Annotated in this window: 42 protein-coding genes and 1 pseudogene; 31 read left to right on the top strand and 12 right to left on the bottom strand. The window is 68.3% G+C overall.

Annotated elements, in window-relative coordinates:
* Positions 1 to 99: 99 nt before the first annotated feature.
* Both OD750_RS07430 and OD750_RS07435 read left to right on the top strand, forming a co-directional pair.
* Entirely contained in the window at positions 100 to 1,092 is a 993-nt protein-coding gene (locus tag OD750_RS07430; protein ID WP_263543868.1) for an MBL fold metallo-hydrolase, read from the top strand.
* Positions 1,093 to 1,118: 26 nt separating this feature from the next.
* Positions 1,119 to 1,463, top strand: coding sequence for a VOC family protein (locus OD750_RS07435; protein ID WP_263543869.1), 345 nt, complete (start codon positions 1,119 to 1,121; stop codon positions 1,461 to 1,463).
* Between the two features lie 7 nt (positions 1,464 to 1,470).
* Here OD750_RS07435 and OD750_RS07440 read toward each other — a convergent pair whose 3' ends face one another.
* Complete coding sequence (locus tag OD750_RS07440) at positions 1,471 to 2,349, bottom strand: DMT family transporter (RefSeq protein WP_263543870.1); 879 nt, start codon at positions 2,347 to 2,349, stop codon at positions 1,471 to 1,473.
* 115 nt (positions 2,350 to 2,464) lie between these two features.
* Here OD750_RS07440 and OD750_RS07445 point away from each other — a divergent pair, with 115 nt between their 5' ends.
* From OD750_RS07445 to OD750_RS07465, 5 genes are all read left to right on the top strand, one after another.
* Complete coding sequence (locus OD750_RS07445) at positions 2,465 to 3,169, top strand: PDZ domain-containing protein (RefSeq protein WP_263543871.1); 705 nt, start codon at positions 2,465 to 2,467, stop codon at positions 3,167 to 3,169.
* A 172-nt stretch (positions 3,170 to 3,341) separates the two neighbouring features.
* On the top strand, positions 3,342 to 3,737 hold the full coding sequence (locus tag OD750_RS07450; protein ID WP_263543872.1) for a hypothetical protein: 396 nt from the start codon (positions 3,342 to 3,344) through the stop codon (positions 3,735 to 3,737).
* 10 nt (positions 3,738 to 3,747) lie between these two features.
* Positions 3,748 to 4,065 carry an EF-hand domain-containing protein gene (locus OD750_RS07455; protein ID WP_263543873.1) on the top strand — a complete coding sequence of 106 codons (318 nt, stop codon included), beginning with the start codon at positions 3,748 to 3,750 and terminating at the stop codon, positions 4,063 to 4,065.
* Between the two features lie 25 nt (positions 4,066 to 4,090).
* Positions 4,091 to 4,453: a DUF4398 domain-containing protein gene (locus OD750_RS07460; protein WP_263543874.1), complete on the top strand. Its 363-nt coding sequence runs from the start codon at positions 4,091 to 4,093 to the stop codon at positions 4,451 to 4,453.
* Positions 4,454 to 4,456: 3 nt separating this feature from the next.
* On the top strand, positions 4,457 to 5,317 hold the full coding sequence (locus OD750_RS07465; protein WP_263543875.1) for an OmpA family protein: 861 nt from the start codon (positions 4,457 to 4,459) through the stop codon (positions 5,315 to 5,317).
* Between the two features lie 311 nt (positions 5,318 to 5,628).
* On the opposite strand, the gene OD750_RS07470 is transcribed toward OD750_RS07465, so the two are convergent.
* Entirely contained in the window at positions 5,629 to 7,686 is a 2,058-nt protein-coding gene (locus tag OD750_RS07470; protein WP_263543876.1) for a multicopper oxidase family protein, read from the bottom strand.
* Positions 7,687 to 7,963: 277 nt separating this feature from the next.
* On the opposite strand from OD750_RS07470, the gene OD750_RS07475 reads away from it, so the two are divergent.
* The 6 genes from OD750_RS07475 (at position 7,964) to OD750_RS07500 (ending at position 15,564) form a co-directional block, all read left to right on the top strand.
* On the top strand, positions 7,964 to 9,688 hold the full coding sequence (locus OD750_RS07475; RefSeq protein WP_263543877.1) for a hypothetical protein: 1,725 nt from the start codon (positions 7,964 to 7,966) through the stop codon (positions 9,686 to 9,688).
* Between the two features lie 9 nt (positions 9,689 to 9,697).
* Positions 9,698 to 10,126: a hypothetical protein gene (locus OD750_RS07480; RefSeq protein ID WP_263543878.1), complete on the top strand. Its 429-nt coding sequence runs from the start codon at positions 9,698 to 9,700 to the stop codon at positions 10,124 to 10,126.
* A gap of 82 nt (positions 10,127 to 10,208) precedes the next feature.
* Positions 10,209 to 12,119, top strand: a complete 1,911-nt coding sequence (locus OD750_RS07485; protein ID WP_263543879.1) for a CASTOR/POLLUX-related putative ion channel — start codon at positions 10,209 to 10,211, stop codon at positions 12,117 to 12,119.
* Positions 12,120 to 12,384: 265 nt separating this feature from the next.
* Complete coding sequence (locus tag OD750_RS07490; protein ID WP_272841849.1) at positions 12,385 to 13,719, top strand: hypothetical protein; 1,335 nt, start codon at positions 12,385 to 12,387, stop codon at positions 13,717 to 13,719.
* Positions 13,720 to 13,934: 215 nt separating this feature from the next.
* A complete protein-coding gene (locus OD750_RS07495) occupies positions 13,935 to 15,179 on the top strand; it encodes a TIGR03862 family flavoprotein (protein WP_263543906.1) in 1,245 nt (414 codons plus the stop codon).
* Positions 15,180 to 15,231: 52 nt separating this feature from the next.
* Positions 15,232 to 15,564, top strand: coding sequence for a VOC family protein (locus tag OD750_RS07500; protein ID WP_263543907.1), 333 nt, complete (start codon positions 15,232 to 15,234; stop codon positions 15,562 to 15,564).
* Here the strand turns inward: OD750_RS07500 and OD750_RS07505 are convergent.
* Positions 15,561 to 15,899 (bottom strand): type II toxin-antitoxin system RelE/ParE family toxin, encoded by a 339-nt coding sequence (locus tag OD750_RS07505; protein ID WP_263543908.1) that lies wholly within the window; start codon positions 15,897 to 15,899, stop codon positions 15,561 to 15,563. The two genes, OD750_RS07500 and OD750_RS07505, sit on opposite strands and share 4 nt — an antisense overlap.
* On the bottom strand, positions 15,896 to 16,135 hold the full coding sequence (locus OD750_RS07510) for a ribbon-helix-helix domain-containing protein (protein WP_263543909.1): 240 nt from the start codon (positions 16,133 to 16,135) through the stop codon (positions 15,896 to 15,898). Before OD750_RS07510 ends, OD750_RS07505 begins: the two co-directional genes overlap by 4 nt.
* A 491-nt stretch (positions 16,136 to 16,626) precedes the next feature.
* Between OD750_RS07510 and OD750_RS27445 the strand changes: the two genes are divergently transcribed.
* From OD750_RS27445 to OD750_RS07535, 4 genes are all read left to right on the top strand, one after another.
* Positions 16,627 to 18,681, top strand: a complete 2,055-nt coding sequence (locus OD750_RS27445; RefSeq protein WP_336407551.1) for a glycosyl hydrolase family 18 protein — start codon at positions 16,627 to 16,629, stop codon at positions 18,679 to 18,681.
* 458 nt (positions 18,682 to 19,139) lie between these two features.
* Positions 19,140 to 20,363, top strand: coding sequence for a ferritin-like domain-containing protein (locus tag OD750_RS07525; protein WP_263543910.1), 1,224 nt, complete (start codon positions 19,140 to 19,142; stop codon positions 20,361 to 20,363).
* A gap of 10 nt (positions 20,364 to 20,373) precedes the next feature.
* Positions 20,374 to 22,167 carry a LodA/GoxA family CTQ-dependent oxidase gene (locus OD750_RS07530; RefSeq protein ID WP_263543911.1) on the top strand — a complete coding sequence of 598 codons (1,794 nt, stop codon included), beginning with the start codon at positions 20,374 to 20,376 and terminating at the stop codon, positions 22,165 to 22,167.
* A 5-nt stretch (positions 22,168 to 22,172) separates the two neighbouring features.
* Positions 22,173 to 23,312, top strand: coding sequence for an NAD(P)/FAD-dependent oxidoreductase (locus tag OD750_RS07535; RefSeq protein ID WP_263543912.1), 1,140 nt, complete (start codon positions 22,173 to 22,175; stop codon positions 23,310 to 23,312).
* On the opposite strand, the gene OD750_RS07540 is transcribed toward OD750_RS07535, so the two are convergent.
* Together OD750_RS07540 and OD750_RS07545 are read right to left on the bottom strand one after the other, a co-directional pair.
* A complete protein-coding gene (locus tag OD750_RS07540; RefSeq protein ID WP_263543913.1) occupies positions 23,222 to 23,770 on the bottom strand; it encodes a hypothetical protein in 549 nt (182 codons plus the stop codon). The two genes, OD750_RS07535 and OD750_RS07540, sit on opposite strands and share 91 nt — an antisense overlap.
* 80 nt (positions 23,771 to 23,850) lie before the next feature.
* The gene (locus tag OD750_RS07545) at positions 23,851 to 25,041 is read right to left on the bottom strand and encodes an acyltransferase family protein (RefSeq protein ID WP_263543914.1); all 1,191 of its coding nucleotides are present in this window, start codon (positions 25,039 to 25,041) and stop codon (positions 23,851 to 23,853) included.
* Positions 25,042 to 25,192: 151 nt separating this feature from the next.
* Between OD750_RS07545 and OD750_RS07550 the strand changes: the two genes are divergently transcribed.
* Genes OD750_RS07550 through OD750_RS07560 form a run of 3 tightly spaced genes read left to right on the top strand, consistent with a single transcriptional unit; the run spans position 25,193 to position 29,386 of the window.
* Positions 25,193 to 26,080 (top strand): LytTR family DNA-binding domain-containing protein, encoded by an 888-nt coding sequence (locus OD750_RS07550; RefSeq protein WP_263543915.1) that lies wholly within the window; start codon positions 25,193 to 25,195, stop codon positions 26,078 to 26,080.
* Between the two features lie 43 nt (positions 26,081 to 26,123).
* Entirely contained in the window at positions 26,124 to 27,005 is an 882-nt protein-coding gene (locus tag OD750_RS07555) for a PhzF family phenazine biosynthesis protein (RefSeq protein ID WP_263543916.1), read from the top strand.
* A gap of 44 nt (positions 27,006 to 27,049) precedes the next feature.
* Positions 27,050 to 29,386 carry a variant leucine-rich repeat-containing protein gene (locus OD750_RS07560; RefSeq protein WP_263543917.1) on the top strand — a complete coding sequence of 779 codons (2,337 nt, stop codon included), beginning with the start codon at positions 27,050 to 27,052 and terminating at the stop codon, positions 29,384 to 29,386.
* On the opposite strand, the gene OD750_RS07565 is transcribed toward OD750_RS07560, so the two are convergent.
* Both OD750_RS07565 and OD750_RS07570 read right to left on the bottom strand, forming a co-directional pair.
* Positions 29,383 to 29,868, bottom strand: a complete 486-nt coding sequence (locus tag OD750_RS07565) for a hypothetical protein (RefSeq protein WP_263543918.1) — start codon at positions 29,866 to 29,868, stop codon at positions 29,383 to 29,385. The two genes, OD750_RS07560 and OD750_RS07565, sit on opposite strands and share 4 nt — an antisense overlap.
* A 72-nt stretch (positions 29,869 to 29,940) precedes the next feature.
* Positions 29,941 to 30,315: a hypothetical protein gene (locus OD750_RS07570; RefSeq protein WP_263543919.1), complete on the bottom strand. Its 375-nt coding sequence runs from the start codon at positions 30,313 to 30,315 to the stop codon at positions 29,941 to 29,943.
* 112 nt (positions 30,316 to 30,427) lie between these two features.
* Here OD750_RS07570 and OD750_RS07575 point away from each other — a divergent pair, with 112 nt between their 5' ends.
* Genes OD750_RS07575 through OD750_RS07590 form a run of 4 tightly spaced genes read left to right on the top strand, consistent with a single transcriptional unit; the run spans position 30,428 to position 33,384 of the window.
* Entirely contained in the window at positions 30,428 to 30,769 is a 342-nt protein-coding gene (locus tag OD750_RS07575; protein WP_263543920.1) for a metalloregulator ArsR/SmtB family transcription factor, read from the top strand.
* Positions 30,762 to 31,643, top strand: coding sequence for an SRPBCC family protein (locus OD750_RS07580; protein WP_263543921.1), 882 nt, complete (start codon positions 30,762 to 30,764; stop codon positions 31,641 to 31,643). Before OD750_RS07575 ends, OD750_RS07580 begins: the two co-directional genes overlap by 8 nt.
* Before the next feature lie 60 nt (positions 31,644 to 31,703).
* Complete coding sequence (locus tag OD750_RS07585) at positions 31,704 to 32,711, top strand: helix-turn-helix transcriptional regulator (RefSeq protein WP_263543922.1); 1,008 nt, start codon at positions 31,704 to 31,706, stop codon at positions 32,709 to 32,711.
* Positions 32,712 to 32,769: 58 nt separating this feature from the next.
* A complete protein-coding gene (locus tag OD750_RS07590; protein WP_263543923.1) occupies positions 32,770 to 33,384 on the top strand; it encodes a hypothetical protein in 615 nt (204 codons plus the stop codon).
* 290 nt (positions 33,385 to 33,674) lie between these two features.
* Here the strand turns inward: OD750_RS07590 and OD750_RS07595 are convergent, their stop codons facing one another.
* The gene (locus OD750_RS07595; RefSeq protein WP_263543924.1) at positions 33,675 to 34,934 is read right to left on the bottom strand and encodes a hypothetical protein; all 1,260 of its coding nucleotides are present in this window, start codon (positions 34,932 to 34,934) and stop codon (positions 33,675 to 33,677) included.
* A gap of 156 nt (positions 34,935 to 35,090) precedes the next feature.
* On the opposite strand from OD750_RS07595, the gene OD750_RS07600 reads away from it, so the two are divergent.
* From OD750_RS07600 to OD750_RS07620, 5 genes are all read left to right on the top strand, one after another.
* The gene (locus OD750_RS07600) at positions 35,091 to 35,489 is read left to right on the top strand and encodes a cytochrome c (RefSeq protein WP_263543925.1); all 399 of its coding nucleotides are present in this window, start codon (positions 35,091 to 35,093) and stop codon (positions 35,487 to 35,489) included.
* A 170-nt stretch (positions 35,490 to 35,659) separates the two neighbouring features.
* Positions 35,660 to 37,030, top strand: coding sequence for a sensor histidine kinase (locus tag OD750_RS07605; RefSeq protein WP_263543926.1), 1,371 nt, complete (start codon positions 35,660 to 35,662; stop codon positions 37,028 to 37,030).
* The gene (locus OD750_RS07610) at positions 37,030 to 38,064 is read left to right on the top strand and encodes a response regulator (RefSeq protein ID WP_263543927.1); all 1,035 of its coding nucleotides are present in this window, start codon (positions 37,030 to 37,032) and stop codon (positions 38,062 to 38,064) included. Before OD750_RS07605 ends, OD750_RS07610 begins: the two co-directional genes overlap by 1 nt.
* Positions 38,065 to 38,196: 132 nt before the next feature.
* Entirely contained in the window at positions 38,197 to 39,489 is a 1,293-nt protein-coding gene (gene cqsA / locus OD750_RS07615; protein ID WP_263543928.1) for an alpha-hydroxyketone-type quorum-sensing autoinducer synthase, read from the top strand.
* A gap of 95 nt (positions 39,490 to 39,584) precedes the next feature.
* The gene (locus OD750_RS07620; protein ID WP_263543929.1) at positions 39,585 to 40,463 is read left to right on the top strand and encodes a hypothetical protein; all 879 of its coding nucleotides are present in this window, start codon (positions 39,585 to 39,587) and stop codon (positions 40,461 to 40,463) included.
* 12 nt (positions 40,464 to 40,475) lie between these two features.
* Here OD750_RS07620 and OD750_RS07625 read toward each other — a convergent pair whose 3' ends face one another.
* Positions 40,476 to 41,348: a pirin family protein gene (locus OD750_RS07625; protein ID WP_263543930.1), complete on the bottom strand. Its 873-nt coding sequence runs from the start codon at positions 41,346 to 41,348 to the stop codon at positions 40,476 to 40,478.
* A gap of 109 nt (positions 41,349 to 41,457) precedes the next feature.
* Positions 41,458 to 41,667, bottom strand: coding sequence for a cold-shock protein (locus OD750_RS07630; RefSeq protein WP_263543931.1), 210 nt, complete (start codon positions 41,665 to 41,667; stop codon positions 41,458 to 41,460).
* A gap of 228 nt (positions 41,668 to 41,895) precedes the next feature.
* On the opposite strand from OD750_RS07630, the gene OD750_RS07635 reads away from it, so the two are divergent.
* Entirely contained in the window at positions 41,896 to 42,768 is an 873-nt protein-coding gene (locus OD750_RS07635) for an alpha/beta hydrolase family protein (RefSeq protein ID WP_263543932.1), read from the top strand.
* Between the two features lie 63 nt (positions 42,769 to 42,831).
* Here the strand turns inward: OD750_RS07635 and OD750_RS07640 are convergent, their stop codons facing one another.
* The gene (locus OD750_RS07640) at positions 42,832 to 44,346 is read right to left on the bottom strand and encodes a fumarate hydratase (protein ID WP_272841852.1); all 1,515 of its coding nucleotides are present in this window, start codon (positions 44,344 to 44,346) and stop codon (positions 42,832 to 42,834) included.
* A 280-nt stretch (positions 44,347 to 44,626) separates the two neighbouring features.
* Between OD750_RS07640 and OD750_RS07645 the strand changes: the two are divergent.
* Positions 44,627 to 45,198: pseudogene (locus tag OD750_RS07645) on the top strand (hypothetical protein); the annotation flags it as partial.

The following is a 45,198-nucleotide window of genomic DNA, read 5'->3' on the forward strand; positions in this document are numbered from 1 at the left end:
CGGACATGTGCCGAAAGGCACGGGCGTGTGCGCAGTATCCGGCAAACGCGTGACGTCGGTTGCGTCTAGACTTCACGCGCCGCATCGGAGAATAGCGTCATGAGCATCGTCACGGGGAGTCTCTTCGCACTCGCGCTGGCCGCTTCGCCGGCGACTCCTGCGCCACCGAAGCCGGCAACGACAACGCTCGCGCCCGGCGTAACGCTGCTGCGCGGCGAATTCGTGCCCGGCCGCCAGCCCGACGGCAACACGATCGTCGTCGACGCCCCGCAAGGCCTCATCGTGTTCGACACCGGCCGCCACGCCGAGCACGCGCAAGCCGTGCTCGATCTCGCCAAGGCGCGCGGCAAGCCGATCGCCGCGATCGTCAATTCGCACTGGCATCTCGATCACGTCGGCGGCAACGTGAAGCTGCGCGCGGCGTTTCCCGAGGCGAAGGTGTACGCCACCGGCGCGATCGACGCGGCGCTCGGGGGCTTTCTCGCCAGCTACCGGCGCCAGCTCGCGCAGGCGATCGACATGGCCGCGAGCGATCCGAAAAAGCAGGACGGCTATCGCGCGGAACTCGCGCTGATCGATGCGGGCGAACGCCTGCAGCCGACCGAGCGGATCGCGGCTTCGGGCCCGCGCGACATCGCGGGCCGGCGCGTCGAACTGCAGGTCGTCGCGCCGGCCGTCACCGGCGGCGATCTCACGCTGTTCGACACGGTGACGCGCACGCTCTTCGCCGGCGATCTCGTCACGCTGCCGGCGCCGCTGTTCGACACTGCGTGCCCCGCGCGCTGGAGCGCGGCGCTCGCCGCACTCGACGCGTCCGATTTCAAACGGCTCGTGCCCGGCCATGGCGCGCCGATGCCGCACGAGCAGCTGTCGCAGTACCGGCGCGCGTTCGACGGACTGCTCGCCTGCGCCGCGAGCAAGCGCGCGGCGGCCGAATGCACCGCGGGCTGGATCGCCGACGCCGGCGCGCTGATTCCCGACGCCGAACAGGCGTTCGCGCGCACGCTCGTCGACTACTACGTCGGCAACGTGCTGCGCGGCGACGCATCGCGACTGGAAGCCAACTGCGCGGCGCCGAACGATCTACACTGACGTCCCTTGCCGCCAGGAGTCGTGACATGCCCGTCGAACTCGGCTATTTCGTCGTCACCGTGCGCGATCTTGCGCGCGCGCAGCGCTTCTTCGGCGAGCTCATGGGATGGGAATACGCCAACGAGCACGGCCACGCGAACTACGCGCACGTCGCCAACACGAAGCTGCCGATGGGCCTGTTCGTCGGCGAGCCGGCGCGGTTCGAATCGCTGTCGTTCCGCGTCGACGATCTCGACGCGATGCTCAAGCGCGTCGTCGATCTCGGCGGCTCGTACCGCGACGTCTACGACAGCCAGTCGGGCCGCGGCGCGGTCTGCCGCGACGACCAGGACACCGAATTCAGCCTGTGGCAGCCCGCACCGGGATACTGACGCCGCGCTACGGATGTTCGGCTTCGGTATGCACGCGCTCGCGCCGCAACAGGTACAGGCCGGCGAGCACGATCACGGCGGCGCCGGCCAGCATCCGCGCGTCGGGCAGCGTTTTCCACAATACCCAGTCGAGCGCCATCGCCCAGGCGAGCGCCGTGTATTCGAACGGCGCGACGATCGACGCCGGCGACGCGCTGAATGCGTACGTCACGAGAAACTGTCCGACCGCGCCGGTCGCGCCGATGCCGGCGAGCACCCACCAGTCCTCGGGCCGGATCGCCTTCCAGTCGTTCCACGCCGCGATCGTCGCGAACAGCGACAGCATCGCGAGCATCCAGAACACCATCGACTGCGTGCTGTCGGTGCGGCCTAGCACGCGCACGGCGATCGCCGACACCGAATAGCCGAGCGCCGCGACGAGCATCGCCGCGCCGCCCAGCGTGAGCATGCCCGCGCCGCTGGGCTTGAGCACGATCAGCACGCCGCACATGCCCACGCCGATCGCTGTCCAGCGCCGCCAGCCCACCTCTTCGCGCAGAAACAGCGCGGCGATCGCGGTGATGAGGAGCGGCGCCACGAAGAAGATCGCGTAAGCCTCGGCGAGCGGCATCAGGCGCAGCGCGTAGGCGAACGCCGCGAGCATCACGACCGCGAGTACGCCGCGCAGCAGATGCAGCGCCCAGCGCACGCGCACGAGCTGCGCGAAGCCGCCGTCGGCGAGCGCCCAGACGAAGACGAGCGGCAGCGACGCGAGGCCGCGCAGCGCCGCGACCTGCATCGGCGGGTAGTGCGGCGACAGCAGCTTCAGTCCCGAATCCATCAGCGCGAACAGCGCGACGGCGCCGACCATGCTGGCGATGCCGCGCAGGCGGCCGGTTTCCGACATGACGCGATACTCGATGCGACGATCGATCGAGCATACCAGCGGCCATCGTGTTTCTGTTCAAAGCACAGTTAGCCGAATCAGGTCATGCTTGCGCATCCCGTTCGCGAGACTAGGCATGAACTATCGACTGTTTTTTCTGACGGCCTGCACGGCGCTCGCCGGCTGCGCGACGACCACCCGCACCGTCTACGACGAGCCGCGCGAAGAAGATCGTCCCGTCGTCGCGGCAACCGACCGCTACGAGCCCGTGCCCGGCCGCGGTCCCGACGTGATCGACCCGCTGCGTGCCGCGGCGCCGCCGGATCAGCCGGAAATCTCGGCGGGCAAATCGCCCGCGGCCGATCTCGATCAGCTGACGCCGCAGTCGTACGTGCTCGTCGGCAACAGCCGCCACGCGCGCGACGACGACGACGCGCGACGCTGGATCTTCGACCAGGGCCGCGCCGTCGGCGCCGACAAGATTCGTCTGTATGCGCCGATCGATCCCGCGTCGGCCGACGCGCTCGCGGCCGCGTACTTCGTACACGTGCGCCTCGTGTTCGGCGCGAGCTTCCGCGATCTCAACGCGGCCGAACGCGCCGCGTATCCGGCCGGCGGCGTGCGCCTGGGCGACATCGTCGGCGCGAGCCCCGCGTCGCGCGCGAACCTGCGCACCGGCGACCTAGTCACCGCGCTCGACGGCCGCACCGTCGCCGATCGCGCCGCGTTCCAGGCGATGCTCAAGGACAAGATGGGACGCACCGTCGCGCTGACCGTCGTCCGCAACGGCGAAACGATCGAGCGCAAGGTTCAGCTCGGCCGCACGTTCGCGGCGCAATAGCGCGCAAGATCGGGCACCCTGCAAGCCGCGCCGTGCCGATTGGGCTTTCTGCCTTTTGGCGAGCGCAACCGCTGTCTGAAAAAAGCGCGCTGGCCCAAGCGCTTGCCGAAACGTCGTCCGATGGCATGAAACCTGTTGCACCGGTGCTACCGACGAGCACTGGAGTCAGGTCATGGCGCGCAAGACCACGAACACACGCAAGCCCGAAGCGAGCAAGACCGACGCTGGCAAGACCGACGCTGGCAAGACCGCGGCAAGCAGGACGACCCGCCGCAAGGGCAAGGTAGCCGCCAGCACGACTGCTGCGATGAAGCGCTCGAGCGAAATCGTGCCGAAGCGCGCGCCGTTCGCGCGCACCGCGCAGCAGCTCAAATCGCCCAAGGTGTTCGTGCCGCTGGCGGTCGCCCTGGGTATCGGCGTCGCCGCCGTGCGCAAGATCGCCGGCGTCGCCGCCGCCCGCGGCCCGCGCGCGCTGCCGCGCATGGCCAGGGAAATCTCCCCGCGCTTCTCCGAAGCCGTGCACGCGCTCGCCGAACTCGGCCGCGAACTGCGCGCGAAACTGCGCTGAGGAGTTTTCCATGAAACCACTTTTCGTCATTGTTGTTCTTTGTCTCGGCGCTTCCTGCGCGCACGCGCAGGCCGACCGGCCGCTCGACAATGCCACCCTCAAGCAGGCCGAATACCCGCATCCGACGGGCACGCTCGTCGTGACGACCGGACAACCGGCCGCGCGCGCACCCGAGGCACGGCCGCCGTTCGACGCGCTCGACCGCAACGGCGACGGCCAGATCGACGAGCGCGAGGCTGCCGCCTACATCACGCTCGCGAACGATTTCGACTACGCCGATACGAATCGAGACCACCGCGTGTCTCGTCGCGAGTTCGACCGCTGGTAACCACGAAAACGCAAGGAGCCCCGTCATGAACGTCAAAGCTGTGTTGTTGAGCGCCGCGCTCGCGCTGCCCGGCATCGCCGGCGCCGCGTCGCGGCACGATGCCGAACTTGCGATGACCGCGGCACAGAGCGCGATCGACGCTGCCGAACGCGCCGGCGCCGCGCAGTACGCGATGCCCGACCTGACCACCGCCCGCGGCGGCATGGCGAGCGCCGTGGGCCTCGCCGACCGGCGCGACTGGACCGGCGCGATGCTCGCGTCGGAAAAGACCGGCGTCGACGCGAACCTCGCCGAAGCGCGCAGCCGTCAGGCGCGCGCCGAAGCGGCTACCCAGGAAGTGGAAGACGCGGTGCGCACGCTGCGCGCCGAACTTGGCGCCGGAGGCTGAACCATGAAACGCACACAGATAGTATTTGTCGCCTTGTTCACGACGCTGCTCGGCGCGTGCGCCAGCACGCCGCGCGGCCCGCTGCCCGAAGTGGTGCGCCTGCAGACCGAACTCGACCGGCTGCACGGCGATCCGCGGATCGCGCCGAACGCGCAGGCGGAACTGGCCAAGGCCGATCAGGCCGTCGGCATGCTGGCCGCGAACGGCCGCAGGCTCGATCGCGAGCTGTTCGATCACGGCGTCTACATCGCCGATCGCCTCGTGCGCATCGCCGAGGCCGAAGGATCCGCGCGCTACGCCGAACAGCACGCGCAGGAACTCGGACGCGAACGCGAAACGCTGCTGACGCAGGCCCGGTCGCGCGACCTGTCGATTGCCCGCGCCGACGCGAACGCCGCGGCGGCCGCCGCGCGCGACGCGCAGGATCAGGCCGCCGCGGCCCGCTACGACGCGCTGACCGCGCGCCAGCAGCTCGCCGAGCTGCAGGCGAAGGAAACGCAGCGCGGCACGGTCGTGACGCTCGGCGACGTCCTGTTCGAAACCGGCCGCGCCGAACTCAAGCCGGGCGCGACGCGCAGCCTCGACCAGCTCGCGCAGGTGCTGCGCAACGACGCGCGCTCGATCGTGTCGATCGAAGGCCATACCGACTCGGTCGGCTCGCGCGAATACAACGTCGACCTGTCGCTGCGTCGTGCCGAATCGGTGCGCGCGTATCTGACCGGTCCGGGCGGCGTGTCGCCGAGCCGCGTCAACGTGCGCGGCCTGGGGCCGGACTTCCCCGTCGCGGACAACGCGAGCATGAGCGGTCGCCTGCAGAACCGGCGCGTCGAAGTGATCGTGCAGAACAGCGTGGCGCTGCGCTAGAGGGCCGCGCCACGTTGCGGCCTTGACGATCCGAGCTCGTTCGGACGCAAGGCCGGGCCAGGGGCGCCGCTACCGGACAATGCTCTCGCGCCGGCCGCGGCATCACACCTCCCCTCGCCGCCCCTCTCCCCCGTGCTCGTTCGGGGGAGAGGGATTTTGCTTAAGCCCTCTCCCCCAACGCCGTTGGGGGAGAGGGTTGGGTGAGGGGGCGACGCCAAGTACTTCGTCGCACTCGACGAAGTGCACAGCGCCCTCCCCCTCACCCCGCCCCTCTCCCCCAAGCAAGCTTGAGGGAGAGGGAGTATCGGCCGTCAGTGATGCCCCATCACCCCGCCGCCGTCGCCGTCGGGCAGCACCATGCGGATGTTCTGCATCATGCCGTTGTCTTCGTGATCGAGGATATGGCAATGCAGCACGTACTCGCCGATGTAGCGTTCGTAGCGTGAGCGCACGTACAGCTTGTAGCCCTGCTTGACGAACAGCGTGTCGCGCCACGTGTTCTTGAGCGTCGAATACTGCGTGTCGGGCTTCTCGCCGGGTTTCTTGCAGTCGTCCTTCGTCTTCCAGTTCGTGTAGTCGGGGTTCTTGCCGTCGCTGACGTCCTGGTCGCACACATTGAGGATTTTCACGACCTGGAACGGATTGACGTGGATGTGGAACGGATGGTTCGCCACCTTCGATGACAGCTCCCATTCCTCGACGCGACCCAGCACGAGTTCGCGTGCGGTTTTCGGGTCGTACGGTTTGTCGTTGACCTGGAACTCGGTCACGGGCGGATCGGGAGGCACGGCCTCCTTGGTGACGATATTGAATTCCACCTTTTGCGCAACCGTGCCGGGCTTGGTCAACTCGCCGTCGGTGATCGTCTTGTGCGGTTCGAAGTTCGTCAGCTTCAGGCCGTTGACGAGATCGGTCTTGATCGCGTCGCGCATTTCCGGCCGCTGCGTGACGCCGGCCGCTTCGACCAGCCGCTGCGTCAGATACTGCTTCGGATCGGCGATCACGGCGCCGCCCTTGACCACGACCGTGCCGAGCAGCTGGCGGCTTTCGGCCTGCACGTTCACCGTCGCCTCCGGCGGCGCTTCGGCGTCGATGACGCAGTAGCGCCCGGGCTCCGGGAATACGACGAGCACGTCGCTGCGATAGCCCGGCTGCAGCGTGTTCTGCGTCTTCTCGATGATCTGCGCGTGCGTCAGGCCGTCGGCCGCGATTTCCCACTGCCGCAGCGGATCGCCGACGCAGTTCGCCTTCGCCCACTCGGCCTGATCGACCGCCGCCAGGCGCTCGAACGCCGGCGCGCCTTCCCTGAGGCGCTTGAACTGCAGGCTGATCGTATTGCGCACGCCGGCATGCACCGCGCGCCAGCGCTCGATAGTGCCGGTGTCGGTCACTTCGAAGATCGGCAGCACGCGGCCGTTGACGCTGGTGTAGCGGCCCGACTGCTTCCACGACGACGGACCGAACTGGTCGTAGCTCGTGATGCGGCCGATATCGCCCGGATCGCAGATCCACGCGATCACTTCGCCCTTGTCGTTCTTCTTGACCTTGATCTGGTTGGTGACCTTGTCGCGGCACGCGTACTGCACCTGCTGGAACTGCGCGACGCGCTCGCTGAACGCCTTGCCGACGAGCAGCGTGTCGATGTCGCCGGTCTTCTCGCGCGTCGGCTGGCGGCTGCCGCGCACGATCATCGTACCGGCCATGCCGCTGGCCACCTGCAGCGCGGTCGAGCCGTGCAGGTGCGGGTGATACCAGAACGTGCCCGACGGATGATCGAACGGAATGTTGTACTCGTACTGGAAACTGACCTTGGGCCTGATCGTGATCAGCACGTTGTCGCTGTTGCCGGTCGGGCTGACCCACAGGCCGTGCGAATGCAGGTTCGTCGAGTTGAAGCAATGCGGGGTGTTGATGTTCGGCGGCTTGCAGTTCGGCTCTTTTTCCAGATTGTTGTTGAGCGTGATGCGCACGGTTTCGCCGGGCTGCGTCTGGATCGTCGGCGCGACGAACGGCACGGCCGGATCGGTCTTGGGGCTCTTGTACGAACGCAGTTCGACCGTGTCGTAGACACCGGTCGCCGGATTCAGGATGCGCGACGTCGTCAGCTGGATGTCGAGCGTCAGCGGCGCCTCGTGCGGCCCGAGTTCGGGCAGGCCGAACGCGGTCGCCGGCGTCACCGCAGCGCCCTCCACCGCCGCCTTCTTCACCGCGCCGTCGCGCACGATCGTCGCGAGCACCGGCGGCGTGTCGATGCGCTCGGCGTCCTGCGCGCTCGCGGCCCCGCCGACCGCGGCGAGCAGCGCCGCTATCGCATAGTCGAGGCGAACCTGCGCCCGGCGCGGACGCGACGCGTTTGTCGTCTTGTTCATCGTTCCTTCCCCCTGAGTCGTGGAACCGCCGATGGGCGGCACGAGCGTTCGGTGCCGCCGCCGCGGGCAAGCATATATTGACTTTTACAACTAATCCACTACACGATTTTGACGCAAGTCGGCGTAGATTCGGTGATAGTTTGCGTCGCCGGACTGCGCTGAGCCTGACGGGGAAAGCGCCTCGAACCGCGCGGGTCGGCAGCGAGGCTTGAAGCTGAGCAAAACGGGACCGCGGCGCCGCCGCGGCGATCGACTATTGCCGAAAGGAAACCGTGCCATGCCCGCCGTATCGAAACTGCTGCTCGCGCTCGCGCTGACCGTCGCGAGCGCGAGCGCCGCCGCGCAAGAACCCAAGGTCTGTTCCGGAACCGCCAGCGGCATCCAGGGCGTCATGTACTTCAACAGCAAGCCCAAGGACGCCGTCGCGTGCCAGATGCACGTCAAGGACGGACGCATCGCGTTCGATCCGATCGTGTCGAATCCCGGCATGAGCTGCCCCGACGCGTCGGCGTGGAAACTGTTCGCCGACGCGGTCAAGCAGGAGTTCTGGACGAAGTGGGCGTCCGACCAGCAGACGTGGCCGGGCACGCCGCTGGCGCTGTGCGGCACGGGCACGACGGCCAACTGCTGCACGTTCGGCGCCGCGACGAATCCGGGCTACGACAACAAGGACAACCCGGCGGTGAGCTGCCCGTATTTTCCGGGCGATCATCTGAAGCGCGGCGCGCTGCCGCCGGTGCGCAACGCGAACCCGCCGTCGAAGGCGCACTTCAACACGTTCACGCACGGCATCGCGATGATGAAGCTCGCGTCGCCCGACAGCAACGACACCGGCCGCGAGATCCGCCAGTCGATGGCCGAACTCGTGTTCCGCAACAAGCCGATGTTCGACTTCGTCTTCCGCAACGACCTGTACAACCAGGAAGGCATCCAGCAGGTGTTCGCCCGCAACGCGAACAACATCACGGCGAAGAACAGCCTGCCGTATCGCGCCAGGTCGACGACCGGACAGCTCACCGAAATCGACTTCCCGATCGATTCGGTGATGATCAAGAGCAACTGGATCGAAAAGACCCGCGCCGAGAAGCTCGGCCTGCGCGACGACCCCGACGCGCCGTACATCAAGATGACGATCGCGACGGCGGTGAACGACAACAACGCGCCGATCTTCAAGGCCGGAGAGCACTGGCTGGTCGCGTTCCACATCTCGTCGAAGGACACGCCGAACTGGATCTGGGCGACGTGGGAGCACGTCAACAATCCGGGCCGCTGCGACTACATCGGCTGCAACGATTCGTTCGGCTACGCCTCGGCCGACAAGGTCGGCGCGAACCAGGAGACGAACTACACGACGCCGCACACGCAGTGCGATCATCTGGATCTCGCGAGCTGGGTGTTCAGACTCAACGAAACCTACGAGAGCGGCCCGCGCAGCAAGAACCTCGCCGACACGTTCAACGCGCTCGGCATCGGCACGAAGGTGCCGGCGTACGACGAGGCGAAGCAACTCGTGCCGAACGCGAGCGACCGCGGCTGGCTGAGCTATCGACTGAAGGGATCGCAGGTCGACTTCACCGATTCGTACGGCGTGCCGACGCTGCTCGGCAATTCGGTGACCGAAGGCGGCTTCATGCAGACGTCGTCGTGCATCACCTGCCACGCGCGCGCCGGCACCAACGCGGCCGGCACGATTCCGCTCGCGCTCGGCGTGTTCGTCAATTCGTTGAACGAAACCGGTTATCTGCAAAGCATCAACGGCGCGCCCGATCCGAACCTGTACTTCGCGAGCAATCAGCCGCCCGCGCTGCAGGTGCTGCAGACCGACTTCGTCTGGGGCTTCCTCACGGCCGGCTGCGTCGGCAATCCGAAGGGTCCGCCGTGTCCGCCGGCGGCCAAGGCCGCGCCGTCGCTCAAGTCCGAGGCGGCACCGGCGCCGGGCGAGCGGCGTTCCGTTCGCGACCTGATCCAGTCCGGCGCCGGCCGGGCCGAAAACAACGACTAGGAGCCGGCCATGCACGCACTGCAGGACATCTTCGTCGGCAAGTGGAGCTATCGCAGCTATCGCAACGATCCGGATCTCGCGAAGGAACCGAACAAGCTCCTGTTCGGCAAGGGCACGATCGAGATCGTCGAGGCGCCGCCGGCGCTGCTCGCCGGCACGATCGGCGGTCCGGGCTGGCAGCTCGCGCTCAAGGGCTCGCGCAGCTACGGCAATCCCATGGAGATCCGCTTCGAGGGGCGCGGCGACGTCGGCGGCGCGCCGTGGATCTACTCGTACGTCGGCTGGCTCGTGCCCGCGTGGCCGAACGGCATCGACCAGCGGCCCGCGATGGTCGGCTCGATCGTGCGCGTGATTCCGCACCCCAGCACCGACGAGCACGGCAACCCGATCACCGCGCCGGCCGGCGTCACCGCATCGTGGATCGCGGTGCGCCAATAGCGCGGTAAGACGGCCGCGGGAGCTCGCTCCCGCGGCCGGTCGCGTTGCGGTATCGTGCGCGCTTCGCCGCAAGGACGCCCGCATGTCGCAACCTCTCGTCACCTGGCGCGACCGCCTGCGCTATCGCTTCGAAAACACGCTGTCCAAAGGCGCCGTCGCGATCATCGGCTGGCTCGCGCTCGTCTCGACGGCGATCGTGCTCGTCGCCGCGCTCGTGCTCACGCTGCTCGGCGTCGCGCAGGAACCGGCCGACCCCGCGTCGCGCCTGGACATCGGCGAGGGCGCGTGGCTGAGTCTCATGCACGCGCTCGACTCGGGCAATCTCGCCGGCGACCACGGCTGGCTGCTGCGCCTTCTGATGCTGCTCGTGACGATCGGCGGCATCTTCATCGTCAGCATCCTGATCGGCACGATCACGTCGGGCCTGGAATCGCGGCTGGCCGAGCTGCGCAAGGGCCGCTCGCGCGTGATCGAGCGCGACCACACGCTGATCCTCGGCTGGTCGAGCAAGGTCTATTCGATCATCGGCGAGCTGATCGTCGCGAACGAAAACCAGAAAAAGCCGCGCATCGTCATCCTCGCCGACCGCGACAAGGTCGAGATGGAAGACGACATCAAGGCGAAGTTCGCCGACACGAAGAACACGCTCGTGATCTGCCGCCGCGGCGACCCGCTCGATCTCGACGACCTCGCCGTCGTCGATCCGCACGGCGCGCGCTCGATCGTCGTGCTCGCGCCGGAGATCGACAATCCCGACATCTACGTGATCAAGTCGGTGCTCGCGGTGACGAACAATCCCGCGCGCAAGGACGAGCCGTATCACATCGTCGCCGAGATCCGCGACGCGCGAAACCTCGAGGCCGCCGCGCTCGTCGGCGGCGACGAGGCGATCTACGTGCAGGGCGAAGATCTCATCGCGCGCGTCACCGCGCAGACGTGCCGGCAGTCGGGCCTGTCGGTCGTCTACACCGAACTTCTCGACTTCGACGGCGCCGAAATCTATTTCCGCGACGAACCCGCGCTCGCCGGCCGCAGCTACCGCGAGGCGATCGGCGCGTACGAGGATTCCGCGCTGATCGGCCTCATGCGCGCCGACGGCGAAGTGCTGATCAACCCGCCGATGAAGACGCGCATCGAGAGCGGCGACCGCATCGTCGCGATCAGCGAGGACGACGACACGCTCGTACTGTCCGGCCGCGCGCCGCCGGTCGCCGACCGCTCGGCGATCGTGCTCGGCGCGAAGGCCGAGGCCGCGCCCGAACGCACGCTGGTGCTCGGCTGGAACGAAAAGGCCGAGGCGATCGTGCGCGAACTCGACAACTATGTCGCGCCGGGTTCCGAGACGATCGTGCTGTGCCGCCGCGACGGCGCGCGCGAAGCGCTGGTCGGCCTGTCCAAGCGCCTGGTCAACCAGCGCCTGCGCTTCGCCGACGGCGAAATCACCGACCGCGCGACGCTCGACGCGATGAAGGTGCCGGAGTTCGCGCACATCGTCGTGCTGAGCTACACGCAGCTGCCCACGCAGGAAGCCGACGCGCAGACGCTGATCGCGCTGCTGCACCTGCGCAACATCGCGCAGGCGAGCGGCCGGCGGCTGTCGATCGTCAGCGAGATGATGGACGTGCGCAACCGCGCGCTGGCGCAGGTCGCCAAGGCCGACGACTTCATCGTCAGCGACAAGCTCGTGAGCCTCATGCTGTCGCAGCTGTCGGAGAACAAGCATCTCGACCGCGTGTTCCGGCAGCTCTTCAGCGCCGACGGCTCGGAGATCTACATCCGGCCGATCGGGCAGTACGTGCGCACCGCGGCGCCGGTGGATTTCTACACGCTGCTCGAAGCCGCCGCGCTGCGCGGCGAAACCGCGATCGGCTATCGCGTCGCGGCGCTCGCCGACGACAAGGATGCCGGCTACGGCGTCAAGGTGAATCCGAAGAAATCGGACAAGGTGCAGTTTGCGCCGGGCGACCAGCTGATCGTGCTCGCGGAAGACTGAGCGACGCGAATACGTTCCCATTGCGATGATGGGAATCCTCGTTTGTTTGCGCTTTGGACAAAGCGCTGGCACGTACAGCGACAGTCGCCTTCGGGGCTGCGGGCATTGTCCCCCCGACGGCGACGGACCCGTGCGATCGGACGCACGGTCCACTCACGAACCCTTCACGCCGACGCGCGCGCGTCGGCCGGGCGTTCGTGCGCGTGCCGGCCGCGCCGCCGCATCGGCTGCGGCGCCCGATCCCCCGCAATCACAAAGGACATCCATGCGCATCTACACGCTCAGCCACGGCGACATCACGAGTCCCGTGTACGCCCGCGTCGCCGCGGACGCTTCGTCGACGCCGTACGTCGACGGCACCACGTTCGAGCCCGGCGATCTCTTCGTCATCGACGCCCTCACCTGCTCGCCCGACGAGGTGAAGCTCGGCTATCCCGCGATCGACGCCGGCGCCGCCGTGCTGCTGCTCGACGCCGACGACGATCACAAGAAAGCGCTCTCGGGCAGCATCGGCTTCCGCTCGCACGGCGCGAGCCGCGGCTATCACGTGATTCGCCGCAAGGACGACGACGGCGTCGTGCGCTGCTTCATCAGCGAAGTCGGCGACAGCACCGCGCCGGCGAGCCTGTACTGCGCGAGCGGCACCGGCAACAAGGAGAGCGGCAACGACGTCGTCAATCCGCTCGCGACCGTCTACGAGAACCAGCCGCAGACGACGCCGATGACGCAGACCGACCTCGACTTCTTCGCCAAATCGCTCACGACCGCCGCGGTCGCGACGACCGCCGGCTCGTCACCGCCGGAAGGACTCGTCTGGTACAACTGGGTCTATTCGCGCACGCACACGTTCACAGCGAGCGGCTCGTACAACAGCGACGCCGACCTCGGGCCGCCGCCGTCCAAGACCATCACGACGTATCTCACGTACGTGATCCAGGGCGCGCTCAACAACGCAACGCAGAGCGGCGCGTTCCAGTACCTCGGCCTGCAGGAAACCGGCATCTTCCAGAACAACGGCATGGCGTCGAACACCGACACGAGCTGCGGCTGGACGCTCGGCTCGATCTGCCCGATCTTCACCGTGCCCTCGTCGCTCGTGTGGTACCAGAGCTCGCCGAGCAATACGAACAACGTCAGCACGGTGACGACCGGCTCGTCCGTCACGGTTGGCTTCAACGCCGGCAACACCGGCGGCAGCGGCAACGCGAGCTATACGTATTCCAACTCGGTGACCGAGAACATCACCGACTGGTACATCACGCAGCAGACCGCGACGAACTGGGTCTACGGACAGAACACGCCGTTCGACGGCAACACGACCGATCCGTCGGAGATCAACAACAGCCGCGGCTGGAACGGCACGATCGACACCAGCACGTTCCCGACGATCTCGACGAGCTCGCTGCAGTTCGCCGCGAGCGCGGTATGGAAGACGAACCAGGTGATCACCGACGAGGTGACCATTTCGACGTCGAACCGCATGCGCGTCGACTACATCATGGTCGACAAGGTGCTGGGCTTCGGCAACGCATGGGCCGACTGGTGGTACCAGAACCCGCCGGGCGATTCGTTCTCGATCGACATGTCGATCCTGACCTGATCTGCGACACGTGCCGCGCCGGCACTCCGGCGCGGCACGGCAACGGTTCGCCGCTGCCGGCGCATCGAGGCCGCGATGCCGGTGCGAGCACGGCTTGCGAGGCGACGGCCGCGGGACGGCCGCCGGCACGCGGCGCGTGACGAACGCCGCGCGGCACGTCAAAGTAGCGCCCCCGCGGCGACCACGGCCGCGCTCCGAGCCCCGCGCAACCGCTCATGTCCGATACGATCCCGACCGACCTCGCCGTCATCGGCGGCGGCCCCGCCGGCCTCATGGCCGCCGAGGTCGCGCGCGCCGCCGGCCTCGACGTCGACCTGTACGACGCGATGGGCTCGGTCGGCCGCAAGTTTCTCGTCGCCGGCAAAGGCGGTCTCAATCTCACGCATTCCGAACCGTTCGAGCCGTTCGTCGCGCGCTACGGCGAACGCGCGCACGAGGTGCGCGCGTGGCTCGATACGTTCGACGCCGACGCGCTGCGCGCATGGGCGCGCGGCCTCGGCGTCGAAACGTTCGTCGGCACGTCCGGCCGCGTGTTTCCGGCCGACCTCAAGGCCGCGCCGCTGCTGCGCGGGTGGGTGCGTCGCCTGCGCGCGAGCGGCGTGCGCCTGCACATGCACCGGCGCTTCACCGGCTGGGACGACGACGGCGCGTTGCGCTTCGTCGACGACGGCGACGGCACCGGGCACCGCGTGCGTGCTCGCGCGCTCGTGCTCGCGCTCGGCGGCGGCAGCTGGCCGGTGCTCGGTTCGACCGGCGCGTGGACCGGCGCGCTCGCCGCGCGCGGCGTCGACATCGCGCCGCTCGCGCCGTCCAACTGCGGCTTCGACGTCGCCTGGACCGCGCATTTCGCCGAGCGCCACGCCGGCAGCCCCGTCAAGCCGGTCGTCGTGCGTGCGCGCGACGCGCACGGCGGCGAACACGCGCTGCAGGGCGAGTTCGTCGTCGCGAACTACGGCGTCGAAGGTTCGCTGATCTACGCGCTGTCGGCACGCCTGCGCGATGCGATCGCGCGCGACGGCGGCGTTGAAATTCTGCTCGATCTCGCACCGGGCCGCGACGCCGCGCGCCTCGCCGCGGATCTGGCCAGGCCGCGCGGCGGCCGTTCGCTCAGCGAGCACCTGCGCCGGGTGGCCGGCATCGCCGGCGTCAAGGCCGGGCTCGTGTACGAACGCGTGTCGAAGGCCGATCTCGCCGATCCGGCGAAGCTCGCCGCGGCGATCAAGGCGCTGCCGATCCGGCTCGATCGCGCGCGTGGGCTCGACGAGGCGATCAGCACGGCCGGCGGCGTGCGTTTCGAGGCGATGGACGAGCACCTGATGCTGACCGCCCTGCCCGGCACGTTCTGCGCCGGCGAGATGATCGACTGGGAGGCGCCGACCGGCGGATACCTGCTGACCGCGAGCTTCGCGAGCGGCGTCGTCGCGGCGCGCGGAGCGGTCGCGTGGCTGCGGCGGCAATGAATCGGCGCGATACTCCGCGCGCGACAGCGCGTCGCCTGCCGGGACTATCGCAATGACCGCCGCTTCGATCGTTTTCTTCGATATCGCCGGGCCCGACATGGCGGCGCTCGACACGTTCTACGCCGACAACTTCGGCTGGGCGATCACCGCCGCCGGCACCTCGGCGCTCGTCAAGACGCCGACGCTCGACGGCGCGCTGCGCCAGGATCCGCCCGAGAAAATCCTCTATGTCGGCGTGCCCGATCTCGACGCCGCGATGCGCAAAGTGGCGGCAACCGGCGGCAAGGTGCTGACGCCGAGAATTCCGATTCCGACCGGATCGTTCGTGCTGTTCGAAGATCCCGCCGGCAATCGCATGGGGCTGTTTCAGGCGAAGGCGGGCTAGCTGTACGGCCGGTCGTCGGTATCGCTCATCCACGCGGGAATGTCGCTACGCGCGTGCAGGATGCGCCAGACGTCAATGCTGTCGCCATCGGCCAGATAGAAAATCACGTACGGATATCGAGACAGCACAAGGCTGCGCAGGCCGAGGATCTCGATGATATGCGAGTAACGCAACGAACCCGACGACGGATGTCGCGAAAGTCGTTCAAGGGCCTTGGCGAACGCATCGACAAACCCGAAGGCGACGCTCTCGCCAGCTTCCGATGTGTAGTAGTCGACGGCCGCCTCGACATCCCTGGCGGCCTGGGTTCGCAGCACGACCCGGCGCGAACTCATCGCTTCTTCTTGCTGCGTACCCTGTCCCGCAGGGCATTCAGATAAGTCTCGTCGACTTGCGGGCCCGGCGGCGACGCGGCGCCGGTCAGCAGCAGACTCCGCAGCCGCTGTCGGTCCTGATCGCGACGGATCAGCTCGCGCACATACTCGCTGCTCGTACCGTAGCCGCGTTCCACGACCTGCTCGTCGACAAACGCCTTGAGCGTATCCGGCAAAGAAATATTCATCGTGCTCATGTCGTGCAGCGTAGCGCTGTTGGCAAATTTTGGCAAACACTGCGTTGCGTCAAACGATCACCACCCATGGCCGGACTGTTTTCAGACTTACGTTGTCACTCTCGAACAAAAGGCATTTCCATGCTGCAAACGCACAATGTGACCTAGTCGAGACATGTAGTTGACAACGTTGTCAGGCGAGCGCATTGTCGCGCCCACGCCGCCGGCGGGCCGCGTTTCGCTGCGATGTGGATTCCGTCACATTGGAATTCGTACGCCGCGCGACGCGCACGCCGCGGCGAGCCTGCGGACGCCGGCCGCGCGCCAGGGAAGCGCGGCAACCTGACGACGCCCGCAGTCAACGTGTGCCGGGGAGGGCGCACGCGATCGGACGCCATGCGCATCGGAGCATCACGCCAGGACGCCGCCGCGCGACTCGGCGCGGCACCCCGCATCGTCCGTCCGCGCACTCCCGGGTCTGCCTCCGCAACCTCTCGCAACGGAGTATGGACATGCGCTTTCGATCGTCCCTGCCGGCCCTCGCCGGTCTATGCCTGTTCGCTTTCGCTCAAGGCCCCGCCCTCGCCCAGACCGTCAACTGCACCGGCGTGGCGCAATGGAGCCAGAGCGCCATCTACAATCCCGGCGACCGCCTCGTCTATCAGAACCGCCTGTACCAGGCGAACATTCCGATCTGGAACGCGCCGCCGACGCACTGCCCCAGCTGCGGCTGGTATACCGACCTTGGCGCCTGCGGCGGCGGCGGCACGAACGTGCCGCCGACCGTGCAGCTGACCGCGCCGGCCAGCGGCTCGAGCTTTGCGTCGGGCGCGAACGTCGCGGTGTCGGCCAACGCGTCCGACAGCGACGGCACGATCAGCCAGGTGGAATTCTTCCGCGGTTCGACGTCGCTCGGCGTCGACACGTCGTCGCCCTACGGCGTGACGTGGTCGAACGCCGCGGCCGGCAGCTACACGCTGACCGCGGTCGCGCGCGACAATCTCGGCGCGACGACGACGTCGAGCGGCGTGTCGGTCACCGTGACGCCGCCGTCGAACGACACCACGCCGCCGAGCGTGCCGGCCGGTCTCACCTCGACCGGCCGCACGAACACGACGATCTCGCTGTCGTGGTCGGCGTCGACCGACAACGCCGGCGGCAGCGGCGTGGCCGGCTACGACGTCTATCGCGGCGCCGCGATCGTCGGTTCGCCGACCGGCACGTCCTTCACCGACTCGGGCCTCACGCCGAACACGACGTATTCGTACCGCGTGCGCGCACGCGACAACGCGACCAACGCGTCGGCGCAGAGCGGCGCGGTCAGTGCGACGACGACGAACGTGCAGCCGCCCGCCGGCCGCAAGATGATCGGCTACTTCGTGCAGTGGGGCATCTACGGCCGCAACTACCGCGTCAAGAACATCGACACGAGCAACACGGCGGGCAAACTCACGCACATCAACTACGCGTTCGGCAACGTGCGCAACAACCGCTGCGAAGTGGGCCTGACGATTCCGTCCGATCCGAACACCGGCGCCGGCGGCGATGCGTTCGCCGACTACAGCAAGGCGTTCCAGGCCGGCGAAAGCGTCAGCGGCGCGGCCGACACGTGGGATCAGAAACTGCGCGGCAACTGGAATCAGCTCAAGCAGCTCAAGGCGAAGTATCCGGGCCTGAAGGTGCTGATCTCGCTCGGCGGCTGGACGTGGTCGCGCGGCTTCGCGAGCGCGGCGCGGCCGGAAAACCGCCAGGCGTTCGTCGCCTCGTGCATCGATGCCTACATCCGCGGCAACCTGCCCGTCACCGACAACGCGGGCGGCCCGGGCGCGGCGGCCGGCGTGTTCGACGGCATCGACATCGACTGGGAATACCCGGCCGCGTGCGGCCTGTCGTGCGGCACCGCCGAGGAGAACGCGAACTTCACCGCGCTGCTGGCCGAGTTCCGCCGCCAGCTCGATCTGGAGCGTCCCGGCCTGTTGCTGTCGATCGCGGCCGGCGCCGGCGTCGACAAGATCCGTGTGACGAATCCGGGTCAGTACCACCAGTACCTCGATTTCATCAACGTGATGACGTACGACTTCCACGGCGCCTGGGATCCGCAGACGAACCATCACTCGGCGCTGTACGGATCGCCGGCCGATCCGTCGACGGGAGACCAGCGTTCGTACAACTCGAACGACGCGCTGCAGGCATTCATCACGCGCGGCGTGCCGGCGGCGAAGCTCAATCTCGGCATCGGCTTCTACGGTCGCGGCTGGACCAACGTGCCGAACCAGAACAACGGCCTGTACCGCAGCGGCAGCGCCGCCGGCGGCACGTACGAGGCGGGCATCGAGGACTACAAGGTGCTCAAGAACCTGGGCCATCCGAGCTTCACCGACGCCACGGCGCGCGCGCACTGGACGTTCAACGGCACCACGTTCTGGAGCTACGACAATCCGGCGCTGATCCTCGAGAAGATGCAGTACGTGAAGAACCAGGGTCTCGGCGGCGCGTTCGTCTGGGAGTTCAGCGGCGACGACGCGCAAGGTTCGCTCGCGACCGCCGTGAAGGACGGACTGCAGTAACGTTCCCGCAACAACCGTGCGTTTCGGCGGCCCTTCTCGCGACGGGGAAGGGCCGCCGTTTTTTCGAACGCGCGAGACGAACGGTCGTCTCGTGCGCGCGCCGGAGCGCTTTCACGCCGCGCGCACGAAACCTTCACGCAACGGCCGCACGACGATCTAGATTCGTATAGTAGTACGTTGTTCGCGTATTGAATCTTTATCCAATAGGCATATGATCCCTGTGCGCGACGCCCGCAGGCGTCGCGCACAGGGCCGGCGAGGCATCCTCGGCGTCGCTGCGGCCCCTTCGGCAAGGGGATACGGATGGCGTATTCACTCGATCGCCGGGCGCGAGTCCGGCCGCCCGTTCGCGCGTCGCGCCGCAGCCCGCGCGACCGACCGGCGTCGCCCTCCTCTTTCTCTTCCGATGCATTCCCGTTCGACGAATCGCGCGCCGCGCATCCGTAGAGGAGAGTCCGATGGCCGTTTCCTTCACCGTGCCGCAGCGCAAGATCTATCAGCCGATCGATACGGTCGAATCGCTGCAGCAGCATCTGCAATGGGCAGCGTCGGTCGAGCTTTCGACGATTCCGCCCTATCTCACGGCGCTGTATTCGATCCAGGACAATTCGAGCTGGGCGTACCGGCTGATACGCACCGTGGTGCTCGAAGAAATGCTGCATCTGATGCTCGTCGCCAATCTCATGAACGCGATCGGCGCGTCGCCGAAATTGAGCGGCGACGCGGTGCCGACGTATCCGAGCTTCATGCCGCACCACGCGGCCGGCGGGCCGTTCATCCAGCTGCAGGCGCTGTCGCCGGCGCTCGCGAGCACCGTGTTCATGGCGATCGAACAACCCGAGCCGTCGCCGCACGTGCCGGCGCAGGGCGACTACTACGATACGATCGGACAATTCTACAAAGCGATCTCCGAAGGTTTCGAACGCGTCGTCGCGCGCTACGGCGCGCCGGCGGTATTCGGCCGCGACACCGGTTTTCAGACGTGCGCGACATGGTTCGGCCTCGGTGGCGGACGGCTGATCGAAGTGCACGACCTGGAATCGGCGCTTCGCGCCATCCGCGAGATCGTACAGCAGGGCGAAGGCGCGCAGTTTCCGCGCGCGCCGAACGTCGGCGAGGAGCCCGAAGGCGGCTTCGAGCACTACGCGCAGCATGCCGACGGCTCGCTCACGCCGGTGCTCGGCACGCCGTGGGAACTGTCGCACTACCGCAAGTTCATGCTGATCGCCGACGGCACCGCGCCGCTGCCGCCGGTCTGGCCGATCGGCCCCGATCCCGACGCCGACAAGCTCGTCGGCTGGCGGCGCAACCTCACGCTGCTGTTCGACAACGTCTACACGTTCGTGCTGTCGAGCCTCGAGGCGGCGCTCGGCTCGAAGGATCTCAAGAACGCGTTCTTCGGCGCGGCGTTTCCGACGATGCAGGTGGTGCTGCCCGCGCTCGCGGGGCTGCTCGCGCAAATTCCGAAGTACGACGCCGCCGATCCGCAGCTGGGGCCCAATCTCGGCCCCGCGTTTCACGAACGCCCCGTGCCGCTCGCCGAGATCGTCGCGCGCACCGACGCGCTGCTCGCGGTCGACCCCGGCTTCGGGCCGATCTTCCTGCAAACGTGGCGGCAGACGCTCGCGGGCGTGCGCGAACAATTGCGCAATAGCCAGAAATCCCTGAATCCAAAAGCGTAAGGGGCGCACCATGGCCATCGTCTACAAGATCCACCCCGCCATCGGCATTGCCCGCGTCGGCGACAGCGAGGAATACTATCTCGGCCCCGAAACCGCCGGCGGCCTGCCGATACTGCCTTCCGGCGCGCCGTTCGGCCCGGACGATTTCCGCGACGCGCAGGGCCGCATCCGGCGCCAGGCGGCGCGGTTTCGCGTCTACGTCTACGACGACGCGGACCCCGACGACCCCGGCCGCGAAGTCGTCGTCGGCGAAAACTACGTCACCGCGATCGAATGGCGCGTGCACGTCGCCAACAAGAAGCCGATCTGGTACCAGTTCCACACGCTGCTCGGCGAGGACGGCTACGCGCCCGATCATCCGCTGCGCAATCCGCTCGACACCGACCCCGCCTCGCGCGTCAAACGCATCATCGACCCCGGTCCGCGCACGCTCGCCGGCGCGAATTGCTCGGTCACGTTCGCGCGCGGCGACGACACCGGCTATCCGGCGACGTGGCCGCCCAAGGGCCTCAAGCCGCACGACATCGACAGTCTCGGCCAGGCGCACACCGACGGCGAGGGCCGCCTGATCTTCGTCGGCGGCTACGGCAACTCCGGCAGCAGCGTGACGCCGGGCATCGTCGACTACGCGAACAACGACGACTGGTGGGACGACACCTGCGACGGCACGGTCACCGCGACGGTGCTGACGCAGATCGCCGGATACGACGCGCGCATTCCCGTCGACTTTCCGGCGTGGGTCGCGGTCGCGCCGCCGAAGTTCGCGCCCCAGCTGTTCAACCTCGTCACGCTGTACGACACGATGTACGACGTCGCCGTGCGCCGCTTCGGCCGCCGGCCGGACATCTACCGCGACCAGGCGTGGCAGACCGACTACCGCCCCGACTATGCGAGCGAAATCGAGCCGCTGCTCAAGCGCGGCATGGCGTATCCGTGGGTCGCGGCGATTCCGCCGCACGCGCACAAGTTCGACACCGCGCGGCTGGGCGACCCCGACCCCGCGTACCTCGGCCTGCGCCAGTTCATCGTCTCGATCCTGCGACCGCCGACCGGGCCGGACTACTTCGGCGCGCCGGCGAGCGGCCTGACGATGATGCCGTTTCTCGCCGGCGACAACGCGTTCTATCCCGGCGCGCCGACGTCGTCGTACCTGAAGCTCAGCGACACACAATATTTTCTTTTGCAACAATGGGCAAACGGAAACTTCGACGCGACCGCGCGCACGCCGCCCGCGAAGCCCGGCGAGGAGCTCGACCGCGCCGTGCTCGAAAACTGCGTCGGCGGCGGATTTTCGCCCGGCATCGAGATGACGTGGATCGTGCGCAATCCGGCGATCTACCGGGAACCGTTCCGCTTGAAGCACAAGGCGCAGGTGCCGACGCCGCTGTCGCTGACGAGCGCGCTGTCGGCAGGTCTCGAACCCGGCGACGGCTGCAAGTACATGGCGGTGCCGTGGCAGGCCGACTACAACGAATGCTCGTCGCAGGAAGTCATCCAGCCGCGCGCGCTCGGCGAAGACCCGGTACCCGGCAACCAGGTCGTCACGCGCGTGCTGTGGTGGTGGCCGGCGCAGCGGCCCGGCTTCGTCTGGGTGCGCGACGAGACCGCGCCGCTCGGGCGGCGGCAGCGGCCGTGGCTCGGTTCGCACGATCCGAACGACGCCGACTACATCCAGTTCGCCGACGACCTGGAAATGGTCGAGCGCTGGAACGAACTCGGCTTCCTCTACGATTTCGGCACCGACGGCAAACCGGAAATCCTCGAAGTCGGCGCTCGCACGCACCAGCCGAAGTCGGAAGACTGACGCCGGTGCGCGCCGACGTCGCGATCATCGGCGCTGGACCGGCCGGCGCGGCCCTCGCGTGCGCGCTCGCGCGGCGCGGCGTCGACGTCGCGCTGATCGACGCCGCCGCGGCGAACGCCGCGCGGCGCCGCATCGGCGAAAACCTGCCGCCGGCCGCGCGGCCGTGGCTCGCGCATTACGGCCTCGACGACGCCGCGCACCTGCGCACGCGCGGCCTGCGCCTGGTCTGGGGTTCGGCGCGTGCGCGCTGGAACGATCATCTGTATTCGACGCACGGCCCCGGGCTGATCGTCGACCGCGCGCGGTTCGACGCCGACCTCGTCGACATCGCCGTGCGCGCCGGCGCGCGCCATCTGCCCGGCACGCGCTGCACCGGCGCCGTCGCGAGCGCCGAGGGCTGGCGCGTGACGCTGCAACGTACACAGGGCGATATTTCCACGCTGGACTGCCGCTTCGTCGCGGCCGCGTCGGGCCGCGCGGCCGGCTTCGCCCATCGCGCGGGCGCGGTGCGCGAACGGCACGATCGCCTCGTCGCGCTCGTGCACGTCGCGCCGGCACGTACGCGAACGGAAGCCGCGTACGCGTCGCTCGAAGCCGTCGCCGACGGCTGGTGGTACGACTCGCCGCTGCCGTCGCACGAGCATGTGACGATTTTCTTCGCCGAAAGCGACGCGGCGCCCGACGACGAGGCGTGGCGCGCGCGGCTGGCCGATCGCGGCGTCGACGTCGACGCGACGACGCGTCCGTGGCGCTGCGCCGCGAACGGCGCGCGCGTGCGTCCCGTGTCGGGCGCGAACTGGCTCGCGGTCGGCGACGCGGCGCAGGCATACGACCCGCTCGCGTCGGCGGGCCTCATGAAAGCGCTCGTGCACGGCCGCGCGGCGAGCGAAGCGATCGTCGCGGCGCTCGCCGGCGACGCGCGGCCCCTGGAAAACTACGCGGCGCTGCTCGATCGCGAATGGGACGAGTACCGCGCGGGCCTCGCCGCGCACTACGGTCTCGAGCGGCGCTACGCCGACGCGCCGTTCTGGCGGCGCCGGCACGCGCCGGCCAATCAGGCCGCAGCGATCGCCTTGCCGCGCTTGTCGTTCGGCCGGTTGCCGCCGCCGTCGCGCGACGGCAGGCCGGAAATGCCCGACGGCTGACGCTGGCGGTCGCGGACGTCCTTCTGCGTCGCGCGGCGTTCGCGCTCCTGCTCGGCGAACGTACGGCAGTAGTCCTTGCCGAGTCGCGATCCGGTCGGCGCACGGCGCTCGCAGATGATGCGACGCCCGTCGTTGTGCGTGAGGATCGCGTTGACGTTTTCCTGCGCCTGGACGAGTTCGAGCTTGTCCTTGTCGGTGAAGTCTTTCGGATCGGCGTGGCGCGCGAGGATGTCGGCGACGCGCGTCAGGCCCTGCTCCACTTGTGTACGTTCGGCCTGCGACACGAATTCGTAGTGCCCGCCCGCCTCCATTTGCCGGCGGATCGCGAGCGCCTGGTCGTCGAACGCGGCGCGGCTGTCGGCCGTCAGCACGCGTTCGGTTTCGTGTTTCGCGGCGTGCGCGACGCCGGCGGCGGCGGCGAATGCAAGCACGAGGCTCGCGGCGATCTGGCGTTTCATGCGGTTCTCCGGTGTCGGTCGTCGCCGCATTCTCATCCGGCGCAGGCGCGCCGGATTTGCCGAAACTGCGCGGCTACGAATCAGGTCGTAGCCGCTTGAGGCTGCGCCGACGGCGCGGCAGGGCGCGCGCGCGCTTCGCGGAACTTCATGCCGAACAGCGGTCGCAGCACCGGCACGCGGCGGATGATCTCGACCGACACGAAGCAGCCGAACACGGTGCCGCCGATGACGAGCACGACCTCGGCAGCCGCGCCGAGCTTGAGCGGTATCAGCCAGTACGCGATCAGGACGATGAAGCTCTGGTGCAGCACGTACCACGGATACACCGCTTCGTTCGCGCGCGGCAGCCAGGCGAACGGACGATCGAGATACACCATCGCCCAGCCGAGGATCGTCAGGAGCGCGGTCCAGATGTACAGCGCGCGCGGCGTGCGGATGATCGCGCTCCAGTATTCCGGCGCATTGTCGGGTACGAGCTTGATCAGCGCGTAGTAGATCGCGAACGAGAACAGCGCGACGACGAGCGTGATCTTGCGCAGCCGCCGGATCTCTTCCCACAGCGCCGTCTCGCGCGCCAGCAGCCAGCCGTACACGAACACGGTGAAGAAGATCGCGTGCTGGAACCAGTCGTTGAGAAGGTCGTTCTTCGCGGGATACGGCGTCGCAAGCCACCACATCGCCGCGAGCAGCGGCAGCGTCGGCACGACGATCAGCCACGCGCCGCGCCAGTGCGTGAGCCAGGCGCGCACGCGCAGGCCGAGCGGCGATTCGAGCGCCGGCATCAGCGCGCACAGGATCATCGTGTACACCCACAGGTACGCGAGGTACCACAGGTGATTCCAGGTGATGCCGTGCTCCCAACCGTCGAACGCGCCCTTCGGCCACGGGCGCACTTCCCAGTAGCGCAGCATGAAGTCGCCGAAGCCCGGCTCCACGAGCCCGTTGGTCACGCCCTGGCAGTACGCCTGCACCGGCACGATCACGAACATGCCGAAGACGAGCGGCAGCAACAGGCGCCACGAGCGCAGCCCGGCGAAGCGCGCGGCGCCGCCGCGCAGGCCGACGAGGCCGATCGCGATGCCCGAAAGGAGGAACAGCAGCGACATGCGCCAGCGGTTGATGAACAGCATCGGCGGCTGCAGCCACTCGGTCTGGTACGTGCTTTTCACATGCCAGCCCCAGTCGTGGACCCAGAGCATCGCGCAGTGGTACAGGATCAGAAACGCGAAAGCGAAGACGCGCAGGGCGTCGATGTCGTAGCGGCGTTGCATGTCGGGTCTCCTCGATGACGGCGCCATCGTCCGGCCGGAACTCCGGCGGCGCGATGCGCAAGGGCTTGATCGACCACGCAAAGGGACGAATCGCGGACGGCTGGGACGAAACGAGGACGCGCACGGGGCCTGCGACGTAGAATCGCGCGCCATGGCCGACACCAACACCCTGCTCGAACGCTACCAGCCGTGGCGGCGCGTCGCCGAATACGGCTTCTGGATCGTCGTGCTGACGCTCAATGCGATCGCCAACAGCGTGGTCGCGCTGATGGACGTGCGTCGCGCCAAGCTCGACGCCATCGCGTGGTGGGAGCCGGCGGTGTGGGAATTCTCCAGCACCGTGACGATCCTCGCGCTGATGCCGGCCGTCGTCGCGTTCACGCGGCGCTATCCGCTGCACTTCGACACGTGGCGGCGGTTCCTGCCGCACTACGTCGCCGCAACCGTGGTCTGGTCGATCGGCCACGTCGTCGGCATGGTCAGCCTGCGCATGGGGTTCTACGCGCTCGTCGGCTACACGTACGACTTCGGCTCGTGGCCGCGCGAATTCTTCTACGAATATCTCAAGGACGCGCGCAGCTTCATCTCGTTCGTCGTCCTCGTCACGCTGTACCGGTTCGTGCTGCTGCGCCTGCAGGGCGAAGCCGCGCTGCTCGACGCGCCCGACGTCGGCCCGCCGCTCGAATCGGTCGAACGGCCCGAGCGGTTTCTCGTACGCAAGCTCAACCGCGAATTTCTCGTCGCGGCGAACGACATCGAGTGGGTGCAGGCGTCGGGCAACTACGCGAACCTGCACGTGCGCGGCCGCGACTACCCGCTGCGCTCGACGATCGCCGGCGTCGAGGCGCGGCTGGACCCGGCGCGGTTCGCGCGCGTGCACCGCAGCTATATCGTCAATCTCGACCACGTATCGATGATCGAACCGCTCGACACCGGCGACGCGCGACTGCATCTGAAGGACGGCACGACCGTCCCGTGCAGCCGGCGCTACCGGCCGTCGCTGCGCGAACGCGTCGGCGCGGCGGCGGCCGGCGAGTAGCGCGGCCTACACAGCGACACGCGGCCACGCTACCCTCCCGCGCATGGACACCGTGCGTTATCTGCAATTGGACGTCTTCACCGAACACGTCGGCGGCGGCAACCCGCTCGGCGTCGTGATCGGCGCCGACGCGTGGAGCGAGCGCGACATGCAGCGTTTCGCGCGCTGGACCGACCTCGTCGAAACCACGTTTCTGCTGCCGCCGACCACGCCGGAAGCGAGCTATCGCGTCCGCATCTTCAGCCCGCAGCGCGAAATTCCGTTCGCGGGCCATCCGAGCATCGGCAGCGCGCACGCCGCGCTCGAAACCGGCCTCGTCACGCCGCTCGACGGCCGCCTGATCCAGGAATGCGGCGCGGGCCTCCTGCCGATCCGCATCGACGAAACGTCGGGCCTGCGCAGCCTGTCGGTGCAGGCGCCGCGCGCGCGCAGACTCGAACCCGAAGCGCTGCACGCCAAGCTCGTGCGCGCGATCGTCGAACACCTGCCGCTCGGCGCGCTCGATCCCGCGTTCGTCGAAGGCGGTCGGCGCTGGTGGATCGCCGAACTCGCGAGCGAATCGGTGCTGCGGCAGTGGAAACCCGACCACGACGCGATCGCGCGGCTCGCCAAGGCGAGCGACAGTCTCGGCCTGTGCGTGTTCGCGCGCAGCGAAGCGTCCGACTACGACCTCGCCGTGCGCGCGTTTCCGGCCGGCGTCGGCATCGTCGAAGATCCCGCGTCGGGCGCCGCGAACGGCCTGATCGCCGCGTGGCTGCGCGCGTGCGAACCGCAGGGCCGCTACGCGCGCGGCTATCGCGTGAGCCAGGGCCGCGAAATCGGCCACGACGCGCGCATCGCGATACGCATCGACGACGACGAAGCCGTCTGGGTCGGCGGACATACGCACACCGTCGTCGACGGCCGCGCGCTGTGGCCGCGCTGACGAAGCATCGACGCAACACTCGAATCCGAAACAAGGAAGTTCACATGCACGGTCTCATGACCTCGCTCGCCCTCGCCTGCGCCGCGAACGCCGCGCCCGGCGAATGGATTTCGTCCGCCGAACTCGTCAGGAACGGCACGCTCGTGCGCGTCGCCGACGCCGAGGTGAAAGCCACGCTCGCGCGCCTGCCCAAGGGCTTGTCGTCGATCCGCGACTACATCGGCGACAAGGACGCCGCCGTCTACCGCCACGTCGGCGACCTGACGCTCGAGCGTTCGTTCTCGAACGACGACATCGTCATCGTCGACGGCAACCTCACGATCAAGGGCGACTACGACGACTACTCGCCCGGCATCGGCGTACTGCTGGTCCTGCGCGACTTCACCGTCGACGACGTGCTGAGCTGGGGCTCGATCGCCGTCGGCGGCAAGCTCGCGTCGACCGGCCTCGTCTACGCGAACTACAACGACTTCACGTTCGAGGTCGCAGGAACGATCGCGGCGCGCGCGCTCGTCGTGTCCGACAAATCGGCGGACTACGGCAAAGTCGAAGCGACGATCGAACAGACCGACGACGACTTCCGCATGGACGCGGCGCTGCGCCACTTCGTGCCCGAACTCCTGATCGACGACCTCATCGACAACGCCGGCGACAGCGACGAGCCGACCGTCGTCGCGCGCGCCGACTGGGACGAGGCGAACCGGCGCGTGCACGCGGGCCTGCCGCTCTTTCGCGACACGCCGGCGCCGCCGACGCTCGAAGCCGACGTCGCGAAACTGCTCGATGCGAAGACCGACGACGCGACCGTCGCGAAGCTCGCCGCATCGGACCGCCTGCTCGCGCTCGTCGCCGCATCGCGCGAGAAGCCCGCGCTCGCGCTGCAGCGCGCGCTGCTCGCGCAGAACGACGCGGCGGTGCTCGTGCGGCTCGCGGCGAACCCCGGGGTCGACCGCGACATCCTCGCGCGGATCGCGCAGGCCCAGCCGGCCGCGTCGGCCGTCGCGGCGAAGAATCCGAACGCGCCGGCCAGTCTCGTCGCGCCGATGGCCAGGAGCGACGATCCGTCGGTGCGCATCGCGCTGCTCGAACACAACGACGCGCCGGTCGCGCAACTGGCGACGCTCGCCGCCGACGCGGACGCATCGGTGCGCCTCGCGCTCGCGCAAAGCCGCCACGTTCGCCGCCTGGCGCCGGCCGACGTCGACCGGCTCGTCGCCGACACCGATGCGCAGGTCCGCCGCGCGATGCTGCAACGCGACGGCGTGCTGCGCATCGCGCACTACGCGAAGCTCGCCGTCGACGCCGACGACGAGGTGCGCGTCGAGGTCGCCGAAACGCTCGCGCGGCAGGCGGTCTGGCAGGACCTGCCGGTCGGCACGCCGGCCGAACGCGAGGCGATCGCCGCGAAGCTCGCCGGCGATGCCGCGCCGCGCGTGCGCCGCGCGGCGATCGCCGCCGCGGCGCCGGCCGACCAGGAACGGCTCGCGACCGCGCTCGCCGAAGCGACGAAGACGCCGCTCGACGCCGACCTCGCCGCGACGACGCGCAGCGTCGCGCTGATGCGGCGCTACGCGGAAGGCCACAAGGACGCCGCTGAAAATCTCGCAAAAAATCCAGCGTTGCCGCCGTCGCTGCAACGGCGGCTCGTCGCGCGCCTGCCGTCGGCCGGCGCGCCGCGACCGCGGTTTTCGGTGCTCTCCGACCCCGAGGACATCGTCAAGCAGATGGACACCTGGGACGCCGTCGTCGAAGAACTGACGAACAACCCGAACGCGGCGCCGGCGACGGTCGCGGCGATCGCCGAATACTGCAAGGAGGCCGACGGCCGCGCGCGGTTCTGCAACACGCTGCTCGACCGCCACGATCTCGCGCCGGCGATCTTCGACACGCTCGCCGGCATCGGCGACGGCGACCTGCGCGACGACTGGGCGCTGACGGTGATCGGCGCGCCGTATGCGCAGCGCCGGCAAGTGGTCGAGGCATTCGTACGCTGGCACGACGACGAGCCGTTCCTCGACGCGTTCAAGGCCGCCGCGAAGCGCGGCGACGACGCCGCGTGGCTGACGGCGCTCGCCGAATCGACGCACGAAGCGCTGCGCGAGGTCGCCGCGCACAACGCCGCGACGCCGCCGGCCGTGCTCGTCAAACTGCGCGGCGACGCGGCCGACGACGTGCGCTTCGCGGCGTCGGCGAACCCGTCGCTGCCGCGCGAGGCGATCGAAAAGGCGATCGACGCGCCGAGCTGGGTACTGGCGAATCCGAACGTTCCGGATGCGCTCGTGCGGCGCATGCTCGAGCGCGCGCTGGCCGACGACGATACGCTCGCCGCGGACGCGGCTCTCAAGGTGCTCGCTGCGCGGGCGCTGCGTGCGAGCGACTAACCGCGCGTCTCGAACCGCGCGCGAAAGATCGTGTCGTCCTCGACTTCCGGCGCGCCGGCGAGGATCCAGTCGTGGATCAGCGCCTGCTCGGCGAGCGGCAGCGCCTGGCGCAGGCGCGGCATGCGCAGGCCCTGGTCGGTGACGGCGCAGTTGACCTTCTGGAACAGATAGCTCGTCGCCGGATTGCCCGGCACGACGCGGATCGCGCCGGCGAGCATCGAACTGGGCTGGTCGACGAGATAGAACCACGACACGCCGGGATCGAGATCGAGATCGGCCTGCGGCGTGCCGCCGTGTTCGACGTGGCAGTTCGAACAGCGCGTGTTGAAGACCGACTGGATTTCGCCGTACGTCACATGCTGGCGCATCGGCACGCTCGCGATGCCGTCGCACTGTTCGGCACTCGGCGCCGCCTGCCAGGCCGCCGCCGACGCGCACGTCGCGACCAGTACGACGGCCGCGATCCATTGACGCGATTTCATTCGGTATTCCCCCGGAGTCCGCGCGGCGATTCTATCCGCCGGCGTCAACCGTCCGCGTGACGTATTTGGCGTTCAGTGAGCGCGCAGCGACTTTGCGATCAGGCCGATGCCGCCGAACAGCAGCACGAGCATCAGCAATGTGTTGAAAAGCGTCGTCGGCTGGAAATACACGTGCAGGTTCACGACGACGCCGGCGAACACGATCACGAGGCCGGCGAGCAGCAGCAGCCAGCCGAGCACCGAACGGCCGTTGAAGAACAGCATGCCGACGCCGAGGATGAACGGAATCAGCGACAACCCGAACGTGTTGTAGCCCCACAGACCCCACGAGCCGCCGGTGACGGTGACCTGGTTCATCAGCAGCCAGCCGCCGACCACGGCCAGCACGAAACCCAACAGGAATTCGCCGATTCCACCGGGCGTGCCGCCCGCTCCCCTCATGATCATGCGTTCACCCGCTTCGCGTATCAGGCGTCTTTGTACGGGCAACGCCCGCAACGGGTCAACGCGTGCGCGCGGTCCGCTTGCGTCGCGCCGCGCGAACGCGTAGCGTAACCACATGGTTACAAATACCCGACCCCGCAGCGCCGGCGCCTTCGGCGCGATCGCCGATCCGACGCGCCGCGCGATTCTCGACCTGCTGCGCACCGGCGACCTGTGCGCCGGCGATCTCGCCCGGCAGTTTCCGGTCAGCCGTCCGGCGATCGCCAAGCACGTCCGCATCCTGCGCAGCGCCGGCCTGCTGCGCGAACACCGGCGCGCGCAGCAACGCATCTACTCGCTCGATCCCGCCGCGCTCGGCGAAATCGACAACTGGCTCGCGCCGTACCGGTTGTTCTGGGCGGCGCGCCTGACCGACCTCAAGCAGCTGCTCGAATCCACGGAGAATCGCAATGACTGAACTCGTCCACGAATTCACCTCGACGCTGCCGGCGCCGCCGGAACGCGTCTTCGCGGCGTTGACCGACGCTGCGCAGCTGCGCGCCTGGTTCGCCGAGTACGCCGAGGTCGAACCGCGCGTGGGCGGCGCCTACCGCTTCTGGGGCCGACACAGCTACGCCACGCCCGCGCGCGGCGACGCGAATCAGACGCTGACCGCGTTCGAGCCGTCGACGAAGCTCGCCTATCGCTGGCCGTTCGGCGGCGACGACAGCGAGGTGACGCTCGCGCTGTCGCCGAAGGACGGCGAGGCCGGCCAGACCGTGCTCATGGGCCGGCACGCGTTCGCCCGGGCACCGGCCGTCGTGCGCGCGAAGGAAATGGTCGACGACCTGTGGCGCCTGATCGGCGCCAACCTGACCGCGTACCTCACCGGCGGCGCGCCCGCCCTGCTGCCGGACTTCGGCGATCCGAAACCCGAGATCCGCCTGTCGATCGTCATCGACGCGCCGCGCGAACGCGTGTTCCGCGCGCTGCTCGATCCCGCGCTGATGGATCGCTGGCTGTACGGCAAGGCCCGCGTCGACGCGCGCGTCGGCGGCGCGATCAGCTACGGCTGGCACTACAAGATCGGCGAGCGGGAAGTCGACGGCGGACCGACGCGGATTCTCGAACTCGTCGAGAACGAAAAGCTCGTGACCGACTGGCCCGACTGGCGCGGCGATCCCGAGGTGCCGTCGACGACCGTCACCTGGCTCCTCGCCGACGAAGACGGACGGACCCGCCTGACGCTGATCCACGGCACGTTCCCGCGCGCGGCCGATTTCTCCGACTACCCGCTCGGCTGGCAGGGCTTCTTCGAAGGACTCAGGACGGTCGCCGAAGACCGGGCCTAGCCGGTTGCGCAACGGCCGGCGCCGCGGTCCAATCCTGTCATCGCCTGTCAGGATTGCCCGATGCGCGCCAGCCGTCTGCTGTCGATCCAGATGCTGCTCGAGGCGCGCGGGCACATGTCCGCGCCGGCGCTCGCCGATGCGCTCGAAGTGTCGGTGCGCACGCTGTATCGCGACGTCGACCGCCTCGCCGCGGCCGGCGTGCCGATCTACGCCGAACGCGGGCGCGCCGGCGGCTTTCGCCTGCTCGACGGCTGGAAAACGACGCTGACCGGATTCACCGCGTCCGAGGCGCAGGCCGTGTTCATGAGCGGCCTCGCGGGGCCGGCGGCGCAGCTCGGACTCGGCGAGGCGGTCGCCGACGCGCAGCGCAAGCTCGTCGCCGCGCTGCCGGCGCAGCAGCGCGGCGACGCGCAGCGCGTGCAGTCGCGTTTTCATCTCGACCCGGTCGAGTGGTACCGCGAGAACGAAAGCGTGCCGCATCTCGCCGCGGTCGCCGCCGCGGTGTGGGACGAACGCCAGCTCGCGATTCACTACGACAGCTGGAAGGGTATTGCGCGCCGCACCGTGCATCCGCTCGGCCTCGTGCTCAAATCGGGCGCGTGGTATCTCGTCGCCGCGGTCGACGACAAGCCGCGCACGTACCGCATCGCGAACCTCCGCGACGTGCGCACGCTCGACGCGCGCGCAACGCGACCGCGCCGCTTCGATCTCGCCGGCTGGTGGGCCGAGTCGGTGCGCCGCTTCGAAACCGAGCTGTATCGCGGTCGCGCCACCGTGCTGGCGACGCCGGCCGGCCTTGCGGAACTGGCGAAGCTGAGCGCGGCCGTCGCGCGCGCGCTCGCAACGCCTTCGCGCAAGCGCCGCGCCGACGGTCGCGTCGAGGCGACGATACCGATCGAGACCGTCGAGCACGCGGTCGGACAGCTGCTGCCGCTCGTGCCGGACGTCGAAGCCGTCGCGCCGCCGGAACTGCGCCGGGCGATGATGCGGAAGTTGCGCGTTGCGGCGCGCCGCTACGGTCTCGCGCCGAAAACCGCGCGCGGCCCGAAAAAACCTGACACGCGGTGACAGGTATCGGCGCCTAACGTCGCGTCGTGCGAATCGACGCATGCGACGGAGGCTTACGATGAACCACGATACTCACGACGAAAGACGCAGAACCGTACTCATGACCGCGGCGGCCGGCATTGCCGCGGGTCTCGCGGTCGTCGATTCGCCGCTGTTCGCCGCCGCCGCGGACGACGCGCCGGTCGCGACCACGATCGCGAACCCGAACGGCAAACCCGGCGACTTCGCGTTTCTCGCCGGCGAATGGAAGATCCGCCACCGGCAGCTCAAGCAGGACGGCAGCGGCGAATGGATCGAATACGACGGCGAGGCCACGGTGTGGACGATCCTCGGCGGCGTCGGCAGCGTCGAGGAACTGCGCATTCCGGCGCGCAGTTTCAGCGGCATGGGCCTGCGCCTGCTCGACGTCGACAAGCGCATCTGGACCGACTTCTGGGTCAACGCCCGTTCCGGCGTGCTGACGCCGCCCGGCATGACCGGCGTGTTCGAAGACGGCGCCGGCACGTTCCAGGCGGTCGAGTTCGAGGACGGCAAGCCGATCACGGTGCGCGGCGTGTGGGACCGCATCACGCCGGCGTCGTGCCGCTGGCATCAGGGCGTGTCGCGCGACGGCGGCAAGACGTGGGAGGACAACTGGTTCATGGACTGGACGCGCGTCGCCGCGAAGGCGTGATGCTGCGACACGCGCTAACGACAACGCCCGCGTCGCCGCGGGCGTTGCCTCCTCCCTTCGCATCCCTGCCCCGGTACGTTCCGTGTTCCGGCTGCCCATGGAACCTGCGCCCCTGAACGCCCGGCCATGCGCTCCTTGCGCACAACCTGCGGACTCCGCCGCGCCTGCCGGGTCCATCCGGCGTCGTCGGTCGTGTTCAGGCCATGCGCGCAGTGTGCCTTCGACCGCACGGCGGCGAATCGGCTGATTTCCGAAATTCGCCTCGGAAATTTCCGAGTTTCGCGCGGAACTCAGAAGGGCAGCTGGAATCCGTTGCGGAAGATCCGATCGTGCGTCGCGCGCGCGACGAAGACGCCGGTGCCCCATTCGACCTGGTTGTTGCCGTCCGGATGCAAGGTCGCGACGAACGCGATGTCGCCGTTGTCGTTGATCGACGGGGCGCCGGAGAACACCGAATCGACGTCGTTGTTCTGGCCGATCTGCGCGAGGCCGAGGTCGGTCTGCACGCGGTCGCCCTTGCCGATCAGGCGGCGCACGCCTTCGAGGTTGTGCGCGATGAAGATCGCCTCGCCGTTCGCGTCGCGGCCGCGAAACACGGTCAGACCGGCGTAGTTGATCGCCGGCGGGAACGACGCGATCGAGCGCACGAGGCCGTTCGGGTCTTCCTCGGCGAGCAGCCACGGGCCGGCCGGCCTGTACAGCGCACGGCGGTTGTCGGATACGCGCGTCGCGACGTAGGCGATATGCAGGTTCGAGGCTACGCCGATCGAATTGTCGAACTGCTTGAACATCGAACCCGGATCCGCGCCGACGTTCTGCGCGTAGACGATCGAGCTGCCGTCGGGCAGGAAGCCGCGGATCTCGGTGGCCGAGGTCATGTCCGGCGAGGTCGCCACCTTTGCGACGATGCGCCGGTCGCCGTGCATGCCCGGCGTGTATAGGTACGTGTAGGCGCTGGACGGATCGAGCGTCTTGTCGGTGACGTGGATCGTCGCCGCGCCGCCCGCGGCCGGCATCGACGCGAACGCGCGGCCGCCGCCGCCCATCGTCGCCTGGAAGCCGATGTCGCCCGCGCCGTTCATCATGACGGTGCCGTAGCTCGACGGGAACACCGGCGACGTGCCGACGCGCGCGGCGGTGCCGCCCGCGTGCTCGTAGCGCCAGATGCCGTCGGTGCCGTTGCCGGTTTCGATCAGCGTGAACGCGACGCGCCCGTCCTGGCTCATCGCGACCGACGAGCCGATCAGCGCGTCGGCCGGACCGGTGAACACGATGCCGCCGACGCCGTCGCCGCCGAACCACAGGCCCGGACTGCTCGACGCGCCGTTCGGCACGACCTGCACGGGAAACGCGACGCGGCGCGCGTCGTCGATCTTCGCGCTGATGCTGTTGAACGACGAGCCCGGCGGCAGGTTCCAGCCGTTGTCGTTGACGAGGAGATTCGTGCGCGCCTGCAATTGGAACGTGTCGTACGCCGGTACCTGCAACTGCGCGTGCGCGGCGCCGGACGCGACACCGGCGATCGATGCCGCCAGAACGAGGTTTTTCATGGTCGTGCCTGCTGTTTCGAGACTGCCCAGACCGGGCGAGTGTAGGCATACGGCCGCGCAGCGTCACAAGACAGGCGTCACGCCCGCGACAAGTCCGCACGGTTCGCATCGCGCGACCGCGGCCGTTATCCTGCGTGGTTTCGCGAAAGGACGCCGATGAAAGTCATCCTGCTGTTTCTCGCCGGCGCACTGATCGGCGCGCTCGTCGCCTTCAGCGCCGCCAATACGTTCGGCCAGCGCCACGCGTGGCCGCGCGGCGTCATGGCCGTCATGCAGCACCACGCGGCGGCGCTGCGCGACGCGCGCAAGCAAGAACGCTGCGACGCCGCCGCGACCGCACCGCATTGGCGCATCCTCGCGGCCGTCGGCGGCGATATCGAGCCGGCGTACGCGTCGACCGGTTCGGTCGAACCCGATTTCAGGCGGCAGGCCCAGGCTTTCTCGGCCGCCACGGCACAGTTCGCTGCCGAACCGCCGCGCGACTGCGCCGCGCTCGATCAGGCGCTGCCGAAGCTCAAGGAACAGTGCGACAACTGCCACCGCGACTATCGCTGAGCCGCTTTATTACCCGATCGCGAGTAAGATTTTTCTTTTGTATTTCGCGCCTCGTGTGCGTATGCACAAATCTTGTCTTCCTCAAAGTGCAAGACAGGTTCTAGTATCGGAAAAACCGTGCATACGGCGGAGTTTGCCGCGCGCACCGTTCGCTCGTTGCCCGGACGCGCATGACGAATACCGAAAACACCCGAACCCTTCATCGCCGCGCTCCGCGCTGGCTGCGCCTGGGCTGGTGGTTTCTCAAGCGCAGCTGGCAGCGCTTCGAAACCGCGATCTTCACGCGCGCTCGCTACTCCGAGCCGAAAATGCGCTGGATGGGCGCGCTCGGCGTGTTCGGCTTTCCGGCGTACTGGTTCATCTGGGCCAAACTCCTGCCGCAGCCGTACGAAAGCCTCGGCCTGCGCCTGTTCGGCTCGGCGCTGTTCCTGCCGCTGTTCCTGGTGCGGCGCTGGCCGAACAAGCTGCGCGCCTGGCTGCCGCTGTACTGGTATCTCGCAATGACGTTCGCGCTGCCTTTTTTCTTTTCCTACATGCTGTTGCAGAACGGAGCTAACGTCGCCTGGCTGCTGTCGCACCTGTGCTCGGTATTCCTCATGGTCATGCTGTTCGACATGTGGAGCTTTCTCGTCACGAACATCGTCGGCACGCTGCTCGCGCTGACGCTGTATCTGCTTTCGCCGGCGACGCCGTTCGCGACCGATCCGCTGTTGTTCTATTCGCCGGTATGGGGGTTCGCGATCCTCTCAGGCTCGATCTTCAGCCTGTCGCACAGCATGAGCAACCAGGCGCGCATCGACGCGATCATCGCCGCGAGCAACAACATCGCGCACGAACTGCGCACACCGCTCGCGTCGGTCCGCATCGCGACCCAGGCGGTGCACCGGTTCCTGCCGCTCCTGGCCGAATCGCACCGCCAGGCGAGCGAGGCGGGTCTGCCGGTGCCGGAACTGCGCGATTCCCAGCTCGGCCGGCTTTCCAAAGCGATGGACACGATCGGCGGAGAGGTCGAACATGCGAACACGGTGATCGACATGCTGCTGGTCGCGGCACGGCCGATCGGCGAAGTCCAGTTCGAAAAGGTGTCGGCCCGCGAATGCGTCAACGAAGCCTTCGAGCGCTATCCGTTCGGCTCGCAACACGAGCGCAGCCGCGTCGCGGTGGATACCGCGGCCGACTTCGAGTTCGTCGGCTCGCGCCTCCTCGTCGTGCACGTGCTGTTCAACCTGATCAAGAACGCGCTGTTCCACACCGGCCGCGCCGGCAAGGGCACCATCACGCTCTCGGTGCACGCCGATGCGCTCGGGCGGCGCATCACCTGCTACGACAGCGGGCCGGGCATCCCGCCGGACGTCCTGCCGCACATCTTCGAGAGGTTCTATTCCAGCGCCGCCGACTACAGCACGGGCCTGGGCGTGGGTCTTGCGTTCACCCGTTCGGCGCTGGAGCGCATGGGAGCCTCGGTATACTGCCAGTCCACATTTGGCGAATTTACCGAGTTCACCCTTACCTTTCCGCACGTTCTGGAGAATAACACCTGATGCTGCCCGGCGCCGGCCCGATCCAGCCGTTCTACTTCCCGACGACCACGGTGCTGGTCGACGACCACGAGGAATACCTCGACGTCGTGCCGCTGATGCTCGATCCGATGCTGCACCTGCGCGCGTTCAGTTCGCCGCGCGCGGCGCTGTCCGCGCTCGGCAGCGCCGGCAGCCGGCCGGTGCCGGGCGGCGGCTGGCTGTACCGCTGGAAGGACCGCCCGTCGCAGACGCAGGAACTCGTCGCGCTCGACGTCGATTCGATCCACCGCATCGTCTACGACCCGGAACGCTTCTCCGAAGTCTCGGTCGTGGTCGTCGACTACTTCATGCCTGAAATGGACGGCGTGAATTTCTGCAAGCGCCTGAACAATCCGCTGATCGGCAAGATCCTCCTGACCGGCCGCGCCGAAGATTCGGTCGCGATCGAAGCGTTCAATTCCGGCGTGATCGACCGCTTCATCCGCAAGAGCGATCCGCTCGCGATGAACAAGCTCGAGGCCGCGATACGCGAGCTGCAGCAGCGCTATTTCGAGCGCGCCGCCGCGTTCGTCGCCGAAACGCTCGCGATGGGCCGCTTCGGCTTCCTGCGCGACCCGGCGTTCCGCAGCGTGTTCGATTCCGTCGTCGCGACGTTCCAGCCGATCGAGAGCTACGTCGTATGCAACCCGACCGGCGTCGTCATGCTCGACGCCTGGGGCATCGGACGATTCCTGCTCGTGCAGACCGACGAAGACCTGCGCGAGCAGTACGAAGTCGCCGAAGACCGCGGAGCGCCCGACAGCGTGTTGTACGCGCTGCGTTCGGGCAAGGCGCTGCCGTGGTTCTGGTCGAGCGGCGGCTTCTACAGTCCGCAGCTGTCCAACCCCGACGCGAACCTGTTTCCCGCGACCGCCGTACAGGGCAGCCGCTGGTACTACTTCAGCCTGATCGACCATGTAGAACCCTTGCAACTGGAACACGTGAAGTCATATCGGACGTGGCTGCGAGAACAGGACGGCCAGCTCGACGCCTCCGCGCTCCGACGCAATCTGTAGATTCGAATCGCCCCTGCTCGCCTCTCTCACTTTTCCGACCGGCCCATGGCCGGACCGGTCGTCCCGCCGCGACGCCCGACGCCGCGGCAACCCATGGACGGCGTTTCAACACTCCCGTGAGAGGTAAGCAACATGAGCATTTCCTTCCCCGTCAGCGTCACCACCGCCACGCTTCCACCGCTCGCTCCGGCACGACCGCCGGAGCTGCCCGATTTCGCGCGCCAACGCGTCGACCGCTTCTACGCCGATCGCGTGCAGGCGAGCTGGGGCGGCCGCCACATCCTCGCGGGCCGCAGGCCCGGCGCGGGCGACCTCCTGGTCAACAACAACGACTACCTCGCGATCGCGCGCCATCCGGCGATCGTGCAGGCGCAGACGACCGCGCTCGCGGGCGTCGGCAGCGGCACGATGATGTCCGGCATCTTTCTGCAGCAGGACGACGAACCGGTGCACGTGCTCGAACGCGAGATCGCGATGACGATCGGCACCGAGGAGGCGATCCTGTGTCAGTCCGGCTACAACGCGAACGTCGGCCTCGTGCAGACGCTCGCGGGCGAACGCACGCCGGTCTACGTCGACATGCTCGCGCACATGTCGCTGTGGGAAGGCATTCGCAGCGCCGGCGCGCAGGCCGTACCGATCATGCACAACGACATCGAATACCTCGAGCGTCAAGTGCTGCGTCACGGTCCCGGCGTGATCCTCGTCGACTCGGTCTACAGCACCAACGGCAGCCTGAGCCCGCTGGCGCAGATCGCCGACGTCGCCGCGCGGCATCGCTGCGTATTCGTCGTCGACGAATCGCATTCGCTCGGCACGCACGGTCTGCACGGCGAAGGACTCGTCGCCAGCCTCGGCCTGAACGACCGCGTGCATTTCGTCACCGCGAGCCTGTCCAAGGCGTACTGCTCTCGCGCCGGCCTCATCGCGTGCAGCCGGCGCTACAAGCAGTACTTCGGCTTCGAGGCGCTGCCGGCGATCTTCAGCTCGTCGCTGCTCGCGCCGGAAGTCGCCGCGATCGAGGCGTCGCACCAGGTGATCCGCAGCGAGGGCTGGCGCCGCGCACGGCTGGCGCACGTCACGCGCCGCGTGCGCGAGGGTCTTCTCGAACTCGGCTATCCGATCGGCGATACGAGCGAGCAGATCGTCGCGCTCGAAGCGGGCACCGAGCCTGCGACGATGCAGCTGCGCGACGCGCTCGAGGACCACGGCGTGTTCGGCGCGATCTTCTGCGCGCCGGCGACGGCGAAGAATCGCGCGCTCGTGCGGCTGACGCTCAACGCCGGCATGACCGACGCCGATGTCGAGCATCTCGTCGGCGCGTGCGCGGCGATCCGCGACCGCGTCGGCCTCGCCGACTGGGCGTCGGTGCGCCGCGCGCGGCGCGACGACCGCGTTCCGCAGGCGATCGTCGACGTCGCCTGACACCGCGTTCGATGCAAGACGGCAATACTGAACGAGGCGGCTGCGGCCGCCTCGTTCCGATGCGCGGCACGCGTGGCGCGCTCTACAATCGGCGCATGAAAACCATCGCCATCCTTCTCGCGCTCGCCGCCGGTGCCGCTTCGGCGCAGGCGCCCGCCCCGCTCGCCGACGTGCTCGGCTGCGCCGACTTCGACACGCTCGCGCGACCGGTGCTGTGGCACGAGGGCGCCGCCGCGCAGCTCGCCGACTGCAAGAGCCTGCGCCGCGAAGGCAGCGCCGAACTCGAATGCCGGCCGCGCGGCAAGCTCGACGTGCTCGGACTCGCCGCGAGCGAGTTCTCGCTGCGCGAATCGTCCGACGGCAGCCATACCGCGCATACCGTCTTCAAGGCGGGCATCGATCGCGTGCGCGCGGCGGCCGAAAAGCGGCGCGGCGGCGTGTTCGAACCCGAAGGCGCCGACGGCTACGTGATGCGCCTGCCCGGCCCCGGCGAACGCCGGCTCGAACTGGGGCAGCGCGAGGACGGCGCGAGCGAACTGGCGTGCGTCGCCGCCGGCCCGCAGGCAGCCGACGCGACACGCGCCGGCGCCGACGCGACGCACGGCGCGCTGCGCGGCCGCGTGACTTTCCCGACACGTCCGATTCCGCCGATGCGCGTGTGCGCGGTACCGGTCGGCGCGGCGCGCGGAGGCTGGTGCGCGCTGACGGGCGAAGACATCCCCGGATTTACGATCGGCGCGATTCCGCCGGGCGAGTACTACGTGCTCGCGTGGCCCGAGCGCGACAATCCGAACGGGTTCGTCGTCGCCTACGCGCGCGCGCTCGAGCGCTGCGCGCCGAACCAGCCCGGCTGCGCCGGCGGCATCCTCGAACGCGTCTACATCCGTGCGCGGCAGGTGCGCGACGGCGTCGACCTCACGCGCACGTTCACCGACCTGCCGCCGCACCTGGCGCGTCCGCCAGATCCGCGCTGACGCGCGGTCGTCTCACTTGTCGGGCAGCGGAATGAACTCGGTTTCGCCCGGAACCTGGCCGATGCGCTGCGCGCGCCAGTCGTCCTTCGCCTGCTCGATGCGCTCGCGCGACGACGACACGAAGTTCCACCACATGAAGCGCGGGCCGTCGAGCGCCGCGCCGCCGACGAGCATCACGCGCGCCGGCGACGTCGCGCGCACGGTCGCCGCCGATCCTGGCGTCAGCACCGCGAGCTGCGTCGGCTTTAGCGGCTCGCCGTCGATCGACACCTCCGCGTCGACCGCGTAGATCGCGCGCTCGGCGTAGTCGGCCTCGACCGTGACGCTCGCGCCGGCGTCGAGTTCGATCGCCACGTACAGCGTCGGCATCAGCACCTCGACCGGCGACGTCGCGCCGAACGCGGTGCCGACGAGCACGTGCATGCGCGCGCCCTCGCCGCTCGTGCGCGGCAGCGTCGCGCCGGGATAGTGGCGGAACGACGGTTCGATCTCTTCGTGTTCGCGCGGCAGCGCCACCCACGTCTGCAGGCCGTGCATGCGCTGGCCGTGCGCGTGCGCGTCGTCCGTGCCGCGCTCGGAATGCACAATTCCACTTCCGGCGGTCATCCAGTTGACGTCGCCCGGCCGGATCTCCTGCAGCGAGCCGATGCTGTCGCGATGCACCAGCGCGCCGTCGAACAGATACGTGACGGTGGCGAGGCCGATGTGCGGATGCGGCCGCACGTCGGTTTTCGTGCCGGCGCCGAGGTCGATCGGGCCGAAATGATCGAAGAAGACGAACGGCCCGACCGAGCGCGCATGCATATGCGGCAGCGCGCGGCGAACGACGAAGCCGCCGCCGAGATCGTGGTTGCGCGGGTCGATGAGATGGGCGACGGCGGACATGGGCGACTCCGGGTTTTTTCAGGTTCTGCGCGAGCGTATCGCAATAAAAAACGCCACGAAGTTTCCTCCGTGGCGTTATCGAATCCCCCTAGGGACCTTGATGCCTGCGTCAGACCGGCGTGACCTCGTCGGCCTGCAGGCCCTTCTGGCCTTGCACGACCTTGAAGCTTACCTTCTGGCCTTCCTGCAGGCTGCGGAAACCCGAGCCCTGGATGGCGCGAAAGTGCACGAACACGTCCTGGCCGTTTTCACGGGCAATGAATCCGAAGCCCTTGGCATCGTTGAACCACTTGACGGTACCAACCTCACGATCCGACATGAATACGCTCTCCCAAGCTTGTAACGAGATGGCGCGCGAAGGCCCATCGACTAACTGGTTGCATGGCTCAGGTGAAGCGATGGAGCGGAACGTAGCGATCCCGACATCGGGTCAATCGTGCGACCAAGCAAACACAGCGAGTTCAGTCTACTCAAGCTTTTTAACAAAATCGACAGATTTGGTTAAGAATTTTGAACTCGGCGATTGGCTCGCGGTTACCCTATGCGGATGAATGACCCGACCGTTTCCGCACACCCCGCCACCGTCATCCCGATAACCAGTCCCGACGGCCACCGCAGCGAACTGATCGGCCGGATTCCGGCGCCGGGCGGCGCCGGCCTGCTGTGGCTGCCGGCCATGGGCGTCACCGCGCGCAAATACCAGGCGTTCGCCGACGCGCTCGCCGGCCGCGGCGTCGCCACGGCGCTCCTCGACTGGCGCGGCTTCGGTGCGAGCGACTACCGCGCCGCGCGCGGCAGCGACTGGGGCTACGCCGAACTCCTCGCCGACATTGCGGCGGCGCAGCAAGGCCTGACGCGACAGTTTCCCGATGTGCATTGGTATATCGGCGGTCACAGCCTCGGCGGCCAGGTCGGCGCGCTCGCGCTCGCGAGCGACCCGGCGGCGTGGCATGGCTACGTGATCGCGGGCAGCGGCCAGCCGTGGTGGCGCACGTTCCCGGTTTTGCAGCGGCCGGCGTTGTGGGGCGCCTACCTCTCGGCGCGCGCGCTCGCGGCCGCGTGCGGCTATTTTCCGGGCGAACGCGTCGGCTTCGCCGGCCGCGAAGCGCGCGGCGTGATCCGCGACTGGGCGAAGAGCGGACAGACCGGCCGTTACCGGCCGGCCGGCGTCGACGTCGATTTCGACGCGGCGCTCGCACGCGTCGAGCGGCCGGTGCTGGCGCTGCGGTTCGAGCACGATCCGCTCGTGCCGCCGGCGTCGCTGACGCACCTGTTGTCGATGCTGCCGAAGGCGACGATCGCGCGCGACGAAATTGCCGGGCGCGAATTCGAACGCGGGCGTGCCGGGCATTTCGACTGGATGAAGGACCCGCAGCCGGTGGCGAGGCGGGTGGCGGAGTGGGTGGCGGGAATGCGCTAAGTCGGCCGCGCTTTTTGCTCGTCATCCCGGCCTGCGCCGGAATGACGAGCACAAGCAACAGCGCTACGCCACCACCACCGGAATCTTCCCGATCCGCGCCTGCCACTCGCGCGGCCCGGTCTGGTGTACCGAGGTGCCGGCCGTGTCGACCGCAACCGTCACCGGCATGTCCCTGACCGTGAATTCGTAGATCGCCTCCATGCCGAGGTCTTCGAACGCGACGACGCGCGACGCCTTGATCGCCTTGGACACGAGATACGCCGCGCCGCCGACCGCCATCAGGTAGATCGCCTTGTTGTCGCGGATCGCGTCGATCGCGAGCGGCCCGCGCTCGGACTTGCCGACCATGCCGAGCAGCCCCGTCGACTCGAGCAGCTGGCGCGTGAACTTGTCCATGCGCGTGGCCGTCGTGGGACCCGCCGGGCCGACCACCTCGTCGCGCACCGGATCGACCGGACCGACGTAGTAGATGAAGCGCCCGTTGAAATCGACCGGCAGTTTTTCACCCTTGTTCAACATGTCGATCATGCGCTTGTGCGCGGCGTCGCGGCCGGTCAAAAGCTTGCCGCTCAGCAGCAGCACTTCGCCCGGCTGCCACGTCGCGACGTCGTCGCGCGTCACCGTGTCGAGATCGACGCGGCGGCCCTTCGACGCGTCGTAGGTCAGCTTCGGCCAGTCGTCGAGCGAAGGCGGCTCGAGCGCGACCGGGCCCGAGCCGTCGAGCGTGAAGTGCGCATGGCGCGTCGCGGCGCAGTTCGGAATCATCGCGACCGGCAGGTTCGCCGCGTGCGTCGGATAGTCGAGCACCTTCACGTCGAGCACGGTCGTCAGGCCGCCGAGCCCCTGCGCGCCGATGCCGAGCGCGTTGACTTTTTCGTAAAGTTCAATTCGCAACTCTTCCGCACGATTCGACGGACCGCGCGCGATCAGGTCGGTGATGTCGATCGGCTCCATCAGCGCTTCTTTCGCGAGCAGCATCGCCTTCTCGGCGGTGCCGCCGATGCCGATGCCGAGCATGCCCGGCGGACACCAGCCCGCGCCCATCGTCGGCACGGTCTTGAGCACCCAGTCGACTATCGAGTCGGACGGATTCAACATCGCGAACTTCGACTTCGCCTCGGAACCGCCGCCCTTCGCGGCGACGATCACTTCGACCTCGTCGCCGGGCACGACCGTCATGTTGACGACGGCCGGCGTATTGTCCTTCGTGTTCGTGCGGCGGCCGGCCGGATCGGCGAGCACGGAGGCGCGCAGCTTGTTGTCCGGATGGTTGTACGCGCGGCGCACGCCCTCGTTGACCATGTCCTCGACGCTCATCGTCGCGTCCCAGCGCACGTTCATCCCGATCTTGAGAAACACCGTGACGATGCCGGTGTCCTGGCAGATCGGACGATGGCCTTCGGCGCACAGGCGCGAATTGATCAGGATCTGCGCGATCGCGTCCTTCGCGGCCGGCGACTGTTCGCGCTCGTAGGCGGCGGCGAGATTTTTGATGTAGTCGACCGGGTGGTAGTAGCTGATGTACTGCAGCGCGTCGGCAACGCTCTGGATGAAATCTTCCTGCTGGATCGTGCTCACGCGGATCTGGCCTGTGACGGGATGAAAGCCGCCACGGCGCAGCGCGGCGGGGCGCAAAGGATAGCGCAGCGCACCGTTGCTGCGCTGCACGATGATGGTCGTATCCGCCGCGATCCGAGTGCGCATTGCCAGTACATACCAGTTCGCATATAACGCAACGTGTGACCTGGGATTGCGTCACATCTTTCGGGGGCCAACCAACGAAACAGGATTCGCGACGCCGCCGTCAACCGCGCCGCCGACCGTGTTGGTCGTTTCTTCTTGTTTGTAGGGGATAAGAATGAAACTGTCTTTTGTCGCGGCAGGCGGCGCGGGTCGCCGTTTGTCGCCGCTGGCGGGCGCGCTCGCCATCACGTTGTGGTCCGGCCTCGCGGCCTCGTCTTCCGTTTCATCGTCGCTCGTCGCGCAAGCGTTGCGCGACGCGAGCGCCGCCGCGGCGGCGCAGAACGGCATCGGTGTCGGCGACGAGCCGACCCCGCCGAAGCACGAACGCGCCGACACCGGCGGCGGCGCCAAGCCCAAGCTGCTGGCCGCGCCCTCGTCGCTCGAGCGCGCGCGCCACACGGTGGTGTTGAGGGACGCGCCGCTCGCCTCGTACGACGGTTCGCTCAACGGCTATCCGACGCTGCCGCGCAACGAGTCCGGCGCGAACCAGGGCCGCGTCGACGTGAACTCGTCCGCGGCGCGCGCGTACCTGAACCTGCTCGAGCAGAAGCAGAACGCGTTTCTCGCCGCGGCCGGCACGCAGGTCGGCCGCGCGCTGACCGCCGACGTCACGCTGCGCCACGCGGTCAACGCGGTCATTCTCGACCTCTCCGACGCCGAAGCGCAGGCCCTGCGCGAGCGCGGCGA

Origin of the sequence: Tahibacter soli (assembly GCF_025717065.2) — a bacterium.
In the GTDB taxonomy this organism is placed as follows: Bacteria; Pseudomonadota; Gammaproteobacteria; order Xanthomonadales; family Rhodanobacteraceae; genus Tahibacter; species Tahibacter soli.

Coding starts and splice junctions, on each gene's coding strand:
- OD750_RS07430 (WP_263543868.1), top strand. CDS start 100: ATGAGCATCGTCACGGGGAGTCTCTTCGCACTCGCGCTGGCCGCTTCG.
- OD750_RS07435 (WP_263543869.1), top strand. CDS start 1,119: ATGCCCGTCGAACTCGGCTATTTCGTCGTCACCGTGCGCGATCTTGCG.
- OD750_RS07440 (WP_263543870.1), bottom strand. CDS start 2,349: ATGTCGGAAACCGGCCGCCTGCGCGGCATCGCCAGCATGGTCGGCGCC.
- OD750_RS07445 (WP_263543871.1), top strand. CDS start 2,465: ATGAACTATCGACTGTTTTTTCTGACGGCCTGCACGGCGCTCGCCGGC.
- OD750_RS07450 (WP_263543872.1), top strand. CDS start 3,342: ATGGCGCGCAAGACCACGAACACACGCAAGCCCGAAGCGAGCAAGACC.
- OD750_RS07455 (WP_263543873.1), top strand. CDS start 3,748: ATGAAACCACTTTTCGTCATTGTTGTTCTTTGTCTCGGCGCTTCCTGC.
- OD750_RS07460 (WP_263543874.1), top strand. CDS start 4,091: ATGAACGTCAAAGCTGTGTTGTTGAGCGCCGCGCTCGCGCTGCCCGGC.
- OD750_RS07465 (WP_263543875.1), top strand. CDS start 4,457: ATGAAACGCACACAGATAGTATTTGTCGCCTTGTTCACGACGCTGCTC.
- OD750_RS07470 (WP_263543876.1), bottom strand. CDS start 7,686: ATGAACAAGACGACAAACGCGTCGCGTCCGCGCCGGGCGCAGGTTCGC.
- OD750_RS07475 (WP_263543877.1), top strand. CDS start 7,964: ATGCCCGCCGTATCGAAACTGCTGCTCGCGCTCGCGCTGACCGTCGCG.
- OD750_RS07480 (WP_263543878.1), top strand. CDS start 9,698: ATGCACGCACTGCAGGACATCTTCGTCGGCAAGTGGAGCTATCGCAGC.
- OD750_RS07485 (WP_263543879.1), top strand. CDS start 10,209: ATGTCGCAACCTCTCGTCACCTGGCGCGACCGCCTGCGCTATCGCTTC.
- OD750_RS07490 (WP_272841849.1), top strand. CDS start 12,385: ATGCGCATCTACACGCTCAGCCACGGCGACATCACGAGTCCCGTGTAC.
- OD750_RS07495 (WP_263543906.1), top strand. CDS start 13,935: ATGTCCGATACGATCCCGACCGACCTCGCCGTCATCGGCGGCGGCCCC.
- OD750_RS07500 (WP_263543907.1), top strand. CDS start 15,232: ATGACCGCCGCTTCGATCGTTTTCTTCGATATCGCCGGGCCCGACATG.
- OD750_RS07505 (WP_263543908.1), bottom strand. CDS start 15,899: ATGAGTTCGCGCCGGGTCGTGCTGCGAACCCAGGCCGCCAGGGATGTC.
- OD750_RS07510 (WP_263543909.1), bottom strand. CDS start 16,135: ATGAGCACGATGAATATTTCTTTGCCGGATACGCTCAAGGCGTTTGTC.
- OD750_RS27445 (WP_336407551.1), top strand. CDS start 16,627: ATGCGCTTTCGATCGTCCCTGCCGGCCCTCGCCGGTCTATGCCTGTTC.
- OD750_RS07525 (WP_263543910.1), top strand. CDS start 19,140: ATGGCCGTTTCCTTCACCGTGCCGCAGCGCAAGATCTATCAGCCGATC.
- OD750_RS07530 (WP_263543911.1), top strand. CDS start 20,374: ATGGCCATCGTCTACAAGATCCACCCCGCCATCGGCATTGCCCGCGTC.
- OD750_RS07540 (WP_263543913.1), bottom strand. CDS start 23,770: ATGAAACGCCAGATCGCCGCGAGCCTCGTGCTTGCATTCGCCGCCGCC.
- OD750_RS07545 (WP_263543914.1), bottom strand. CDS start 25,041: ATGCAACGCCGCTACGACATCGACGCCCTGCGCGTCTTCGCTTTCGCG.
- OD750_RS07550 (WP_263543915.1), top strand. CDS start 25,193: ATGGCCGACACCAACACCCTGCTCGAACGCTACCAGCCGTGGCGGCGC.
- OD750_RS07555 (WP_263543916.1), top strand. CDS start 26,124: ATGGACACCGTGCGTTATCTGCAATTGGACGTCTTCACCGAACACGTC.
- OD750_RS07560 (WP_263543917.1), top strand. CDS start 27,050: ATGCACGGTCTCATGACCTCGCTCGCCCTCGCCTGCGCCGCGAACGCC.
- OD750_RS07565 (WP_263543918.1), bottom strand. CDS start 29,868: ATGAAATCGCGTCAATGGATCGCGGCCGTCGTACTGGTCGCGACGTGC.
- OD750_RS07570 (WP_263543919.1), bottom strand. CDS start 30,315: ATGATCATGAGGGGAGCGGGCGGCACGCCCGGTGGAATCGGCGAATTC.
- OD750_RS07575 (WP_263543920.1), top strand. CDS start 30,428: ATGGTTACAAATACCCGACCCCGCAGCGCCGGCGCCTTCGGCGCGATC.
- OD750_RS07580 (WP_263543921.1), top strand. CDS start 30,762: ATGACTGAACTCGTCCACGAATTCACCTCGACGCTGCCGGCGCCGCCG.
- OD750_RS07585 (WP_263543922.1), top strand. CDS start 31,704: ATGCGCGCCAGCCGTCTGCTGTCGATCCAGATGCTGCTCGAGGCGCGC.
- OD750_RS07590 (WP_263543923.1), top strand. CDS start 32,770: ATGAACCACGATACTCACGACGAAAGACGCAGAACCGTACTCATGACC.
- OD750_RS07595 (WP_263543924.1), bottom strand. CDS start 34,934: ATGAAAAACCTCGTTCTGGCGGCATCGATCGCCGGTGTCGCGTCCGGC.
- OD750_RS07600 (WP_263543925.1), top strand. CDS start 35,091: ATGAAAGTCATCCTGCTGTTTCTCGCCGGCGCACTGATCGGCGCGCTC.
- OD750_RS07605 (WP_263543926.1), top strand. CDS start 35,660: ATGACGAATACCGAAAACACCCGAACCCTTCATCGCCGCGCTCCGCGC.
- OD750_RS07610 (WP_263543927.1), top strand. CDS start 37,030: ATGCTGCCCGGCGCCGGCCCGATCCAGCCGTTCTACTTCCCGACGACC.
- cqsA (WP_263543928.1), top strand. CDS start 38,197: ATGAGCATTTCCTTCCCCGTCAGCGTCACCACCGCCACGCTTCCACCG.
- OD750_RS07620 (WP_263543929.1), top strand. CDS start 39,585: ATGAAAACCATCGCCATCCTTCTCGCGCTCGCCGCCGGTGCCGCTTCG.
- OD750_RS07625 (WP_263543930.1), bottom strand. CDS start 41,348: ATGTCCGCCGTCGCCCATCTCATCGACCCGCGCAACCACGATCTCGGC.
- OD750_RS07630 (WP_263543931.1), bottom strand. CDS start 41,667: ATGTCGGATCGTGAGGTTGGTACCGTCAAGTGGTTCAACGATGCCAAG.
- OD750_RS07635 (WP_263543932.1), top strand. CDS start 41,896: ATGAATGACCCGACCGTTTCCGCACACCCCGCCACCGTCATCCCGATA.